A 56,747-nucleotide genomic window follows, 5' to 3' on the forward strand; every position below is an offset into this window, starting at 1 on the left:
GAAAGCCGGAGTCCTTCTCCAGCCCGGAGAAGTTCAGGCTCACCACCGGCACCTGGGGGTAGCCGGCCCTGGCCAGGGCCTTGCGCAGCAGGTGAATGTAGTTGGAGGCCCGGCAGCCGCCCCCGGTCTGGGTGATGATGAGGGCGGTGTGGTCCAGGTCGTATTTCCCGGAGTCCAGGGCGTCCAGGAACTGGCCGATGACCAGCAGGGCGGGGTAGCAGGTGTCGTTGTGCACGTATTTGAGCCCCAGCTCCGCCACCTGGCTGCCGCAGTTTTGCAGCAGCTCGCACCGGTAGCCCGTCTGCTCCATGGCCGCCGCCAGAATGCGGAACTGCACCGGAGCCATGTTGGGAATCAGAATCGTATAGTCTTTTTTCATCTCCGGGGTGAACCGGGGATATTCCAAAGCGGCCTGTTCCATGTCCTCAGACCTCCTTTTTTCGTTTTTCGTCCTGCTCGTCCAGCGCGGCGAACAGGCTGCGCAGGCGGATGCGCACGGCCCCCAGGTTGGTGATCTCGTCGATCTTCAGCTGGGTGTAGAGCTTGCCGCCCGCCTGCAAAATCTCCCGGGTCTCGTCGGAGGTGATGGCGTCCACCCCGCAGCCGAAGCTCACCAGCTGCACCAAATCCATGTCGGGCTGCGTGCAGCAGTACTTAGCCGCCGCGTACAGCCGGGCGTGGTAGGTCCACTGGTTCAGCACCGTGGTGGGGAACCGCTCCACCCGGTTGGAGACGGCATCCTCCGTCACCACCGCCGCGCCGAAGCGGGTGATGAGGGTGTCGATGCCGTGGTTCACCTCCGGGTCCACGTGGTAGGGCCGGCCCGCCAGCACAATGATGCGGCGGCCCTCCCCCCGGGCCTGGTCCATGATCCGCTCCCCCTCCCTGCGGATGAGGGCCATGTGGTTGGCGTACTCGGCGTAGGCCGCGTCAGCGGCCTCCCGGACCTCGCCCCTGGTGATGTCCGGGAAGTACCGGCGGAGCATGGCGTGGCTCTTCTTGGTGAAGTCCTTGGGCCGGTGGAGTCCCACATAGTCGTAGATAAACCGGGTGTCCCTGATCTCCGGGCAGTTGCCCGCCAGCACCTCGGGATAGTAGGCCACCACGGGACAGTTATAGTGGTTGTCCCCCAGTCCCTCGTCCAGGTTGTAGGTCATGCAGGGGTAGAAGATGGCGTCCAACCCCAGCTTGCTGAGGAACTGGATGTGGCCGTGGGCCAGCTTGGCCGGGAAACAGGCGGTGTCGCTGGGGATGGTGCCCTGGCCCTTGAGGTACAGCTCCCGGCTGGAGAGGGGGCTGTGGTACACGGCGAAGCCCAGCTTGGTGAAGAAGGTGTGCCAGAAGGGCAGCAGCTCCCAGAAGTTCAGGCACAGCGGCAACCCGATCTTCCCCCGCCTTCCGGGGACGGGCTTGTAGCCCAGAATCAGCTTGCGCTTGTATTCGTACAGGTTCCGCTCCCCGGTGTCCGCCTTGCCGGTAACGGGCCGGTCGCAGCGGTTGCCGCTGATGAAGGTGCCCCCGTCGGCAAAGGTGTTGATGGTGAGCTGGCAGTTGTTGCCGCACCGGGCGCAGACCTCGCTGCGGGTCTCCTGGCGGAAGTCCGCCAGGGCCCTCCGGTCCAGCAGGGCGCTGGTCTGCCCGGGAAGGGCTCTTCCCCGGCCGTACAGCGCCGCGCCGTAGGCCCCCATCAGCCCGGCGATGTCCGGGCGGATGACCTCCACCCCCATCTCCTTCTCAAAGGCCCGGAGCACCGCCTCATTATAAAAGGTGCCCCCCTGGACCACGATGTTCCGGCCCAGCTCCTCGGGGCTGGCGGCCCGGATGACCTTGTAGATGGCGTTTTTCACCACGGAGATGGAGAGGCCCGCGGAGATGTTCTCGATGGTGGCCCCGTCCTTCTGGGCCTGCTTCACGCTGGAGTTCATGAACACGGTGCACCGGCTCCCCAGATCCACCGGGCGGTCGGCAAACAGCCCCAGCCGGGCGAATTCCCGCACGTCGTAGCCCAGGGCCTGGGCAAAGGTCTGGAGGAAGCTGCCGCAGCCGGAGGAGCAGGCCTCGTTGAGGAAGATGTTGCTGATGGCGCCCTCCTCGATTTTGAAGCACTTCATGTCCTGGCCGCCGATGTCGATGATGAAGTCCACATTGGGCAGGAAGTACCGGGCGGCGGTGAAGTGGGCCACGGTCTCCACCACGCCGTAGTCGGCGTGGAAGGCGTTTTTCGCCAGGTCCTCGCCGTATCCGGTGGTGGTGACGGAGGCCACGTGCAGGGCCGGGTGCTCCGCGTAGAGGGTCTGGAGCACCTCCCGGATCAGCGGCACGGGGTTGCCCAGGTTGGGCCGGTAATCCGTGAAGAGGAGGCGGGCCTCCTGGTCGATGACCACCAGCTTCACCGTGGTGGAGCCGGAGTCGATGCCGATGTGCACCGGGGCGGCGTAGTCCGCCGTAAAGGGCACCCGGGGCACCGCCGCCCTGGCGTGCCGGTCCCGGAAGGCCTCATAGTCCGCCTGGGAGGCGAACAGCGGCGGCTGGCTGCGGTAGGTCTCCGTGACGCCGTGCTGTTGCAGGCGGTCCGCCAGCGCCGCCAGGTCGAAGGTCTGGTCGGCGTAATACGCCGCTCCCAACGCCACAAACAGCAGGCTGTTCTCCGGACAGGTCCCCGTCACCCCCAGGGTGCGGTCGAAGCTCTCCCGCAGGCAGCGGGAGAAGGTCAGCGGCCCGCCCAGGTAGAGAATGCGGCCCTGGATGGGCCGTCCCTGAGCCAGACCCGCAATGGTCTGGTTCACCACCGCCTGATAGATGCTGGCGGCGATGTCCTCCGCCCGTCCCCCCTGGTTGATGAGAGGCTGAATGTCGCTCTTGGCGAACACGCCGCAGCGAGAGGCGATGGTATACGTCTTCTCCGCGGCCTGGGCGGCGGTGTCCATCTCGTCGGCGCTCATCTTCAAAAGGGTGGCCATCTGGTCGATGAAGGCGCCGGTGCCGCCGGCGCAGGAGCCGTTCATCCGCACCTCGGTGCCGCCGGTGAGGAAGAGAATCTTGGCGTCCTCGCCTCCCAGCTCGATCACCACATCGGTGCCCGGCGCCAGGCGGTTCGCCGCCACCCGGGTGGCGAACACCTCCTGCACGAAGGGGATGCCCGCGCTCTCCGCCATGCCCATGCCCGCAGAGCCGGAGATGGCCAACTCCGCCCGCCCGCCGGGGACGTACCGCTCCGCCGCCCGGCGCAGCAGCTCCTCCGACTTCTCCACAATATGGCTGAAATGCCGTTCATATGTACTGTATAAAAGATTGCCCGCGTCGTCCAGCACCACGCATTTGATGGTGGTGGAGCCCACGTCAAGACCCACTTTCAAACCCGATTCCTCCTTCGGAAAAACGGTTGCGCAATCCTAAAAGAGGCGCAAATCCCGCAGAATGCCACATTACTTGGTATCATACTCTCTTTCGACAGGATGTTCAATCGGCAAAATCCTGAAACACTGTAAAGAAAATGTTAAAAAGGTTTTGCGGTTCCGCCATGGACTTTTCAGGATTTTATGCTATACTTGTCCCATTCAGAACGGAAGCGAGGCATCCCATGGACACCGTGTTGCTGCACTGCTGCTGCGCCCCCTGCTCCCTCAGCTGCATCGGCCCCCTCCGGGCGGAGGGCATTGAGCCGGTGGCGTTTTGGTACAACCCCAACATCCACCCCTGGAAGGAATATCAGGCCCGGCGGGACTGCCTGCTCTCCTACGCCCCCATCGTCGGCATGGAGGTCCGCGTCCGGGAGGACTACGGCCTGCGGGCCTTCGTGGAGCACGTGGCGGGGGACATCGGCAACCGCTGCACCTACTGCTACGAGCACCGGCTGGAGGGGGCCGCGCAGTACGCCGCAAGCCACGGCTTCCCCGCCTTCACCACCACGCTGCTGGCCAGCACCTATCAAAACCACGAGCGCATTGCCGCCGCCGGGGCCCGGTACGCCGCCCAGTACGGCGTGGAGTTTCTCTACCGGGACTTCCGCCCGTTCTTCCGGGCGGGGAACCAGCAGGCGCGGGAGCTGGGCTTTTACATGCAGAAATACTGCGGCTGCGTCTTCTCCGAGGAGGACCGCTATGAAAAGCAAATCCGCAGGGACCGGGAGACCTTTGCCGAGTAAGGCCGGCGGGACCGGACACTCATCGGAGTGCCCGGTCCCGTTTTTTGATGGCCTCGCCCCGGAAGGCATGGGGGTGCCCGCCTACCCCCGCTCCGCCAGATGTATCCGGGAGGCAATGTAGTCCAGGTAGACCTGCCGGATTTCCCGCAGTCCCCGCTGCCGGATGGGCACCGCGTCGCCGGAGGTCAGCACAAATTCCCGGTCCGCCTCCTGCACCTCGTTCATATTGACCAGGTAGCTCTGGTGGCAGCGCAGAAACCGGGGGTCCCCCAGCTCCGCCTCCACCTGGTCCAACCGCTTGTAGACGGTGTAAACGGTGCCGTCGGTTCGGTGGAGGAGGCATTTGGTGTTGCTGCTCTCCACATAGAGAATTTCGCTGTGGGGAACCCGGATGACGGCGCTGCGGTTGTGGACGTAGTAGGCCTGCACCGCGGCGTCCTGCAAAACCCGGTCCATGGTGGCGCTGAGCTTGCGGTAGCTGTGGGGTTTGAGGAGATAGCCCGCCGCTCCCACCTCGTAACCGTCCACGGCATAGGCCGAGGAGGTGGTGAGGAAGACGATCTCTCCCCCGTAGCGCAGCTCCCGCAGCCGGCGGGCCACGTCGATGCCCAGCATGTCCTCCATGTAGATGTCCAGAATCACCAGGTCAAAAAATCCGCCGTCCTGCACTTCGTAAATCAGGTTTCTGCCGCCCTCATACTCGGATATCTCGCATGCGATGGACTTCTCCTCCAAATACAGCTGCAGAAGCTCCCGGATGATGTCCCTGTCCAATTTGTCATCGTCACAGATTGCGATCCGCATCCCTTTCGCTCCTCTCCTCGTTCCGGTTCTCCACGATAAAATTCATCAAAAAACGATGCAAAATCAATATTTCCGCCTCCGGCCTCCGTCAATCTGCTATCCTGTCGCCAAAAGGAGGTCTTACACGTGATTGTCTATCAATTCGACGAAGAACGGCTTTGCCGGGAGGAGCTTGGCAGCTACACCGCATTCAGCATCTGCGCCTATGAGGTCAGCGGTGGGACCCGCAGACTTCTGCTCCGCATTCCCGACGTCTTTCGCAGCCGGGAGAAGGCCGCCGCCTTTGCGGCGCGGTGCAACGCCCTGCAATTGTCGTTGATTCATCTTCCGGACGTGATGTACGACGCCCTCGCCGGCTGACCGTCCGCCGCGCCCAGGCGCCGCGGAGGCGGTCCCCAGGCGCCGGTGCGCCGAAGGGAGGCGCGGTTCGCCCGCCCTCCCCCGGCCCGCCGCCCCGGAGACCGCCCGCCGCCGGGCGCACCATACCGTTTTCCGCCTCTTTGACCCAGGCCCGTGCCCTGGGTCTTTTTTTGTCCCCGCCCGGCGCCCTCCCATCCCTTTTACAGGCGCAGACGGCCGCTCCCCGCCCTCTTCGCCAGCCGCCTCCCCGCTGCGCGGGGAACTTCCGCCGGGGCCCTTCTCCCTTTTTCGACATTTTTCGTACATGTTCGACAGGATGCACCTGATATACTCAGGGCGCGCCCAGCGAAACAGCCAAACACAGAGGAGGACCTACCATGACCTTGAAGGAATGCTACACCCTGTTCAGCGGCGACTACGAGGACACCGTGCGGCGCCTTGCCGGCGAGGCGCGGGCAAGGCGGTTTGCGCTGCAATTTCTCGCGGACACCAACTTCTCCAGGCTGAAAACCGCCCTGCGGGCCGGGAACCGGCCGGAGGCGCTGCGGGCGGCCCACTCCTTAAAGGGCCTGAGCCTGAGTCTGGGCTTCACAAATCTGGGCCGCTCCGCCGCGGCCCTGCTGCACCCCCTCCATACCGGTATCCCGGACAATGCGCAGGAACTGCTGGAGCGGGTGGCGGAGGAGCACAGGCGGGTGACGGCGGCCCTTCTGGCCCTGCGGGGCGGCTGCTGACCGCCCCGGCGGCCTCACCCCTCCGCCGTCAGCCGCTCCAAGAGCCCCCGGCACCCCGCCAGCACGTCCCGCCAGGTGGCCTCAAAGTCCCCGGTATACCAGGGGTCGGCCACGTCGCCGGGGCGGTCCGTGTCGTCCAGCAGCAATCGCAGCTTCTCCCCGGCCTCCGGTCCGCAGATGCGCCGCATGTCCCGGAGGTTGGCCCGGTCCATGCCGATCAGCAGGTCGTATCTCCGGCCGTCCTCCTGCACCAGGCGGCGGGCCGTCTTCCCATCGCAGCCGATGCCGTGCTCCGCCAGCTTGCGGCGGGCGGGGGGATAGACCGGATTTCCGATCTCCTCCCCGCTGGTGGCCGCCGAGGAGATCTCAAACCTGTCCCCCAGTCCCGCACGCTCCACCAGGTCCCGCATCACGAACTCCGCCATGGGGCTTCTACAGATGTTGCCGTGGCAGACAAACAGCAGCTTTTTCATCCCATATCCTCCCATCTGTTTTTTTCAGTTTAGCACATCGTTATTTTTTAGGCAAGACGCTTCCCCGGATTGTGACGTTTTCCTGCGCCTATCTCCTAAAAAACGGCGGTTTTCGACAAAATTCACAACATGAAACGAATTTCGTCGCGCAGTATCACGGATTGGGATATTCTCCCTTTTATAAAGGAGGAATTTTCCATGAGCTTTAAGTTTTTACTTTCCGGAGACCTGTTGAACGCCCGGAAGGCCCGGGGCTGGAGCCAGCCCGTCGTGGCGAATGCCGTGTCCATCACCCTGCGGGAGTACCAGAACATCGAGGGCGGGCGGTGCGTGCCCACGGCGGAGACCTTCTTGAAGCTGGTCTATCTGTTTGAGCTGGACATTCAACCCTATCGGGAGGCGTTTGAGATTCATGTACCGGTATCTTCCATTTGAGGGGGAGTGCTTCTCCCCCAGCCTGGGCCGCTACCGCTCCTTTGGCCTGCGGGCCCTGCGGGAGACGCCGGAGCGGGACGAGGAGCTGATGCTCCTGCCGGATATCTCCACGGACTTCGCCTTCGTCCTGCGGCTGGCGCACCTTCTCACCCGGCGGCAGCTGCCCCCCATCCACCTGCTGGCCGCGATGGAGGACCTGCTGTAAACGAAGGACCCCCTGAGGCCGTGCGCCTCAGGGGGTCCTCATCTGTTATTTCTTGTTGACCGATGCCGCCAGGGCGTCCGCCAGGGCGTCCATCTCCGGCAGGTTCTGCTCCTGGAGGGAGGAGGCCAGGGTCAAGCCGTCGTCCAGCAGGTCGATGTGCTTCAGGCTCTCCAGGCAGGTGCGCATCAGGGCGCCGGACCGGGGGGCCCAGGAGCCGTTCTCCACCAGGGCCACCGTCCGGTTCTGGAGATTCAGGGCCTTCATGTCCATCAGGAAGTTGTGCATGGGCGGGAAGATGCCCAGATTGTAGGTGACGGAGGCCAGCACCAGGTGGCTGTACTTGAAGAGGTCGGAGATCAGGTAGCTCACATGGGTGCTGGAGACGTCGTAGAGCCGGGTGTTGGTGACGCCCCGCTCCGCCAGCTTGGCAGCCAGCACCTCCGCCGCGGTCTCAGTGTTGCCGTACATGGAGGCGTAGACGATCATCACGCCCTTCTCCTCCGGCTCGTAGGTGCTCCAGTGGACGTACTTATCCAGGATATAGCCCAGATTCTTCCGCCACACCGGCCCGTGGAGAGGGCAGAGATACCGGATATCCAGGCCGGAGGCCTTTTTCAGCAGAGCCTGCACCTGGGGGCCGTACTTGCCCACGATATTGGTGTAGTAGCGCCGGGCGTCGTCCAGCCACTCGCCGTCAAAGTCGAACTCGTCGGCAAACAGCTTGCCGTCCAGGGCCCGGAAGGAGCCGAAGGCGTCGGCGGAGAAGAGGACGCCGCTGGTGGTGTCGAAGGACACCATGGCCTCCGGCCAATGGACCATGGGGGCGTTGACGAAGGCGACGGTGTGGGCGCCGAAGCACTTGGTGTCCCCTTCAGCCACCTCCTCCACCCGCCCGGCGTCGATGGGGAAGCCGAACTGGTGGAGCAGGATCACCGCCTTGGCGGTGGTGATGATCCGCACCTTGGGCCAGCGGAGGAGGATCTCCTCGATGGAGGCGGCGTGGTCTGGCTCCACGTGGTTGATGACCAGGTAATCCAGGGGGCGGCCGTTCAGCACGGCCTTCACATTGTCGATAAACTGGCGGCCCACGGACCAATCCGCCGTGTCGAAGAGGACGGTCTTCTCGTCCAGCAGGACATAGGCGTTGTAGCTGACGCCGTGGTACAGGGGGTGGATGTTCTCAAACAGGGAGAGGCGATGGTCGTTGGCGCCCACCCAGTAGAGATCGTCGGTGACTTTCCGGTAGTTGTACATGCAAGATACCTCCTTCTATCAGGCAGCGCCTCAAACTTCGATTTCGATGAATTGCTCCGTGCCCTCGCCGCAGTGGGGGCAGACCCAGCCCTCGGGCAGGTCCTTGAACGCGGTGCCGGGGCGGACGTCGCTCTCCTCGTCGCCCTCCAGCAGGTCGTACTCATAGCCGCAGCCGTTGCACAGATAGAGCTTGCGGGGGGGCGCGGTCCGCTTGGGCACGGCCCGCTTCATCTTCTTCATGGGCGGGGCGGGCTGCTTCTCGCCGGTGTCCAGCGCCTGGGTCAGCAGGGGCAGGATCTCCATCACGTCGCCCACGATGCCGTAGTCGCAGTTTTTGAAAATGCGGGCGTTGGGGTCGATGTTGACGGCCACGATGGTGGAGGCCTCCCGGATGCCTTTGAGGTGCTGTCCTGCGCCGGAGATGCCGCAGGCGATGTACAAATTCCCCTTGAACTTCTGGCCACTCATGCCCACGTAGCGGTTCAGCGGCACGTATTGCAGCGTCTCCGCCACCGGGCGGGAGGAGCCCACGGCGGCGCCGGCGGCCCGGGCCAGGTCCTCGATGAGCTTCATGTTCTTCTTCTCGCCGATGCCCTTGCCGGCGCTGACCACCCGCTCCGCCTGGGTGATGGGGGTGTCCATGGGGATGCCCACGGTGAAGTCGTGGCCGTCCTTTTTCAACGCCGCCACCAGGGCCTCCACCCGCTCCTGGGCGGTGCCGTCCTTCCAGATCTGCTTCTTGCGCTCGCCAGTCTCCGGCCCGTGCTTGCGGACGGGCGCGGCGTCGGCCTTCCCCGCCTTGCCCAGGATGTGGGAGGCGATGACCACCCGCTGAATCTCGTTGGTGCCCTCGTAGATGGTGGTGATCTTTGCGTCCCGGTAGAACCGCTCCACCTCCATGCCCTTGAGGTAGCCGTTGCCGCCGAAAATTTGCAGCGCCTCGTTGGTGACCTCCAGGGCGATATCGGAGGCGTACTGCTTGGCCATGGCGGACTCCATGCCATAGGGCGCGTGGTCCTGCTTCAGGTCCGCGGCGCTGTACACCAGCAGCCGGGCGCAGCGGAGCTTGGTGGCCATGTCCGCGATCTTGAAGGCGATGGCCTGCTGCTGGCAGATGGGGCGGCCGAACTGGACCCGCTCCTTGGCGTACTCCACCGCCGCCTCGAAGGCCCCCTGGGCGATGCCCAGGGCCTGGGCCGCAATGCCGATGCGGCCGCCGTCCAGCGTGGCCATGGCAATGCGGAAGCCCTGACCCTCCTTCCCCAGCAGGTTCTCCTTGGGCACCTTCACGTTGTTGAAAACCAGCTCGCAGGTGGCGGAGGAGCGGATGCCCATCTTGTCGTAGTGCTCGCCGAAGGCGAAGCCCTCCCATCCCCGCTCCACGATGAAGGCGGAGATGCCCCGGGTGCCGATGTCCGGCGTGGTGACGGCGAAGACCACGTAGGTGTCCGCCTCCCCGCCGTTGGTGATGAAGATTTTATTGCCGTTGAGGAGCCAGTGGTCCCCCATGTCCTCGGCGGTGGTCTCGGTGCCGCCGGCGTCGGACCCGGCATTGGGCTCCGTCAGGCCGAAGGCGCCCACCTTTCTGCCGCTGCACAGGTCCGGCAGGTACTTTTTCTTCTGCTCCTCCGTGCCGAAGGCATAGATGGGATAGGTACCCAGGGAGGTGTGGGCCGACAGGATGACGCCGGTGCCGCCGTCCACTCGGGCCAGCTCCTCCACGGCGATGGCATAGCTGAGGGCGTCCAGCTCCGCGCCGCCGTACTTCTTCTCGTAGGGGATGCCCATCAGGCCCATCTCCCCCAGCTTTTTCACAGCCTCCGTGGGGAAGCGGTTTTCCTTGTCCAGCATGAACGCAATGGGCTTCACCTCTGTCTCGGCGAACTCCCGGACCCTCTTGCGCAGGGCTTCGTGGGCCTCCGTGGTCTGATAAAGCATATGCGATCCTCCTTTTCCGATTTGTGCAGTCTCCGCAAAGGCCGCGAAAACCGCGCCGTCTGGTTCTGTGATATTATACAATGATCATACAGGAAAACCGCGGGAATGGCGGTTGCATCTGCAACGTTTTTCGGATTTGGCGGTCTCACCAAGAAGTCCCGCTCATTTTTGAGGGTTTTGCCCAAGGCGGGCAACCGGCCCTCCGTCACGCAAAAAAAGCGGGGGCATATCCGAAGATATGCCCCCGCTCCCTCGCGGTTTGCGCTCACTGCTCCCAGGTGACATCCACAATGGTGCCGCCGGAGAACTCGATGTATTCGCTTTTCAGGATATAGTCCGTCTTGCCGATGCGGACCTCCTGCTCCCCCACCTTGGTGGTCATCACCGCGCCGGAGGCGGTCTCCGTGGTGGCGGTGAACAGCAGCGTCGCATGGTTCGGGTCCTCCACCCACTGCCCGTCGGGGCCCAGGACGAAATAGGGCTGCCGCTCCACCGACTCAATCTGGCCCCCCACCAGCTCGCCGGAGGCCATCAGGGGGGAGGGCAGGTGGTCCAGGCAGTGCTCGTACAGCTCCGACGGCACGCCCTCCACCTTCACGGTGTAGGTGACCTTGGTCATGGCCGCCGCCTCTCCGCCGCCGCTGCCCCGGTTCGCCAGCTTCCAGCCCACAAAGGCCACCACCGCCACAATCAGCACCACGGCGATGATGTCGATGATGTTGAACTTTCCAACGCGTTTTGCTCTCTGTTCCATGCTTTCCTCCGCAGCAGGCGCCGGGCGCCCGGTTTTTTCTCCAGTTGTGGACAACGTTCGGGAGATATTGTATAATATTTTCTGAGAATCCACAAGACCCATTTCCAAAAAGAACAGAAGAAAGGCTTTTTATGAAAGTCATCCATCTCATCAGCGGCGGCGACTCCGGCGGCGCCAAGACCCATGTGCTGAGCCTGCTGCAAAACCTGAACCAGACCATCACCGCCCAGCTGGTGTGCTTCCGGGACGGCCCCTTTGCCGAGGAGGCCCGGTCCCTGGGCATTCCCACCATGATCTGCGGGGGCAACAACGTCCTGCGCATCCGGCGCCAGCTGGCGGACTACATCCGCCAGGGCGGGTTCCAGCTCATCCACTGCCACGGCTCCCGGGCCAACATGATCGGCGCCCTGCTGCGCAAGCCCACCGGCGTGCCGGTGGTGACCACCGTCCACAGCGACTACAAGCTGGACTACATGGGCCGCCCCTTCAGCCACCTGACGCTGGGCACCATCAACGCCTGGGCCCTGCGGCGGCTGGACTACCGCATCGGCGTGTCTGACGCCATGGTGCGCCTGCTGATCTCCCGGGGCTTCCCCCCCGACCGGTTTTACACCATCTACAACGGCCTGGACTTCACCCCCGCCCCGCCCCAGGGCCCCCGCCTGGACTATCTCCGCTCCCTGGGGGCGGACGTGGACGAGACGTCGGTGGTGGTGGGCATCGCCGCCCGGCTGAACCCGGTGAAGGACATGTCCACCCTGATCCGGGGCTTTGCCGCGGGCTTTGCCGCCTGCCCCCGGCTGCGGCTGGTCATCGCCGGAGACGGTGAGGAGCGGGAGAAGCTGACGTCCCTGGCCCGGGAGCTGGGCGTGGAGCGGCAGGTGACCTTCGCCGGGTGGATCAGCGGCGGCATGGACCGGTTTTACAGTGCCCTGGACATCAACATCCTCACCTCCCTGTCGGAGACCTTCTCCTACGCCCTGCTGGAGGGCATCCGCTTCCACCTGGCCACCATCTCCACCGCCGTGGGCGGCATCCCCTACCTCATCGACCAGGACGTGAACGGCTACCTCTTCACCCCCGGCGACTGGAACGCCCTGGGCCGGTACTTCGCCGCCCTGGGAAACGACGACAACCTGCGCCGCACCCTGGGCGAAAAGCTCTATGAGAAGGCCTCCGTTCAGTTCTCCATCCAGCGGATGGTGGACACCCAGCTCCACATCTACCGGGAGATCCTCCGCCGCCACAGCCGGCCCGTGAAACAGCGGGACGGGGTGGTGATCTGCGGCGCCTATGGCCGGGGCAACGCCGGGGACGACGCCATTTTGGAGGCCATCTTGCAGGAGATGCGCTCCATCGACCCGGACATGCCCATCACCGTCCTCTCCAAGGACCCCAAGAGCACCCGCCTGACCTACCGGGTCTGCTCCGTCAGCCGCACCGCCTTCCTCTCCTGGCACCGGGCCATGGGCCGCGCCAGGCTCTATATCAACGGCGGCGGCAGTTTGATTCAGGACGTCACCTCCCGCCGCTCCCTGTGGTTCTACCTCATGAACATCCGGGCCGCCAAGCGGGCGGGCTGCCGGGTGCAGATGTACGGCTGCGGCATCGGCCCCGTCACCCGGCAGAGCCACCGGCGCCTGGCCGCCTCCGTGCTGAACCGGAGCGTGGACGTCATCACCCTGCGGGAGCCGGACTCCCTGGAGGAGCTGCGGTCCATGGGGGTAACCCGTCCGGAGATTCTGCTGACGGCGGACCCGGCCCTGACGCTGCGCCAGGCCCCCGACACGGAGACGGACAGCGTCCTCCTCCGGGCGGGCATCCCGCCCCGGGGAAGGTACCTCTGCTTTGCCCTGCGGCGGTGGAAGGGCTTTGAGGAGAAGGCCCCCCTGTTCTGCGCCGCCGCCCGCTACGCCTACGAGCGCCACGGGCTGACGCCGGTGTTTGTGGCGGTGGAGAAGCACCTGGACCCCGGCGCCGGGCAGCTGGCCGCCCGGGGGCTGACGGTACCCCACTACTTCCTCAGCGACGCCGGCGGCGCCGGCACCATCATCGGCGCCCTGAGCCGGATGGAGGCGGTGGTGTCCATGCGGCTCCACGCGCTGATTTTCGCGGCGGGCCAGGGCATCCCCCTGGCGGGCGTGGTGTACGATCCCAAGGTCTCCGCCTTCCTGCGCTATATCGGCCAGGAGTGCTTCACGGACCTGGAGGCCCTGACGGAGGAAAACCTGCGGGAGATGATCGACCGCTGCATTGAGCAGTCCGCCCGGCCCGAGGCCCAGGCCGCGGCGGTGAAGCGGCTGCGGGAGATGGAGCAGAAGAACGTGGACGTGGCCCGGCGGCTGCTGGGCATGGATGCCGTCTGAGGGCGGCGGAGGGGAGACGCAGATGCAGGTCTATTCCTTTCTTTTCAGCCCCACCGGCGGCACGGAAAAGGTGGCCGCCCTGCTGGAGGGGCCCTTCCGGCCCGTGGTCCGAGTGGACCTGTCCCGCCGGGACACGGACCTGGACGCCGTCCGCCCAGAGGCGGGGGACCTCTGCCTGGTCTCCGTGCCCTCCTACGGCGGCAGGGTGCCGCCGGTGGCGGTGGAGCGCATCGGCCGCCTGCACGGCGGCGGCGCCCGGACGCTGATCGCCGTCGTATACGGCAACCGGGCCTACGAGGACACGCTGCTGGAGCTGCGGGACACCCTCTCCCGGCAGGGCTTCGCCGTGGCCGCCGCCGTGGCGGCGGTGGCGGAGCACTCCATTATGCACCAGTTCGGCGCCGGGCGGCCGGACAGCCGGGACGCGGCGGAGCTGGAGCGCTTCGCCCGGCAGGCAAAGGCGGCGCTGCTGGACCCCGGTGCCAAGGAGCCCCCGCTCCCCGGCAGCCGGCCCTACCAGGCCTTCGGCGGCCTGCCCCTGAGGCCCCGGGCAAACCGCCGCTGCACCGGATGCGGCCTGTGCGCCAGGGCCTGCCCCACCGGCGCCATTCCGGCGGAGGCCCCCGCCTCCACCGACGCCGCCAAGTGCATCACCTGCATGCGCTGCGTCCAGCTCTGCCCCAACGGCGCCCGGAGCCTGCCCGGACTCCCGCTGCGCCTGGCGGCCTGGAAGATGAAAAAGGCCTGCGGCGGCAGGAAGGAAAACGAGCTGTTTCTGTAAAGGCGCAGACGCAAACCGACATCGCCCGAACCGGACCGGTTCGGGCGATGCTGTCGTTGAAACCACCCCAGGCGCTTTTGGAGAAGGCCCCGGCACGCAGTACCCCGCCGCTGTCCATCAAAGTCGGACGGTGCCCGCACCTGCGCGGCCGGGAAAGTCATTTCCCAACGAACATGCCGTCGGGGGTAGACGGCGCCTGTGCCTGCGGGCCGGAAAAGCACTTCTCCAGCGCACACACCTCCGGAGGAGAAGATGGGACCTTTTGCCGCTGCGGCGGCGAACTGCTGCAAAGTCTCTCCGCAAACTGCGCGCCCGAACCGGACCGGTTCGGGCGCTCTTCTTTCCGCCATTCGCCGCAGCAGGGGCAAGCCTCTGGCCAGCCCGCTCCCCCGTTTCTCCTCCCGGCCCCGCCCCGGCGGCCTCCGGCATCCGCTACCGCTCCGGCGCGCAGCGCTCCCGCTGAACGGCGATGGTGGCCAGGGTGTCCCCCAACTGGGTCAGCACGGCGGCGGCCAGCGCCAGGTCCTCGTCGTTCAATCGCCCCGCGAGGGACACCGCCAGGGTGTTCACCGCCGTGGTGAGGGCCAGGGGATCACAGCCGCAGTCCCGCACAGCATCACCTCCCCGGCAAAAGCCTATGAGAAAAGGAGGGCGGTTAGCCCTCCTTTCTGGCCCGTTTCGGGTCCATGGGAAACACCGTCAGCTTCTCGCCGCCGTCCCACACCGCCAGCAGCACCTCGCCCTCGTCCCGGTAGCCCTGGCGCAGCAGAGAGCGCTGGACCCAGGACGCCTCCTTCCCCGCCTGGCGGATATTGTCGGAGAGAAGATGGCCGTCCATGACGAAGGGCGTCTGGATCTGGGACTGCTTGGGGCTCAGGTCCAGGTCCGTGGGGGTGGCGGGGCGGTCCGTCTCCTTGGGCAGGAAGCTGACCACGCCGTTGTGCTCCAGCACCGCCGACTGGAGCTGGTTGAGGTCAAACCAGCCGCCGATGCGGCAGTAGGTGAGAAACTCGCTCAAGTCCAGCTTGGCCTTTTGCAGGTTCTCCTTGTAAATGGCCCCGTCCTCCAACAGCACCAGGGGCTTGCCCGTCACCAGCGTCCGCAGCTTCAGGGACTTGCTGGTAAGCAGGGAGATCACCACCGCCGTGACGCCGTAGACCACCAGCGCCGTCAGGGGCTGTGCGGGGGACTCCAGCTCCGTGGCCATCTCCGCCGCCACGGAGCCGATGGTGATGCCCACCACATAGTCGAACATGGTCATCTGGGACACCTGCTTGGTGCCCATCAGCTTGGCCAGCAGGAACAGCACCACGATGGACAGCAGGGATACCAGGGCCGTCAGGCCGATCTCTGTGAGCAGCTGCATGAAAAAACCGCCTCCCGGGTCAATGTCGTTTCCGGCAGTATCCCACGGGAGGCGGTATTTTATTCCCGCACGCTGCCCCGCACCGGCGGTTTTGCGTGGGGCTCCCCGGCGTGGTGGCTGTTGGTGTGGACGTTGATGTACTGGGCCTTCAGCTTGGAGTAGAGGATGGTCTGGCTGGAGTAGAGGCCGTTGTAGCCCGAGAGCATGTAGCTGATGCAGCAGGCCAGGGCGAAGTACAGCAGCCCCCCGTCCCCGAACAGCTCCACGGACAAAAAGATGGAGGCCATGGGGCAGTTGACGGCGCCGCAGAACACGCTGACCAGCCCCAGGGCAGCGGCGAAGCCCGCGGGAATGCCCAAAAGCGGCCCCACCACGCAGCCGAAGGTGGCCCCCACGAAGAAGGAGGGCACCACCTCGCCGCCCTTGAACCCGGCGGAGAGGGTGATGGCGGTGAAGAGCAGCTTCAAGAGGAAGGCGGCAGGGTGGGTGACCCCCTCCTCCACGGCGGCGGTGATGACCTCCATCCCGGCGCCGTTGTAGTCCGTGGTGCCGCACAGGTGGGTCAGAGCCACGATGACCGCGCCCCCCAGCGCCGCCCGAACCCAGGCGTTTGGCAGGCGCTTTTGCATCTGGTGTTCGGCAAAGTGGATGGTGCTGCAAAAGAGGATGGAGACCAGGGCGCACAGCACCGCCAGCGCCGCCACCCGCAGCAGCATCCACGCCTCCAGCGCGGGCATCTCCACGGTGAACCGGGTGGGCTCCACGCCCATGAAGCGGGACACCCCGTAGGCCACCAGCGAGGCGGTCAGACAGGGGATCATGGCCGCGTGGTACATCACCCCCACGCTGATGACCACGATGGCAAAGATCGTGGCGGCCAGGGGCGTGCCGAAGAGGGCGGAGAAGAAGGCGGCCATGCCCGTCATGGTGGCGGTGCGCAGGTCCCGGTCGTCCAGATGGAACAGCCCGCCGGTGTGGTAGCCGATGGTGCCCCCCATCTGAAGGGCGGCGCCCTCCCGCCCGGCGGAGCCGCCGCACAGGTGGGTCAGAATCGTGCCCACAAAGATGGCGGGCAGCAGCAGCAGGGACAGCCCCTTCCCCAGCCGCACCTGGTCAATGATGTCGTTGGTGCCCTGGCCCTCGGTCTTGGTGACCCGGTAAAACGCCACGATGGCAAGACCCGCCAGCGGCAGGCACCACAGCAGCCAGGGGTTGGCCTCCCGCAGGGACGTGGCCTGGTGGACACCGATGTGGAAGGCGGAGCCCACCACGCCGCAGGCGAGGCCCGTCACCACCGCCAGCGCCAGCCATTTCGCCAGCGCCTGGATATACAGTCTGGTGTGCAGCAGCCAGGACCAGACCCGTTTGACAATCACGCTTCCCATGGTCTTCCCTCCTCACACATGGGCCGCCGCGGGCACGGCTCCGCCGCCCAGGCGGCTCTCCAGCAGCTCGGGCCGCTTCAAATAGCGCTCAAAGGCGGCGAAGAAGCGGGAGTACTCGATGCCGGTGGCAATCCGCTCGTCCATCACCACGCCCAGGGGCAGCTGCTTTTTCCGGCTTCCGGCTGGGGCCGCCGGGTCCGGCACCGGCTTGCCCATGCACACGAACACGCTGGTGGTGCCGAACTCATAACAGTGGTGGAAGATGAAGCGGGTGTTGATGGAGGCCAGGTTGGTGATAAACAGGCTGGTGTGGAAGGGGCTCAGCTCAATGACCTTCCGGGGCAGCAGGCCGTGGAGGTCCAGGTGGTAGGCCAGCCAGAACACCAGCCGGGCCAGGCCCGGCACGCCGAAGGCGGCGTTCACAAACTTATCCGCGCCGTTGTTGTGGGCGGCCTCCTGATTCCTCTCCACATGCTCCCGGATCTTGCGGCTGATGGTGAAGATGTCGTCCGCCGGGTCCAGAAACACCTTCAGCGGCGTCTCGTCCGGCGTGCCGTCCGCCCGGGTCTTGAGAATCACAAAGCTGACGCAGAAGTGATTCCGCCGGTAGACCTTCCGGTTCATGACGAAGTAGTTCACCTTGGGGTTTTCCAGGGCCGCCTTGTAGTAGGCGGCCACCAGCACGCTCATGTGGGTCACACTCTGCCCCTGGCGCCGCTTTTCCCGGATGTAGGCCCGGATGGCCTCCTCATCCGCGTAGTCGCTGGCCCAGTTCTGGGCGTCGAAGCGTTTGGGCATGAGATAGGGCAGCGCCTGCACAATGGGCGTCAGCCCCCTCACCCGGGTTCCGTCCGGTCTCATAGTCCTTCTCCTCGTTCCTCTCGGGCTGGGGGCGACGCCCCCGCGTCTTTTCACACACATCTCTATTATAGTTAAGACTTCGTAAAATTTCAACAGATTCCCATCAATCCGTCCCCGGCGGTTTGGATGCAAAAAAACGGTTTTTCGGTTGATTCCGTCCCCGCCCTGGCGTATACTGGGGAAATAACCGGGGCTGCACCCGCAACCCCCAACCACAATGGAGGAGACAGACGATGAAATACGGCCGCACTTATAATTTCTCCGCCGGCCCGGCCATGATGCCGGAGGAGGTGCTGGAGGAGATCGCCGCCGAGATGATGAACTACCGCGGAAGCGGCATGTGCGTCATGGAGATGAGCCACCGCTCCAAGGTGTTCCAGCAGATTCGGGACGAGGCGGAATCCGACCTGCGCAAGCTGATGCACATTCCCGACAACTACAAGGTCCTCTTCATCCAGGGCGGCGGCACGGTGGAATTCGCCATGGTACCCATGAACCTGATGAAAAACGGCCTGGCCTGCTATGTGGAGACCGGCGCCTGGTCCAAAAAGGCCATCGCGGAGGCGAAGAAGTACGGCGAAGTGCAGATCGCGGCCTCCTCCGCCGACAAGAACTTCTCCTACATCCCCGACTGCTCTGCCCTGGACATTCCGGAGCGGGCGGACTACGTGTACATCTGCGAAAACGAGACCATCAACGGCACCACCTTCTTCCACCTGCCCAACACCCAGGGCAAGGTGCTGGTGTCGGACCAGTCCTCCATGTTCCTCTCCCGGCCCTGCGACGTCAGCCGGTACGGCCTCATCTGGGCGGGGGTCCAGAAGAACGTGGGCCCCGCCGGCATGGCGGTGGTCATCATCCGGGAGGACCTGATCCGGGAGGACCTGCCCGCCTTCGTCCCCACCTACCTCCGCTACCAGACCCACGCCGAGAGCGACTCCCTCTACAACACCCCCAACTGCTGGTCCATCTACTGCTGCGGGAAGGTGTTCCGCTACCTGCTGGCAAACGGCGGGCTGGAGGCCATGGCCCGGCGGAACGCGGAGAAGGCCGCCGTCCTCTACGATTTCCTGGACAGCAGCCGCTTTTTCACCGGCGCCGTCCGCAAGGAGGACCGGTCCTTCATGAACGTGCCCTTCGTCACCCCCAGCAAGGAGCAGGACGCCGACGTGGTGGCCGCCACCAAGGCCGCCGGGTTCGACAACCTGAAGGGTCACAAGAGCGTGGGCGGGCTGCGGGCCTCCATCTACAACGCCATGCCCAAAGAGGGCGTGGAGGCCCTGGTGGCCTTTTTGCGGCGGTACGAGGCGGAGCATGCTTGACGCCGCCCCGGGACGACCGGAACAACCTGTATCGCCGAACGAAAAAGCACAACTCGAAAGAGTTGTGCTTTTTCTGTTGCCCCGGCGCGGGCATTCTCTCCGGCGGGGCCGCCAAAGGGCTCACAACACCACCCGCAGCCGGAACCAGCCGTCCGCCGCCCGGCAGGAGCAGACGGCGCCGTGCTTTTCGCAGAAGGCGGCGATGGAGCGGGTGCCCAGCCCGTGGCCCCGGCGCCCGGCCACGGGCAGGCCGTCCGCGCCCAGCGGGACCTCCCCCGCACAGGTGTTGGCCACCTCGAGCATGAGCTGGGGCCGGTGGATGCACTTGCAGACGATCCGCCGCTCCCCCGCCGGAACCGCCGCGCAGGCGTGGATGGCGTTTTCCAGGGCGTTGGCAAACACGGTGGACAGCTCCGCCGGGTCCACCGGCAGCTCGTCCGGAATGGCCAGGCTGGCCTCCACCGCGATCCCCTGCCGCCGGGCTTGCTGGAAGTAGGAGGCCAAAATGGCGTCCAGCACGGGATTCCGGCACCAGCGCTCCGGCCGCAGCTCGTCCAGGCGCGCCTGGGACGCGCCGATATAGGCCAGGGCCTCGGCGCTCTCCCCTTTCTCCACCAGCGCGGCCACCGTCTGGAGCCTGTGGCGCAGGTCGTGCCGCTCGATGCGGATGGCCTCGTCGGCAGCCCGGGCGGTCTCCAGCCGCCCCTCCAGGGCGGACACCTGGGTGGAGAGGATGTCCGCCTGAACCCGGCTCTCCGCCGCACGCCGGATGGCCTCGCCCACGCTCATGGCGGCGCACAGCGGAAACAGCACCGCGCCGCACCAGTAGAGGAGCCGGGCGTAGTCGCCGTGAACCGCCCTGTCCAGCAGGACAGCCACCGCCCCGGCCAGGCGGCGGGAGAGCAGGCAGGCCACGGCCAGCGTCCCCAGCAGCGCCCCCAGCCCGGCCAGGAACTCCTGGAACGCCCGGTTCCCGCTCCGTGCCTCCCGGGCGGCGCACACCAGCACGGCGGCCACGGAGAGGTAGAGCGCCTGGCTGCCCAGCGTATAGAGGGGGCCGGGCATGGACAGCCCCAGCACGTAAAGCAGGGGCGGCAGCAGCGCAGCGGCCACGGGCAGCAGCACCAGCGCCGCCCGGCGCCGCCGGTGGCCGCCCTCCATCCGGTGGAGGAGATACCCCACGGGCAGCGCCACAAAGAGGGGCGGAATCAGCGCCGCCGCGGGGATGTCCAAGGCGGATTGATATGTGAGCCGGATGCCGTATTCCCGGAGCTGGTAGAACGCCTGGAGCGCCGCCGCCAGGGTAAGCAGCAGCATGGGCCAGTCCCACCGGCCCTGTGCCCCGCCGTAGAGCAGCAGTCCCAGCAGCAAAAAGGCGGCGGTCATGTAGGCCGCGGCAGGCATTCCCAGCCAGTTGGCCTGCACGGCGGTGAGGGTGGTCTCCACCGCCCGGCTGGAGAGGATTACCCCTGGCGTCCCGTAGGAGTCGGCCCCCCGCCCAAAGGTCAGTGTCAGCGTCCTGCCGCCGTAGCCGGGGGGCAGGGTGAGCCGGGGAATCTCCCCGGCGGCCGGGACCTCGTAGCGCCCGGGCAGCGCCACCCGCTCCGCCCGGTCCCCGGAGCCGGGGGCGGTGGTGTAGAGCAGTTCTCCGTCCAGAAAGACGCTCACCGGCCCGTCCAGCTCCAGGGTGGTATAGCCCGCCGCCTCATAGGCGGGGTCCAGCACCCGGGAGAGATACACCGTGCCGGCGGTCTCCGCCGCCTCCCTGGGGGTGAGCGGAAGGCGCCCGCCCGCCTCGTCCAGGCGGTAGATGTCCCAGCCCCTGTCGTCGGTGAACATCGGGGTCAGGCACACCTGCTCCGCGTCCGTCACGGTGTAGGTGTGGAACAGCGCCAGCACCGCCGCGGCCAGTACCAGATAGAGGAGCACCGGCGCCCACACCGGCATCCGCCGCCCCCCGCAGGCATGGGGGGTCAGCACGGCCCGTCGCCCCCCCTCAGCCAGTAATCGCCCCAACGCTTTTTCACCTGGGTAGACAGCCTCCGGGACAGCGGCACGCGGCGGCCGCCCCGCAGCGTCAGTTCCCCCCGGTCCACGGCGGTGACATAGTGGAGATTCACCGCAAAGCTGGACCCGCACAGCACAAACCGCGGGTCCGCCAGCAGCGGCTCCACCGCGGAGAGAAACGAACCCTGGAGGGTCACGCTGTCCACCGCCTCCCCGCCGGCGAGATAGTACCGGGCGGCGCGGTTTGCCAGCTCCGTATAGAGGATTTCATCCAATTGCAAAAGCCGCACCCCGCCCCGGGTCCGGACCTGCACGGCGGCGGACCGCCGCTTCTCCAGCAGCGCCGCCGCCTGGTCCAGCACCCCGAACAGCCGCGGCCGGTCCACCGGCTTGAGCAGGTAGTAGAACGCCTGGGCCAGGTAGGAGTCCACCGCGTAGTCCGGCGAGACGGAGAGGTAGACGATGGGCGCGTCCCTGCCCAGCTCCCGCAGCTTCAATCCCAGCTCGATGCCCGACAGCCCGGGCATGAGGATGTCCAGCACGTAGAGGTCGAAGTCCGCCCCCCGCTCCGCCAGATCCAGCAGCTCCGCCCCGGAGGCAGTCACCGTCAGCCGGGACGCCGCCAGGCCGGGCCGGGTTGCGAGGTAGGCCCGCAGCAGGTCCCCGATGCGGGCCCGCTCCTCCGCCTCGTCGTCACAAAGTACAATATGGAACATGGCGCTCTCCCCTGTCCGGCGGCTGTTTTGGGCGCCCGCGCAGATTTTGCGTAAAATGATACAAAATCCGCATTATGACCCACAAGCCCGCCCTGTTTCGTTAAAATAACAGTAGCAAAAGCGCCCGGACCTGTCAAGCGTCCGGTGCAAAGACGTATTGCGCTGGGGGGACTGGGTCCCCCCCAGCGGTTTCCGGGCCCGGAAACCACGTGGAAAGGGGGAAAACGCCGATGCGGCTGCGGACCCGCGGGCGGAGCCCGCATCGCTCCAGGCTCTTGATTCTGCTGCTGACCGCCCTATCGGCGGCGCTTCTTCTGGCGGTGCTGCTGGCCGCCCGGGGCGGCGGCCCGTGCCTGCTGCTGACGCCGGACGCGGCGCTGCTGGACAGCGGCTGGACGGACGACGGCGGCACCCCCGTCACCCTCCCCGTCAAGCAGGCCTACCAGCCGGAGGGCTACGGCCTGGAGACCGTCCTCCCCCCGGGGGACGGCGCCCCCCGGTACCTGCTCTTCTACGCCAAGTACCAGAACATCCGCCTGCTGTGGAACGGCGAGGCCCTGGGGGACTGCCTCTGCCGCCCGGAGGGGAGTGAGAAGACCCTGGGCAAGGTGTTCACCCTGCTGCCCCTGCCCGACGGCGGCGGCACGCTGCGCCTGGAGGCCGCGCCCCTTCTGGGCCAGGGCGTCCCCTACGAGATCTCCGCCCCCCGGGTGGGCTCCCAGGGCGGGCTGGTGTACGGCATGGTTGCAGAGGAACTGCCCATCCTGCTCATCACCGCTGCCATCTTCTGCTTCGGCCTGTTTCTGCTGATCTGCGGGCTGGAGGCGCTGTGCACGGTGGCCGCCCACGGGGAGGACGCCCAGACCTTCCAGGCCAGCTTCCTGCATATCGGCCTGTTCGCCCTGGTGTTCTCCCTGTACTCCCTCATCATCACCGACACCGTCCACCTCTTCGCGCCGGACCCCTATCCCGTCTACCTATTGGAATTTCTGCTGTTCGCGCTGCTGCCCATCCCCCTGCTGGCGGTGGCGGCAGAGGTGTGCACGGCCCGGTTCCGGGTGCTGCTGGCGGCGGACTGCTGCCTCCTCTTCCTCAACTTCGCCGGCCAGGCGCTGGGGCACCTCCTCTGGAACTGGGAGCTGCGCCGGGGCCTGGCCCTCACCCACACCCTGATGGCCGCGTCGGCGCTGCTGCTGCTCTTGGCGCTGGTCTCGGCGGGGCTGGGGAAGGGCGGCCAGTGGTGGCCGCTGCTCTCCTTCTCCCCGGTGGTGGCGGGGGCGTTGGCGGACATCTTCCGCTTCTACCTGCCGGTGTTCTACCAGAAGGCGGCCGTGTTCCAACTCGGCGTGCTGGTGTTTCTGCTGCTCCAGACCGGCTACCTGCTGCGGCAGAACCTGCGCTATTACGAGAGCTATCTCCGCTCCCGCACCTACCAGCACATGGCCTATACCGACGCCCTCACCGGCCTTGCCAACCGCGCGGCGTTTGAGGCCGCCCTCCAGGCGCTCCAGGGGAAGCTGGCGGGCTACTCCTCCATCTGGTGCCTCTCCGCCGACATCAACAACCTGAAGGAGACCAACGACGCCCTGGGCCACGCCGCCGGGGACGCCCTGATTCAGGACGCCGCCCAGCTTCTGGAATCCGCCGCCGGGCGGGAGGCCACCGTCTACCGCGTGGGCGGGGACGAGTTCGCCGTGCTGCTCTTCGACCAGCCGGAGACCGCCCTGCGGGAGGTCCGCACCCGGCTGGAGGAGGGCATGGCCCGCCGCGCCGCCGCCCATCCCCCCGGCCTGCACATCGCCGTAGGGTACGACCGCTTCCAATTCTCGGCGGGGGACACCCTGGCAAAGCTCCTCTCCCGGGCCGACGCCCGGATGTACGAGGACAAGCGCCGGTGGAAGGAGGCCCACAGCGGGGACAGTTCCTGAGTCCCCATCACGCCCGCAAAGGAGGGAGACCGCCATGTGCGCGTTTCCAAACGGCGGCAGGCCCGCCGAGGCCCGCCCGCTGAAAGCGCCCCGGGTGGGGGGCAGCGTCTGGCCGGGGCAGCTCTGCCCGACGTTCACGCCCCGCTCCGCCGCGCTGCCGGAGGACCGGGAGTGCTGGTACTGCATCTACGCGGATTTCCGCTTAAAGGAGGTGGTGCCCCTGGACGTGGGGATCTGCTGCTGGCCAAACAAACAAATTGACTGAATCTCAGGAGGAGTGGAGAAATGCTGAAACAACTGCTACGGCGCAGCCGAGGGCTGCACGCCGCGCGCCGCGTCCTGGCCTCGGCCATGGCCGCCTGTCTTCTGCTGGCCCTGCTGCCCGCCCCGGCGCGGGCGGTGGAGAAGACGCCTTACATCGGGGCGGCACCACGGTCCAGGTGGACTACAACGAGGACCATACCGCTTTGAAGGCCAATATTAAAAAGCTGTTAGAAGCAAAGACCATTGAGCTGCAAGACATCCATGGAGACTACTCCTTCAGCCCTATTTCCGTACGCTCTATCAGCAATACGTATCAATATCCGGTCAGCCTCCCGGCAAACAGTACCGTAACCGTTTCAGTGGAGGTCATGCCCTCTATTTTCATTGAGGGAGCCTTGTACTATCCAAACTGGGTGCGTGCCGACAGTCCCGGAAACTGGGAACGCTCCTTCACCATTGATTTCACCGTCCGCATCGGCGCACCGGCGGGGCCGAGCTGGGACGGTCCCCGGCCCACCGTGGAGGGGACGACCATCTACGCCAACGGCGCGCCGCTGATCATCGACGGCGACAGCAAAACCAGCACCACCATCTACCTGGACGCGGACCGGGACGGCGTGCTGGACCCGGATGTGGACCCGTCCCTCAACGCCCTGGGGATTACCGGCGCCCCGGAGGACGGCGCCAATCTCTCGTCCAGCGCCTGGAGTGTCTACGGCGGCCGCCACAACGACGACCTGGATGGAGACACCCGGATCACCCTGCTGGGCGGCTACGTGGGCAACCTCTACGGCGGCGGACATGCGGACATCTACGGCGCCACCGCCGACGTCACCGGCAGCACGACCATCCAGGCCGCCGGCGGCGAAGTGTGGGGCATCTACGGCGGCGGCGTTGCATCCGCCGAAGCCACCGCCAACATCGGCGGCACCACTTCCATCTCCATCGGCGGCTCCGCCAAGGCCGGAGAGGTTTACGGCGGCGGCAACGCGGCGAGGTCCGGCGGCTCCGCCCATGTGACCGGGACCGCCGCCGTCACCGTGACGGGCGGCCAGGTCACCTCCTTCCTCTACGGCGGCGGGTGGACTTCTCAAGGAACCGCCACCGTGGGCACCACCGACGTGCGCATCTCCGGCGGCACCGTGAAGAACGTCTACGGCGGGGGCCTGGCATCCAACCCCGGAGCCATCAGCACCGTCACCGGCGGGGCCAGCCTGCGCATCTCCGGCAGCGCCACGGTCAGCGGCAACGTCTACGGCGGCGGATATGTGTATGGCGGCACCGCTCCCGCAGGGACGAGCTCCTCCGTCTCCGTGAGCGGCAGCGTCAAGATCGGCGGCGAGGGCAAGGGTATCGTCCTCAACACCAAACCCGACGCCGACACCCCCGTCACCAACGGCGTGGACACCTTTGCGCTGGGTGTCCTGACGACGGGGGCCAGCGTGTTCACGGTGCTGCCCGACGGCGCGGCGGCGGGCGACGTGATCGCCACGAACGCAATCAGCGGCGACGTGCCCCGCCTTCACCTCACCGGCCCCGGCGCGGCGGACAAGATCGCCTATTTTGAGAACGGCGCCATCAAGATGCGGACCAAGGGCGCCGCGCTCCTGTACAGCATCTCCGGCATGGTGAATCATCAAACGACCAACGCCAATATTGCAGGCACCGTCCGCCTGATTCAAAACGGGGCGGTGCTTCAGGAACAACCGTTTTCGCTGTCGGAGGGGTACAGCTTTACCGGCGTGAAGCCGGGGATCTACAACATTGTGGCCGTCATGGCGGGCGGCTCCGGTGAGCCAGCGGAACTGACGAACACGATGCTTGTGACCGTCAAGGACCGCAACCTGACGAACGTGAATCTGCACTGGTGGGACGGCGGCGTGAACAGCGAGGTGCAGATCCAGCCCAACACGCCCCCCGTGGCCGTGGGCGGCCTGGAGGAGATCGCGGCGGGATATGATTATCCTAGCCCAGCAGATTTCGGCGTGGTGCGCCTGACGGTCCAGGCCGTGGACGACCCGGCGGACAAGGGGGACATTGGCAACCTGGCCGGGGGCAGAACGCTGGCCTATTGGGACCTCTCCCTCTCGTTCCTGTACACGGACGGCGTCAAAATTGATTTGGGCGACAGCAACCTCGTGGTTTTGGAGCTGGTGCTGCCCTACGACTTCACGAATAAGCGGGATGTGACGGTCTACCGCAAGCACGGCGCCCAGGCGGCGGCCCTCACCGCCCTGCCCGGCGCGCCGGACACGCCAGAGGACGGCACATTCTGGGCCGACACGGCGGGCGGCTATCTCCACGTCTACGCCAGCAAGTTCTCCACCTACGCCGTGGGCTACACCCCCGTCTCCCCCTCCGGCGGAGGCGGCGGTGGCGGCGGCTCCAATACCGCCACCAGCACCACCACCAACGCGGACGGCTCCACCACGACCACCGTCACCAACCGCGTGACCGGCGCCGTCACCGAGACCACCAAGGCCCCCGGCGGCACGAAAACCGTGGTGGAGACGAAGAAGGACGGCTCCCAGACGGAGACCGTCACCACCCCCGACGGCGGGAAAACCGAGACGGCCACCACCGCCCAGGGGGACAAAACCTACACCGAGCAGCGCCCGGACGGCACCCAGATCCGCGCCGACATCCCCAAGACCGGCGACGCCGCCGCCACGGTGCACCTCCCCGGCAATGCGGCTGCCCCTGTGGCGGTCTCCTTCCCGGTGAACGACGGCACGGTGGTGCTGCGCCTCCTCCCCGACGGCACCGAGGAACCGGTGGCCTACTCCCTGGTGGAGGCCGGCAGGGTGTACGTCCGCCTGGACGGCGACGCCAAGCTGCGGGTGGAGACCCGGGCGGGCCTCTTTACCGATATGGACGGCCACTGGGCGGCGGAGTCCGCCGACTTCACCGGCGCCCGGGAGCTGTTCCAGGGCACCGCGCCCCAGATCTTCACCCCGGAGCGGTCCATGACCCGGGCCATGTTCGCCACCGTGCTCCACCGCCTGGACGGGACGCCCGACGCGGGCGCGGTCCCCTTCACCGACGTGGAGGCCGGAAGCTGGTGCGCCGGCGGCGTGGCCTGGGCCGCTGAAAACGGCATCGCCTCCGGCACCGGCGGCGGGCTGTTCCGCGGGGACCGGGCCATCACCCGCCAGGAGCTGGCGGTCATGCTCTGGAACTACGCCCAATACGACGGGCTCGACGTTGACCCGGGGGAGAACACCAACATGCTCTCCTTCACCGACATCGACAGGGCCGGGGAGTGGGCCATGCCCGCCCTCCAGTGGGCCTGCGGCGCAGGCATCCTCCAGGGCGGCGCCGACGGCACCCTGAACCCCATCGGCACCGCCACCCGGGCACAGGTCGCGGCCATTTTGGAGCGGTTTGTGACCGCGGCGGTGAAATAAGCGATACCCACCATCGGCACCTCTCCGGCGGGACGGCTGTTCGGCCCCTCGCCGGGAGGGGCCGTAGAACGGGTCTGCCCCGCCGGGGACAGCCGGTCCAGCCGATTCCCAGGGCGTCAATGCCTCCTGCCGTGTCCATCAGGCAGCCCGTCCCCGTAGAGGATCGCTCCGGCCGCCGGGGATGCCCCCGGCGCAGCGCACCACGTCCACCGGATAGCCGTCCCCGTGGGGAACCGCTCCGGCCGCCGGGCCAGGGTCTGCCCTGTCTCTTCCAGCCGCCCCGGAACGGCGGGAGACAGCAGCGCCTCCAGCCGGGCCTGACCCGCCGCCGCCAGGTCCGGGAAGAAGCGCGAGCCCTCCGCCAGCGCCACTCCCCGGGCCGCCGCGGCGGGGAATTTCGGCAGTCCCAGGTTCTAAGCAACAAGAAAAAAGAGCGCATATGCGCTCTTTTTTCATCTCCAGGCGAAGGCGGCCCCGCCGGCGCCCAGCTCGAAGTGGTATTTCACGATTCCCAGGTCCACCTTGGAATAGGCGCCGCCGGTGGACACCGCCCGGACGGCGCCGCCCTCCTCCAGGGTCAGGCGGAATTTCTGCTGGTTGAGGGCGGTGGGGGCCAGCAGCGCCGCCTCCCCGCCCCGCCGGAACCACTCCGGCCAGGGCTCCGGCCCGGCGCAGACCGCCGTCAGGGGCTTGCTCTTGTGGGGCTTTCCCCGGACGGCGCCATAGCCCAGCGCCACCACGCAGACCAGCTTCTCCCCCGGCCCCAGCGTGCAGCGGCACTTTCCCTTGCGGTAGGTGGCGCCCACCCAGCAGGTGTTCAGCCCCAGCCGTTCCGCCAGCAGCACCAGCCGCTCTCCGTAATAGCCCGCCCGCTCCTCCAAATCCGGCCCCTTGGGCCCCGCCAGGACCAGGTAGTTCCGCACACCCCGGAAGCTGCCGTACTTTGCCAGCAGGCCGGTGAAGGCCGCCGGCTCCTCCAGCGCCAGCTGGATGGAGAGCCCGCCCTCCCGGTTGCAGGCGGCGATCTCCGCCGCCAGGGCCTCCACCGCCGCCTCCGCCAGCGGGCAGTCCTCGTACTGCCGCACCGAATGGCGCCGCTCCATGATCTCCATTCCATCCATCTCAGAACGCCTCCTCTTCAAAATGGGGATACCCCTCCTCCGCGGCGGAGTCCACCACGTCGCAGATGTGCCCCGCCAGCGTCCGCAACCGCCGCCAGCAGTCCGCCTCGGCGTTGGGATAGTAGTAATTCCGGGTGCCCTGGCGGTACACCGCCACGGCCCCCACCTCCCGCAGAAGCCGCAGGTGCCGGGACACCGCCGGGCGGGAGAGGTGGGTCCGCTCCGCCAGCTCCTCCGTCCGCAGCCCCACCTGACGGCACGTCAGCAGCGCCAGCAGCACCCGCTGGCGGTTGCCCTCCCCCAGGGCCGCGAACAGCGCCCCCAGCGGCTCAAACTCCGCCGCCAGCGCCGACCGCTGCTCCACACACTCCCTGCACACTTCCACCGCTTCGCCTCCCCGCATTTTTCCCTTAGTATACCACACAACCCGGCCGCTGTCCCATTGGGAAAGAAAATGGAGCCGCTTTTCCCTCCGCACAAATTTGTCCTATTCCTCCCGCCTTTTTCCCGTCCTGATGGGTTTTCGCAATTTGTTCACAAAATTTTAACTGCCATCCCTATTTACTTTTATGAGTTGTCAGTGTATAATACCTCTATCAACTGCGAAAGGTGGTGGCCATCCATGCAGCAAACCGTGGTCCCGTCCCAGTACCTCCAGATTGCGCTGGACCTGGCGGGCCGCATCGCACGGGGAGACCTGCCGGAGGGCAGCCGCATCTACGGCCGCTCCGTCATGTCCTCGGAGTACAACGTCTCCCCGGAAACCATCCGCCGGGCCCTGCGGCTGCTGGCGGACATGAAGGTGGTGGAGGTCAAGCCCCAGAGCGGGGCGGTGGTCCTCTCCGCCGACAGCGCCCGGCGCTACATCCAGCTCTTCGAGGAGGGGACCGACGTCCACTACCTGCGCAAACAGCTCAAGGAGCTGCTGGCGGAGTACGGGGATCTGAGCCGCCGCCTGACGGACACCGTCACCGCCCTGGTGAAGAGCCGGGACACCTTCGCCGCCGCCAACGAGCCCTTTCCCAACTACGAGGTCCCCGTCCCCAAGGACTCCCCCCTCATCGGCAAGAGCATTGGGGCCCTGAAATTCTGGCAGTCCACCGGCGGCACCATCGTGGCCATCCGGCGGGGCCAGACCGTGATTCTCTCCCCCGGTCCCTACGCGGAGCTGTTCGCCGGAGATGTGATCGTCCTAGTGGGCACCCCCTCCGCCGCGGAGGCCGCCCACAACCTGATTACTGCAAAGGAGGCCCTATGATTCAGTTTGAACAGGTGTGCAAGAGCTACGGAAAGACACCCATCCTCAAGGACCTGAACTTCACCATCCAAGATGGGCAGTTCGTGGTCCTCATCGGCCCGTCCGGATGCGGCAAGACCACCACCATGAAAATGATCAACCGCCTGCTGGAGCCCGACAGCGGCACGGTGTCCATCGACGGCAAGGACATCCGCACCACCGACCGGGTGGAGCTGCGGCGCCACATCGGCTACGTGATCCAGCAGATCGGCCTGTTCCCCAACATGACTGTAGCCCAGAACATCTGCGTGGTCCCCAAGCTCTTGAAATACGACAAGGCCAAGTGCGATGCCATTGTGCGGGATATGCTGAAAATGGTCCACATGGAGGACTACGCGGACAAGTATCCCTCCGAGCTCTCCGGCGGCCAGCAGCAGCGCATCGGCGTGCTGCGGGCCCTGGCGGCCTCCCCCCCCATCGTGCTGATGGATGAGCCCTTCTCCGCCCTGGACCCCATGACCCGGGAAATCCTCCAGGACGAGGTGAAGAACATCCAGCAGAAGCTGAACAAGACCATCGTCTTCGTCAGCCACGACATGGGCGAGGCGCTGAAGCTGGCGGACGTCATCATCTTCATGGAGAGCGGCGAAATCGTGCAGATGGCCTCCCCCGAGGAGATGCTGGAGCACCCCGCCAACGACCTGGTCCGCAACTTCCTGGGCAAGCACACCCCCGACGCCCCCGCCCCCTCCACCGTGGAGAACTTCATGCGCACCAACGTCCTCAGCGTGAAGAAGAACCGGGGCGTGCTGGAGTGCGCGGAGCGCATGGCCCGCAGCAGCGTGGACACCCTCCTGGTTACCGACGAGGCCGGGCACTATGCCGGCACCGTCTCCATCGGCGACATCCGCCACTGGGGCCAGGGCCTCACCAGCATTGAGCCTCTGATCCGGGAGACCGCCCGGACCGTCCGGGTGGGAGACGAGGCCAAGGAGTCCTTCGACTACTTATTGGAATCCGGCGCTAACTACGTGGTGGTCCTGAACGAGGACGACACCATCGCGGGCATCGTGACCAAGACCAGCGTGGCCCGGTCGGTGGCGGAGAACCTGTGGGGGGACGCAAAATGAGGGCCCTCATCGACATGTACGGCGCCGACCTGCTGGCCCGCATCGGCGAGCACACGGCGTACGTGCTGGTCTCCGTGGCCATCGGCTTCGCGGCGGGACTGCTGGGGGGCGTCCTCCTCTCCCGGGTGCCCAAGTGGTCCGGCGTCGTGCTGCCCATCCTGTCCATCTTCCAGACCATCCCCGGCCTGGTGTTCATCGGCGTGCTCTTCATCTGGTGGGGCGATATCCTGCCCACGGTGATCGTGGCCCTGGCGGCCTACGCCATGTTCCCGGTACTGAAAAACACCTACACCGGCATCCTGGGCGTGGAGGAGCGGTACATCGAGGCCGCCAAGGGCTGCGGCATGTCCCGCTTTCAGACCCTGGTGAAGGTGGAGCTGCCCCTGGCCATGCCCACCATCATCGCCGGGCTGCGGATGGCCGCCATCTACACGGTCTCCTGGGCGGTGCTGGCCGCCATGATCGGCCTGGGCGGCCTGGGGAACTTCGTCTACCAGGGCACCGCCTCCGACAACAACACCCTCATCCTTCTGGGCGCCATCCCGGCGGCCATCCTGGCCATCGCCTTCGGCGCAGTGATTGACCTGATTCAAAAGAAGGTCACGCCCCGGGGCCTGCAGAAGGAGGTGGCCAAATGAGCTGGGACCTGATTTTTCAGCACCTGTTCATCGTGCTGGCCGCCGGCATCCTCTCTATCGCCGTGGGCCTGCCCCTGGGCATCTGGGCCTACGTGTCCCCCCGGGCCCGGGGCGTGATTCTGCGGGTTGTGGACCTGCTGCAGACCATCCCCTCCCTGGCGCTGCTGGGCATCATCATGGTGGTGCTCCACCCCGGGAAGCTGACGGTCATCGTGGGCATCACCCTCTACTCCCTGCTCCCCATCGTGCGCAACACCTGCCTGGGCCTCCAGGAGGTGGACCCCGGCGTGAAGGAGTCCGCCCGGGGCATGGGCATGAGCAAGCCCTACCGGATTTTGATGGTGGAGTTCCCCCTGGCCTTCCCCACCGTGTTCACCGGCATCCGCATCGCCGTGGTGAACGCCATCGGCACCGCCGTGTTCGCGGCCTTCGTGGGCGGCGGCGGCCTGGGCGGCGTCATCACCCAGGCCATCCGGGTGAAGAACATGGGGCTGATTCTGGCGGCCACCGGCGTCCTCATGGTCATCGCGGTGGTACTGGACCTGCTGATGGGCTGGTTTGAAAACCAGATGCGCAAGAGCCGGGGCGGCTCCCGGAAGATGTGGATTCCTGTGGCGGCGCTGCTGGTGGCCTTCTTCCTGCTGCTGCCCTACGGCCGCGGCAGCTCGGGCGATTTGATGCTCTACGACGGGGACTACTCCGAAACCCAGCTCATGCACCACATGATCAAAATGCTGGTGGAGGACCAGACGGATTTGAGCGTGACCATCCAGGACCAGATGTCCCAGGTGAACAACTTCAAATCCATGGAGGGCGCCAGCCCCACCTGCGATCTGATGATCTCCTACGACGGCACGCTGCTGACCACCTTCTTCCACCAGGACACCGTCGACGTCCCGGCGGGCATGAGCATCTACGACTATGTGAACAACCTCGCCCAGGAGGAATACGGCATGCGCCTGCTGGGACAGCTGGGCTTTGACAACACCTACGCCATCGGCGTGCCGGAGGCGCTGGCGGAGCAGTACGGCCTGCGCACCATCAGCGACCTGATTCCCGTTGCGGATCAATTGGTCTTCGGCGCGGAGCAGGAGTTCTTCACCCTGGAGGGCAGCATGAAGTACGGCCCCTTTATCGACTTCTACGGGCTGAAATTCAAGGACTACAAGCCCGTGGACCAGGGGCTGAAATACGCCGCCATTGAAAACGGCAGCTTCGACGTGGCGGTGGTCTACGCCACCGACGGCCTCAACCGCAAGGTGGGACTGAAGGTCCTGGAGGACGACAAGGGCTTCTTCCCGGACTACAACGGCGCCTTCCTGGTGCGGGAGGACGTGCTGGCCAGATACCCGGAGCTGGAGGGCATTCTGGAGCAGCTGACAGGGAAGATCCCCACGGAGCAGATGGCGGAGCTCACCTATCAGGTGGACGTGGTGGGCCGGAGCGTGGACGAGGTGGCCCGGGAGTTCCTGGTGAGCCTGGGACTGCTGAGCGCCTGAGCATCCGAATACAAAATTTTCCGGGGGAGGAATCCCCCGGAAATTTTTTTCGCCAAATGCAACCGCCGGCGGTTTTTTTCGTCTATACTGGTGAGAAAGAGAGAGGAGGCGGCAGCATGGAGGACAGCGACATCATCGACCTGTACTGGCGGCGGGACCAGCAGGCCATTGGAGAGACCGCCGGAAAATACGGCGGCTTCCTGTGGGGCATCGCCTGGAACATTCTCCGCAGCCACGGCGACGCGGAGGAGTGCGTCAACGACACGTACCTGCGGACCTGGAACGCTATCCCGCCCTCCCGGCCCACCGCCTTCCGGGCCTGGCTGGGCCGCATCGCCCGGAACCTGTCCCTGGACCGCTGGAAGCAGGGCCGGGCCCAGTGCCGGGGCGGCGGTGACGCCATGGAGATCCTGCTGGGGGAGCTGGACGGCTGCGTTCCCGCCCCCCACCGGGTGGACACCGCCCTGGAGGACCGGGAGATCGCCGCCCTCATCAGCGCGTTTTTGCGGCGGCTGCCCCAGGAGAGCCGGATCATGTTTTTGCGGCGGTATTGGTACGGCGACACACTGGCGGACATCGCCGGGCATCTGGGCTGCGGAGAGGGCAAGGTGAAGTCCTCCCTCTTCCGCACCCGGAAGGCCCTGCGGGCCTATCTGGAACAGGAGGGGGTTTTCGTATGAGGGGCGAATGGCTGTTTCGCATCCTGGGTCTGGTGGATGCAGACCTGATTGAGGAGGCGGGTACCGCCTCCTCCGCTTTCAAGCGGCGGACGCCCTGGCGCCGGATGCTGGCCGCCGCCGCTTGCCTGACGGTGCTGGCCGCAGGCGCGGGCTGGGCGGCTTTGGGCGGCCTGGACTTTACCGGCGGCGGCAACGCCGGGTCCGCCGCGCCGGGAGAGGCGCCTCCGGCGGACGGCAATGCCGCCTTCCTCTCCTACGCCGGGCCGGTGCTGCCCCTGACCACGGCGGAGCCGGACGCCGCCCTGACGGCGGAGCGGGCCGTCACCTGGGACTTCTCCCCCACCGCCGCCCCCGACGGCACGCTCCGCCAGTGGGGCGCGGCGGTGACGGACCGCTACACCCTGTACAACTCCACGGAATCGGACGTCACCGCGGCGCTGCTGTACCCCTTCACCGGGAGCCTTAGCGAGCTTGCGGCCCTCCGGCCGGACATCACGGCAGACGGCGCGCCTGTGGCCGCGGCGCTGGTGACGGGGGGCTACGCCGGGAGCTTCCGGGACGCGGGGGCGGGAGACGGCTCCACCTGGAACCTCCGCTCCCCCACCGCTTGGACGGACTACCAGGCGCTGCTGGCGGACGGCGGCTATCTCAACCAGGCCCTCTCCCCCGACCCGCTGCCCGACCTGCCGGTGACGGTGTACACCTTCACGGATTCCACCGCGCCGGAGGACTTTGACGCCGCCACCCAGGCCATCGCCCTCTCCATCGACGAGACCCGCACCACCATCCTCACCTACGGCTTCAACGGCATGGAGTGGGAGGGGGGCTTCCGGCGGTACAGCTACTTCGTGCCCGACGGCCGCCGGGCGGAGCCGGACACCAAGATGCTGGTGGTGCTGGGGGACGACATCGGGGACTACGCCCTCCAGGGCTACCAAAACGGCGCCTGCGAGGCGGGCAACGAGCTGGCGGGGGTGACCTGCACCGTCACCCGGCGGACGTCCACCCTCACGGAGGTGCTGGACCAGCTGTGCGGGGACTACCTGGAACAGCGAAGCGCGGCGGACGGGACGTCCATGGACCTCCTCCCCCCGGGCCTGTTCCAGCGGGAGGCGGCGGCGCTGCTGGTCCGGTACGGCCTGCTCTCGGAGGACCCCGTGGACCGTTACGGCGACGGGCGGCTGGACGACCTTCTGGGCGAGGTGCTGACCATGAAGCGGGTGCTGTATCTCTCCTTCTCCGTCACCGTCCCGGCGGGCGGGTCCGCGGCGGTGGAGGCCCGCTGCTGGAAGGAGCCCAGCTACGACTTCGGCGGCTCCGGCACCGGAAGGGAGGGCCTCCAGGGCTACGACCTGGCCCTCTATCTGGGGTCCACCCTCCGCTTCACCGCCCAGACCGCGGCCCTGGCCCACCCGGAGCAGGTCCGCCTGGTGGAGCAGACCCTGGGGCTGGACCCGGAGGGCGGCGTCTGGGAGGCGGTGCTGGACCCGGCGCAGGAACATTGCGGGCTGACGATTCAAACCCCGGAGCCATGAAAAGCGGCCCCCGAAGGCAATGCCTTCGGGGGCCATTTGGTCAGTTGCTGCGGAAGCGGGAGAGGAAGTCCTGGGTCTCCTGGCGCTGAGGATTGCCCAGCACCTCCTCCGGGGAGCCCTCCTCGCAGATGACGCCCTGGTTCATGTACACCACGTGGTTGCTCACGTCCCGGGCAAAGGCCATCTCGTGGGTCACCACCAGCATGGTCATGCCCTCTCGGGCCAGGGCCCGCATGACGCCCAGCACCTCCCCCACCATCTCCGGGTCCAGGGCGGAGGTGGGCTCGTCAAACAGCAGCACCTCCGGGTCCATGGCCAGGGCCCGGGCGATGGCCACCCGCTGCTTCTGGCCGCCGGAGATCTGCCGGGGCTTGGCGTTGATGTAGGGGGCCATGCCCACCTTTTCCAGATACTCCAGGGCGTGGCGGCGGGCCGCCTCCCTGCTCTTTTTCAGCACCTTGATCTGGCCCACCATGCAGTTGTCCAGCACCGTCATGTTGTTGAAGAGGTTGAAGGACTGGAACACCATGCCCACGTGGGAGCGGTAGGCGGCGGCGTTGACGCCCCGGCCCGCCACGTTCTCCCCGTGGTAGAGAATCTCGCCGGAGGTGGGGATCTCCAGCAGGTTGATGCACCGCAGCAGCGTGCTCTTGCCGGAGCCGGAGGCGCCGATGATGGAGGTCACGTCGCCCTTTTCCACGGTGAAGTCGATGTCCCGCAGCACCTGGTTGCTGCCAAAGGACTTGGACAGGTGGTTGACCTGTAAAATCATCTCGCCCATGTCAGCGGTCTCCTCTCGCACTGAAATTCCGGTTTTTCAGGGATGCCTTCGTGTTTTTCCGGTACTCCTTGCTGTGCTCGTCAAAGGGGGTGCCCTTGTCGGGGTGGTTGTAGGTGCCGGCGGTCATGGTCAGCTGGTCGGACTGCACCAGCTCGTAGCTGCTGCTGCCGTCCAGCCGCTTCTCCACCCACCGCAGCAGGAAGGAGGCGATGAGGGTCATGGTGAGGTAGCCCGCCATCTCCACCGTGGCGGAGGGGAAGTAGAGATAGCTGGCCCCCACCGCCGCCCGGTGGGCGGCGAAGAAGTCCGGGAAGCCGATGATGAACATCACGGAGGTGTCCTTCACGTTGATGATGAAGTTGTTGCCGATCTGGGGCATGATGTTCCGCAGGGCCTGGGGCAGGATCACGCTGAGCATGGTCTGGACGTGGGTCATGCCGATGGCCTTGGCCCCCTCCGTCTGGCCGGGGTCGATGGAGATGATGCCGCCCCGGACGGACTCCGCCATGTAGGCGCCGGTGTTCACCGACACCACCACGATGGCCGCCACCCAGATGTTGGTGAACTTCAGGGCGTTGTCCGTGAAGTAGGGCAGGCCGTAGTACAAAAATACCGCCTGAAGCACCATGGGCGTTCCCCGGATGACCTCCACGTAGACGCGGACCACCGCCCGGATCAGCCCCAGGAAGAACCGCTTCACGGGGGGATCGGACTTGGCGCAGGGGATGGTGTTCAGCACGCCGCAGAAAAAGCCGATCACACAGCCGATCACCGTGGCCACCAGGGCCAGAATCAACGTATTGCAGATACCGCTGCGATAGGAGGCGCCGTAATTGCCCCAGAGCTTGCCGATGTCGGCCGCCAGCTGGACGAATTTCTCCATGGGGAAAGCTCCTTTCTGTGGTTGAAAACCAGTGGTTCAGGCACGGGCCAAGGCGAGAGGGCCTGAGAGCCCTCCCGCCTTGGGAAGTTTCGGAAATGGGGGATGTCTTACTCGCTGAGGGGCTGGACGGAGATGGCCTCGGCCATGAGGGCGTTGAAGTCGTCGCCGGTCATGGTGGAGAGGACGCTGTCAATGGCCTCCTTCAGCACGGTGTTGCCCTTCATCAGGCTGACGCCGATGTTGACGTTCTCGGCCCGGACCTCCTCGGAGAACTGGAAGTCGCCGTCGGTGCCGGAGAAGTCCAGGATCTTCATGTCGGGATAGGCGGCCACGGCGCCCTGGGCGGTGGGCATATCGGTGCAGATGAAGTCCACGGTGTCGGTCTCCAGGGCCATCAGCATGGCGGGAGCGGTCTCCGCGGCGGTCTGGATGTTGGCGCCCTCGATCTGAGGCAGGCACTGGTCGTACCAGATGGTGGCGATCTGGGCGGTGCAGGAGCCGCCGGCCAGGTCCGCAATGGAGGCGGCGCCGGCAAATTTGCTGTCCGCCTTGGTGACACAGACGATGGTGGCGTAGAAATAGGGCCCGGCGAAATCCACCTGCTCGCTGCGCTCGGCGGTCATAGACTGGCCGGCGATGACGGCGTCAAAGGTGCCGGTCTGGACGCCGGGAACCAGGGAATCCCAGTCGGACTGGATGACCTCCAGCTCCCAGCCGTTGGCCTCGCAGATCTTCTTGCCGATCATCACGTCGTAGCCGTTGGCATAGGAGCCGGGCACGTTGGAGATGGGCACGGCGCCGTTGGAGTCGTCGCTCTGGGTCCAGTTATACGGGGCGTAGGCGCACTCCATGGCGATGGTCAGCACGCCGTCCTCCACGCCGGAGGCCACGGCGTCTCCCCCCTCCGCGGAGGGGGCGTCCGGCGTCTGGGGGGCCGCGTCGGGCGTCTTGGTGCCGCCGCAGGCGGCCAGGGACAGGCAGATGGCCAGCGCCATCAGCAGGGACAACATCTTCTTCATTGCAATCACCTTTCCAAACATAACGGTTCCCGGCGCGCTCCCGCCGGCGGAATAAAAATTGGACCGCTCTGTTAAGCGGTCCATGGAAATACGGAAAGACGCCGGGCAGGCGATCCGAACGGCCATTGATAGCGCTTCACAAAGTCTTTGTGACAGTCCGGCAGATCTTCTCTCCCGGCCCAGCCGCAGGCGGGCAGGCACCCTTCCGCAGCTTCGGCGGCGTTCCCTTTCCCATCCGGCGGCTGCCTGGCCTTGCCGGAGCGGTACTGATGGACCCCGCGCCTCTATCTCAGCGATTCAATTTTGATCGTATCCTATCACTCCCCGCCGCCGCTGTCAACGCCTTTTCCCGGATTTCTTCCTTTTTTTGTGGAGAACGGCAAAAAGGGTTTCAAATTCCCCCCCAAACTGTGGTATAGTGATGGAATCACCCATTTGACAAGGAGGACCTGCATGGAGACCCTGGAACTTGCCGTTTTGGACTGGATTCAGCTCCACCTGCGCTGCGGCTTTCTGGACGCGGTGATGCCCCTGGTGAGCTGGACCTGCAACCACGGGGAGCTGTGGATTCTGCTGACGCTGGTTTTGCTGGCGCAGAGGCGGCAGCGCCGCCGGGGGCTGGCCGTGGGCTGCGCCCTGGTGCTGGACCTGGCCGCCTGCAATCTGCTGCTCAAGCCCCTGATCGGCCGCCTGCGGCCCTTTGCCGTCGGCCCTGCCGTGGAACTGCTGGTGCCGCCGCCCCTGGACCCCTCCTTCCCCTCCGGCCACACCGCCGCGTCCTTCGCCGCCGCCTTTGCCCTGCGGGCCTCCGGCAGCCCGCTGTGGAAGCCGGCGCTGGCGGTGGCGGTGGTGATGGGCTTTTCCCGGATGTACCTGTACGTTCACTGGCCCAGCGACGTGCTGGGCGGGGCGGTGCTGGGCGCCGTCCTGGGTTGGGCGGGCGCCAAGCTGGCAGACCGCCTGGCGGAACGGCCCTGGAAGCGGTAAAAACGACCCGGAGGCGAAAGCGCCTCCGGGCCGTCTCCTCACTCCGCCGGGCTGGCCACCAGGAACAGCATGTCATTGCCGCCCTCTTCCGCCGGGAAGGTGCCGTACATGGTGAAGTTGTACAGCAGCCGCTCGGCGGGATAGACGCCGTAGCCGTCCTGGTTGTGGTCGGTGGTGTCGTAGGGGTCCGCCACCAGGAACACGTCGTCGTTTTCCGCCTCGGTGCCCATGGTGTCGTAGCCCACAATCACCTGCCAGTGGCCGCCCCAGTCGTTCCAGCAGATCATGACGGGCTTGCCCGCCGCCAGCCAGCCCTGGATGTCGTCCAGCCAGATGCCGTCCGGGTAGTCATGGGTGGTGACCATATCGAAGCCGCCCACGCCGTTGAAGATGTCCATGGCCTGGTTCAGGGTGGTGCCGGGGTAGCCCTCCAGCTCCGTGCCGTCCAGGGAGTGCCGCAGCGCCGCCAGCGTCTCCTCCGTCCAGTCCCCCAGCCGGCCGTACCACTCCAGCACCATCAGCGCGGAGGTGACGCCGCAGGCCCACTCGCTGGTCTGCTGCTGGGTTTTGAAGTTGTGGAGCACCGTCAGGGTGTCCGTGGATTCCAGGCGGTAGACGTCGGGATGGGCGAAGTAGGGGGAGGCCGGATGGTCTCCCGTCCGCTCCACGGCATCCGCGCCGTCCGCCGGGGACAGGTCCATGGCGTAGGGGATTTTCATTTCATCGGTAAAATTTTCCGCCGCAGGCGCGGCGGGCGTGGCGTTCTCGGCGTTTTGAGCCGGTGTGTCATTGGCGCAGCCGGACACAAGTCCGGTGACCAGCAGGGCTGCCAGCGCCAGCGTGACTGTTTTTTTCATTGTCGATCTCCTTTTCGGGGGAATTCCCCGTCCGATTTCACGCGGCTTCCGCGTGTTGAGAGCCATTATACGGGACCTGTCCCCGCCGCACAATACACGATTCCGCAGAAAAAAGCCGGGGGGCTCCCCCGGCTTTTTCCATTTACTACAAGTTTTTTCCTCAGCGGGCCAGATAGGCCGCGATGGCGTCGGCGAAAAACGCCGCCGTGCCGGGGCCGAACCGGTCCAGATTCCTGCGGAAGCGGTCGTCCTCCCGGTACATGGCCCCCAGGCCCGCCAAAATCTCCTCCGTGCAGTCGTAGCAGCGGGCGGTGAGAAACGCCCGCCAGTCCGCCACCGCCTCTTGGGCCGCCGGGGCGGCGGGGTCCCCCGTCCGCAGGGCGGCGATCCGGCGGAAGATGGCATTCATCTCCTCCGCCGGGAAGGCGGGGTCCTCCTCCGCCCGCTCCCGGCTCTGGCGCCAGGCCTCCGTCCCTCCCCAGCGGGTCCGGGCCTCCTCCGCGTAGGCCCGCCGGGCCGCCGCCACGTCCCCGGCGTCAAATCCCTGAAATTCCATGGTCTGCTCTCCTCTCATATTGGCCTCCAGCAGCGCCAGCAGCCGGTCCAGCCGGTCCCGCTTCAAAAGCAGCAGTTGCCGCTGGCGCCGGAGGGCCTCCTGTTTGTCGTATTGAGGGTCGGACAGAATGGCGGCGATGTCCCGCAGGGGGAAGTCCAGCTCCCGAAAGAACAAAATCTGCTGCATCCGCTCCACATCCGCCGCCCCGTACCAGCGGTAGCCGGAGTCTGCCGCCGTCTCCGGACAGAGCAGGCCGATGTGGTCGTAATAGTGGAGGGTCCGGATACTGACCCCGCAGAGCTTCGCCATCTCGCCGACGGACAGCCGCATGTGCCTCACCTCACTTGGGAGTGTATCCCATGACGCAGCGTCAGAGTCAAGAGAAAGTTTCAAAAAAGTTTTTGCCAAAAAAACGGGCCGCCCGGAGTCGGGCGGCCGTCTCCTCATGATATGGTGATCTCCACCGTCAAAAGACAGGGCTCCGTGCCCTTGGTCTCCCTGCTTCTGCCGTCCATGTGGTACACGGCCTTCTCCACCCGGTACTCCCCGGCGGGCAGGGCGGCCAGTTCCCAAGCGCTGCGCTCTCCCGGCCCCAGGCTGTACGCCAGGAGGGTCCAGCCCCAGTGGGCGCTGCGGTGATACCAGCCGCCGTTGATCCGCTGGTACAGGCGGTAGTCCGCACCGTAAAGCAGGTAGTCCGTCCCCTGGTTGTGCAGTGTGACGGTGACGGCGCCCGCGGACGGCTCCGCCGTCAGATCCGCCGTTGCACAGGACTCGGGTTCCGTCCCGTCCGCCAGGGGAATCCCGCCCTGGTACAGGGCCTCCAGCAGAATTTGGCACTCCGCCGCCGTCAGGCCGTCCCCAATGCCCAGGCGGGCGGCGCTGCCGGAAAACCACAGGTCCCCCGCCACGGCCCAGCCCACCTCCCGGCGGCACCAGCCGGGTACCTCCCCGGCGTCCCCGTAGCCCGCCAGAGCGTCCGCCGGCGTCTCCGGCGGGGGCGCCAGCGTCCCGGCGTAGCGGTACAGCATCACCGCTGCCTGGGCCCGGGTGATGGGCGCGTCCAGCGCCAAAATATCGCCGCCATAGCCCTGGAGAACCCCCAGCTCCGCCGCCCAGGCAACCGCCTCGGCAGCCGTCGCGGGTTCGGCGGGTTCCTCCCCTTCCAGCCGCACCTCGTGGGCCGCGTACAGCGATTGGACAAACACCCCCCGGGTGACGGCGGCCTCCTCCGCCCGGACGGGTACCGCCAACACCGCCGCCAGCAGCCCCAGCAGCCAAAACCGCTTTCTCATGGGATCACCAACCTCTCCATTCTGTAGACAACTACCTTATGAGTGCCGTCCCCGGCGGGTTCGTCCCACCCGCCGGGGGCCTCACAGCTCAATGCCCACGGTGCGGAGAATGGTCTCCACCTGGCGGGCGGTGTCGTCCTCCCCCTCCCGGCTGGCCACGATCACGTCGGCGTACCGGGCGTACAGCCCCTCCCGCTGCTCGTAAATCTGCCGGATGGTGGCGCCCTGGGGGGCGGCGATACCCCGGTCCGTCAGGTCCTGGGGCATCCGGCCGCTGATTTGGGAGAGGGGGGTCTCCAGCCACACCGTCACGCTGTTCTCCTGGAGGCGGGCCATGGCCCGCTCCGAAAGCACCATGCTGCCGCCGGTGGCCACCACGGTGTTCTCGCACCGCAGGGCCTCCCCCACCCGGCCCTCCACTGCCAAAAAGGCCTCCAGCCCGTCGGTGCGCAGAATCTCCGGCAGGGATTTGCCGGCGATCTGCTCGATGAGGTCGTCCACGTCCAAAAAGGTATAGTGCAGCCGCTGGGCCAGCGCCCGGCCCACCACGCTCTTGCCGGTGCCGGGCATGCCGATGAGCAGAATATTCTTCATGTTGTCGTTTCCATCTCTTTCCGGAGCGGCTCCGCCGCCAGGGCGGGCCGTCTGTTTCCTTAGATTTATCCTCCATTATACCATTTCGCGGACACTTGTCCACGGTCAAATTACACGAAAAACCCCCGGCCGCGGCCCAGCCTCCGCTCCCCACAAGCCGCAGCAAATTTGCCCGTCGCAAACTGTCAGATTTGCCAATTGCAGGACCGGCCCAAATCCGGTACAATAGGTACGACCTTTCAAGAGGTAGTATCTATCGTGTTCCCCATTTCATCATCTTGAGGTGAACGGAATGAGCAGTCAGCCGACTTCCTCCAAAACCATCCGGGCCCACCTGCTCTCCGCCATGAAAAGCGGGGAGTACGCCGGGTGCGAGCGCCTGCCCCGGGAGAACGTCCTGGCGGAGAAGCTGGGCATCAGCCGCACCCAGCTGCGGGACATCCTGGCCTCCCTGGAGCGGGAGGGCTTCATCACCCGGCGCCACGGCGTGGGCACCATCATCAACCGCCATGTTCTGGGCGTCCAGACCCGCATGGATATCGAGGTGGAATTTCTGGACATGATCCGCCAGAGCGGGTTTGAGCCCGCCGTGGCCTCCGTCCGGGTGTCCGAGGGCACCGCGGATGAAAAAATCGCCGGCCAGCTGCAAATTGAGGAGGGCGCCCCCGTCATCCGGGTGGCCCGGCTCTGCACCGCCGACGGAAAACCCGCCATCTACTGCGAGGACGTGGTGGACAAGGCGCTTGCCAAGGGCAGCTACACCATCAAGGACCTGAAGCTGCCCATTTTTCATTTTCTCCAGCAGTTTTGCGGCGTGTACCCCTACCTGGACCTGACGGACCTGCGGCCCGCCGTGGCGGACGCCGCCCTGGCGGAGATCTTCCAGATTCCCATGGGGTCCCCCCTCCTGAACATGGAGGAGGTGGACTTCGACATTGACGGAAAGCCGGTGTTCTGCTCCACGGAGTATTTCGCCGACGGCATTTTCCGCCACACCGTCATGCGCAAGAAGCTCTGACTTTGGAAACATAAAAAGGAGAATCACCATGAAAAAAGTTGCCGTCATCATGGGCAGCGATTCCGACTGGCCCGTGGTCAAGGGCGCCTGCGCCCAGTTGGACGCCTTCGCCATCCCCTACGAGGCCCACATCCTCAGCGCCCACCGCACCCCCGCCGCCGCCGCCGCGTTTGCCCGGTCCGCCCGGGAAAACGGCTTCGGCGTGCTGATCTGCGCCGCCGGCATGGCGGCCCACCTGGCCGGCGCCTTTGCCGCAGGCTCCACCCTCCCGGTCATCGGCATCCCCATGAAGGGCGGCGCCATGGACGGGCTGGACGCGCTGCTGGCCACCGTCCAGATGCCCAGCGGCATTCCCGTGGCCACAGTGGCCATCAACGGCGCCAAGAACGCCGCCGTGCTGGCCGCCCAGATTCTGGCGGTGAGCGACGACGCCCTGGCCGCCAGGCTGGACGCCGCCCGGGCGGACATGGCCGCCCAGATCGCCGAAAAGGAAGCGAAGCTCCAGGCGGAGCTTGCTCAATAAAGAATCCCATCCACCCACATCTTATATAGGAGGACTATCATCATGCAGGATTTGAAGAAGGTTTACACCGGCAAGACCAAGGATGTTTTCGAGCTGGCAAACGGCAACTATCTGCTCAAATTTAAGGACGACTGCACCGGCAAGGACGGCGTGTTCGATCCCGGCGAGAACGCCGTGGGATTGACCATCGACGGCGTGGGCGACGTGAACCTGCGCATGTCCATCTACTTCTTCGAGAAGATCAACGCCGCCGGCATCAAAACCCACTTTGTCCGCGCCGACCTGAACGACACCACCATGGAGGTTCTGCCCGCCAAGGTGTTCGGCAAGGGCCTGGAGGTCATCTGCCGCCACAAGGCCGTGGGCAGCTTCTTCCGCCGCTACGGCGACTATATCGAGGAGGGCGCGGATCTTCCCGCCTATGTGGAGACCACGCTCAAAAACGACGCGCTGGGCGATCCCCTGGTGACCAAGGACGCCCTGGTGGCCCTGGGTGTGATGACCGAGCAGCAGTACGATGACATCAAGGACATGACCCAGAAGATCACCCAGATCGTGGCCGACGACCTGAAGGAGAAGGGCCTGGTGCTCTACGACATCAAGTTCGAGTTCGGCTATGACGCCGACGGCAATGTCATGCTCATCGACGAGGTGGCGTCCGGCAACATGCGCGTATACAAGGACGGCGCGTATGTGGACCCCATGACGCTGTCTGAGCTGTTCTTCGCATGAGGATGGCGGGCGCCGTTTTAAAAACATCAACTGAGAGGTAAACATGGGCGGTTTTTTTGGCGCGATCTCCAAGCGGGATTGCGTATTGGACATCTTTTTCGGGGTGGACTACCACTCCCATCTGGGCACCCGCCGCGGCGGCATGGCGATCTACGACGCCGAGGACGGCTTTCAGCGCCAGATTCACAACATTGAGAATACGCCGTTCCGCACAAAGTTCGACCAGGACCTGGCGGAGTTCCACGGATGCAGCGGCATCGGCTGCATCTCCGACAACGACCCCCAGCCGCTGCTGGTGCGGTCCCACCTGGGGATGTACGCCATCTCCACCGTGGGCATCATCAACAATGCCGAGGAGCTGGTGGAGACCTATTTCGCAGACCACGGACATCAGTTCATGGCACAGAGCAACGGCAAGGTCAACGCCTCGGAACTGGTGGCCTCCCTCATCAACCAGAAGGACTCCCTGGTGGAGGGCATCCGCCACGCCCAGGATGTGATCAAAGGCTCCGCCACCATTTTGCTGCTGACCCGGGATAGCATCATCGCCGCCCGGGACAAGCTGGGCCGCCTGCCGGTGCTGATCGGCAAGAGCGCGGACGGCCACTGCGTCTCCTTCGAGTCCTTCGCCTACCACAAGCTGGGGTACGAGGACGCCTATGAGCTGGGCCCGCAGGAGATCGTCCGCATCACGGCGGAGGGGTACGAATCCCTCTCCCCCGCCGGAGAGAACATGCGCATCTGCGCCTTCCTCTGGACCTACTACGGCTACCCCAACTCCAACTACGAGGGGGTCAACGTGGAGGTCATGCGCTACCGCAACGGCGAGATCATGGCCCGAAACGAGATCGGCCGTGGCCAGCTGCCCAAGGTGGACTATGTGGCGGGGGTGCCGGACTCCGGCGTGCCCCACGCCATCGGCTTCGCCAACCGCAGCGGCAAGCCCTTCGCCCGCCCCTTCGTGAAATACACCCCCACCTGGCCCCGCTCCTTCACGCCCACCAACCAGGAGGTCCGCAACCAGGTGGCCAAAATGAAGCAGATCCCCGTGCCCGAGCTAATTCAGGGCAAGAAGCTGCTGTTTGTGGACGACTCCATCGTCCGGGGCACCCAGCTGCGGGAGACGGTGGAATTCCTCTATGAGAGCGGCGCGGAGGAGGTGCATATGCGCTCGGCCTGCCCGCCCATCATGTACAACTGCAAATATCTGAACTTCTCCCGCAGCAACAACGACCTGGAGCTGCTGGGCCGCCGCATCATCCAGGAGCTGGAGGGCGACGAGGGGCAGTCCCACGTGGACGAGTACGCGGACGCCTCCACCGAGCGGGGCAAGTGCCTGCTGCACTCCATCTGCGAAAAGCTGGGCTTTGACTCCCTGGGCTATCAGACCCTGGACGGGCTGTTGGAGGCCATCGGCATCGACCGCGGCCAAATCTGCACCTATTGCTGGACCGGAAAGGAATGAACGACATGAACAACTCCCGCTCCGACGCCTACGCCGCGGCCGGCGTGGACATCACGGCCGGATACGAGGGCGTGAAGCTGATGAAGGAGCACGTGGCCCGGACCATGATCCCCGGCGTGGTGTCCGACCTGGGCGGCTTCGGCGGCCTCTTCGCCCCGGACCTGGCCGGAATGACCCAGCCGGTGCTGGTCTCCGGCACCGACGGCGTGGGCACCAAGCAGCGCATCGCCCAGCTCCTGGACAAGCACGACACCGTGGGCATCGACTGCGTGGCCATGTGCGTCAACGACATCGTCTGCTGCGGCGCCAAGCCCCTCTTCTTCCTGGACTATATCGCCATCGGCAAAAACGTGCCGGAAAAGGTGGCCACCCTGGTCTCCGGCGTGGCGGAGGGCTGCGTCCAGGCGGGCTGCGCCCTCATCGGCGGCGAGACCGCCGAGCACCCCGGCACCATGGCTCCCGAGGACTACGACCTGGCGGGCTTCTCCGTGGGCATCGTGGACCGCAGCCGCATCATCGACCACGCGGCCATGCGGGCCGGGGACGTGGTGCTGGCCCTGCCCTCCAGCGGCATCCACTCCAACGGCTACTCCCTGGTGCGGAAGGTCTTCGACGTGGAGCACGCCAACCTCTCCCTCTACTCCCAGGAGCTGGGCGAGACCCTGGGGGAGGCCCTGCTCACCCCCACCCGCATCTATGTCAAGCCCGTCCTGCGCTGCCTGGAGGCCGCCGCCGTCCGCGGCGTCAGCCACATCACCGGCGGCGGCTTCTTTGAGAACATCCCCCGCTGCCTGCCCGAGGGCCTCACCGCCAAAATCGAGAAGGCCGCCATCCAGACGCCCCCCATCTTCCCCCTGCTCCAGCGCATGGGCGGCGTCTCCGAGCACGACATGTTCAACACCTACAACATGGGCGTGGGCATGACCGTGGTCGTGGCCAAGGAGGACGCGGACCGGGCCATCGCCGCCCTGGACTGCGGCGCCTACGCCATCGGCGAGATCGTGGAGGGCGGCGAGCGGGTGGTTCTATGCTGAACAAGGCCCGCATCGCCGTGTTCGTCTCCGGCGGCGGCACCAATCTGGAGGCGCTGCTGAAGGCCCAGGAGGCCGGCGCCATCCCCCACGGGGAGATCGTGCTGGTGTGCGCCAGCAACGAGCAGGCCTACGCCCTGACCCGGGCCGCCAACCACGGCGTGCCCGGCGTCGCCGTCCCCAAAAAACAGATGACCCAGGAGGCCTTTGAGCGGACCCTCTCGCTGAAGCTGGCGGAGTACCGGGTGGACGTGATCGTGCTGGCCGGGTTCCTCTCCATCCTCTCGGAGAGCTTTGTCCGCCAGTGGCCGGACCGCATCGTGAACGTCCACCCCTCCCTGATCCCCGCCTTCTGCGGCAAGGGCTACTACGGCCTGAAAGTCCACGAGGCGGCGCTGCGCCGGGGCGTGAAGATCACCGGCGCCACCGTCCACCTGGTCAACGAAATTCCCGACGGCGGCCGCATTCTGCTGCAAAAAGCGGTGGAGGTCCTGCCGGAGGACACGGCGCAGACCTTGCAGCGCCGGGTGATGGAGCAGGCGGAATGGGTGCTGCTGCCCCAGGCCGCGGAGCTGCTGTGCCAACAAATCACGGAAAGCTGAGGGAACCTGTTATGAACGAACTGGAACTGAAATACGGCTGCAACCCCAACCAAAAGCCCTCCCGCATCTTCATGCGGGAAGGCGGCGAGCTGCCCATCACCGTGCGCAACGGCAAGCCCGGCTACATCAACTTCCTGGACGCCTTCAACTCCTGGCAGCTGGTCAAGGAGCTGAAGGCCGCCACCGGCCTGCCCGCCGCCGCCTCCTTCAAGCACGTCTCCCCCGCCGGCGCCGCCGTGGGCCTGCCCCTGAGCGAGGTGGACCGGCAGATGTACTTTGTGGAGGACGACGCCCCCCTCAGCCCCATCGCCTGCGCCTACATCCGGGCCCGAGGCGCCGACCGGCTGTGCTCCTACGGCGACTGGGCGGCCCTCTCCGAGGTGTGCGACGCCGCCACCGCCCGCTATCTCAAGTATGAGGTGTCCGACGGCGTGATCGCCCCCGGCTACACCGACGAGGCCCTGGAGATTCTGAAGACCAAGAAGAAGGGCGGCTACAACGTGGTCCAAATCGACCCGGACTACGTGCCCGCCCCTCAGGAGTACAAGGACGTCTTCGGCGTCACCTTCCAGCAGGGGCGCAACAACTTCGAGATCAACGAGGCCCTCCTGGGAAACATCGTCACCGCCAACAAGGACCTGCCCGAGGCGGCCAAAATCGACATGATCGTGGCCCTCATCACCCTGAAATACACCCAGTCCAACTCCGTGTGCTACGTGAAGGACGGCCAGGCCATCGGCGTGGGCGCCGGCCAGCAGAGCCGCATCCACTGCACCCGCCTGGCGGGGCAGAAGGCGGACAACTGGTATCTCCGCCAGCATCCCAAGGTCCTGGGCCTCCAGTTTGTGGACGGCATCCGCCGCCCGGACCGGGACAACGCCATCGACATCTACACCTCCGACGAGTATGAGGACATCCTGGCCGACGGCGTGTGGCAAAACACCTTCCGCGTCAAGCCCGAGGTGCTGACGGCGGAGGAGAAAAAGGCCTGGATCGCCACCCAGTCCGGCGTGACCGTGGGCAGCGACGCCTTCTTCCCCTTCGGCGACAATGTGGAGCGGGCCCGGAAGTCCGGCGCCGCCTACATCGCGGAGCCCGGCGGCTCCATCCGGGACGACCACGTGATTGCAACCGCCGACAAGTACGGCATGACCATGTGCTTTACGGGGATGCGGTTGTTCCACCACTGAGCATGGGCGGGGGAGAGCTGTCTCTCCCCCGTCTCTCTCCCCTCCGGCGGCACGGCCCCGGCGCCGCCCCGGGCGGCGGACATCTTTTGAATCTGATTTGCCCCGGCAAATCCCACCTCGGAGGTTAGTATGAATCTTCTGGTAGTCGGCGGCGGCGGCCGCGAACACGCCATCATCAAAAAGCTGAAAGAAAATCCCTCGGTGGAGACCATCTACGCCCTGCCGGGCAACGGCGGCATCGCCGAAGACGCCGTGTGCGTCCCCTCCATCGGCGCCAAGGACCTCCCCGCCATTGTGGACTTCGCCAAGTCCCACGCCGTGGACTTCGCCGTGGTGGCGCCGGACGACCCCCTGGCCCTGGGCTGCGTGGACCGGCTGCACGAGGCGGGCATCCCCTGCTTCGGCCCCGACGCCAAGGCCGCCCGCATCGAGTCCAGCAAGGTCTTCTCCAAAAACCTGATGCGCAAATACGGCATCCCCACGGCCCGCTACGAGGTCTTTGACGATCCCGCCAAAGCCCTGGCCTATTTGCAGACGGCCTCCTTCCCCATCGTGGTCAAGGCCGACGGCCTGGCCCTGGGCAAGGGCGTGCTGATCCCCCAGAGCCTGGAGGAGGCGGAATCCGCCGTCAGGACCATCATGGAGGACAAGGCCTTCGGGGACTCCGGCAACGAGATTGTGGTGGAGGAGTTCCTCACCGGCCCCGAGGTCAGCGTCCTGGCCTTCACCGACGGCACCGCCATCGCCCCCATGGTGTCCTCTATGGACCACAAGCGGGCGGGGGACGGCGACACCGGCCTCAACACCGGCGGCATGGGCACCGTGGCGCCCAACCCCTACTACACCCCGGAGACCGCCCGGCTGTGCATGGACACCATCTTCCTGCCCACCCTGGCCGCCATGCGGGCGGAGGGCTGCCCCTTCAAGGGCTGCCTCTACTTCGGGCTGATGCTCACCCCCGACGGCCCCAAGGTCATCGAGTACAACTGCCGCTTCGGCGACCCGGAGACCCAGGTGGTGCTGCCGCTGCTGAAAACCGATCTGCTGCGCGTCATGCAGGCGGTGGAAAACGAGACCCTGGGCGAGCTGGAGCTGGAGTGGGAGACCGGCGCCGCCGCCTGTGTCATCCTGGCCTCCGGCGGCTATCCCGGCCCCTATGAGAAGGGCCGCCCCATCTCCTTCCCCGCCGAACTGCCCGCCAACGTCACCTGCTACCACGCCGGGGACCGGCTGGAGGACGGCGCGCTGGTCACCAGCGGTGGCCGGGTGCTGGGCGTCACCGCCGCGGCCCCCACGCTGCGCCAGGCCCTGGCGGACGCCTACGCCGCCGCGGACACCGTGGAATTCGAGGGCAAATACATGCGCCGCGACATCGGCCGCCGGGCCCTGCGCGCGATGGAGGAACAGTAAATGGTACGACGCATCTATGTAGAGAAAAAGCCCGCCCTGCGCCAGGAGGCCCGGAGCCTTTGCAGCGAGCTGCAAACCCTCCTCGGCATCTCCGCCCTCACCGACCTGCGGCTCATCAACCGCTACGACGCGGAGGGCCTGGAGGAGGACGTGTTCCGCCGGGCGGTGCACACCGTGTTCTCCGAGCCCCAGGTGGACGACGCCACCGCCGCCCTCCCCGCCGGGGACTACACCGCCTTTGCCGTGGAGTCCCTCCCCGGCCAGTTCGACCAGCGGGCGGACTCCGCCAGCCAGTGCATCCAGCTGATGACCCAGGGGGACCGCCCCGCCGTGCGCACCGCCAAGGTCTACCTCCTCTCCGGCGAGCTGACCCCCGCCGACGTGGAGAAGATCAAGCGCTACGTCATCAACCCCGTGGAGTCCCGGGAGGCGGGGCTGGAGCCGGCGGAGACCTTGCAGATGGAGTACGACGTGCCCACCGCCGTGGACACCATCACCGGCTTCACCGCCCTGGACGAGGCGGGCCTGGCCGCCCTCCTGGACCGCCTGGGCCTGGCCATGGACCTGGACGACCTGAAGTTCCTCCAGGCCCACTTCCGGGACGAGGAGCACCGGGACCCCACCATCACGGAGGTCCGGGTGGTGGACACCTACTGGTCCGACCACTGCCGCCACACCACCTTCTCCACCCACATCGACTCCGTGGAGATCCTGGATGAGGAGACCCGAGCCGCCTACGGGCGGTACCTGGCCGCCCGGGAGGAGGTCTACGGCGCCGAAAAGGCCGCCGTGCGGCCCCAGACTCTCATGGACATGGCCACCATCGGCGCAAAAGTGCTGAAAAAGCGGGGCTTGCTCCAGAATCTGGACCAGAGCGAGGAGATCAACGCCTGCTCCATCCACGTCACCGCCACGGTGGACGGCGAGGCCCAGGACTGGCTGCTGATGTTCAAAAACGAGACCCACAACCACCCCACGGAGATCGAGCCCTTCGGCGGCGCCGCCACCTGCATCGGCGGCTGTATCCGGGACCCCCTCTCCGGCCGGGCCTACGTGTACCAGGCCATGCGCGTCACCGGCTGCGGCGACCCCCGGGCGGCGGTGGCGGACACCCTACCCGGCAAGCTCCCCCAGCGGAAGCTGGCCCAGACCGCCGCGGCGGGCTACTCCTCCTACGGCAACCAGATCGGCCTGGCCACCGGCCAGGTGTCCGAGGTCTACCACCCCGGGTACGTGGCCAAGCACCTGGAGGTGGGCGCCGTGGTGGGCGCCGCCCCGGCGGAGAACGTGGTCCGGGAGCGGCCCCAGAGCGGTGACGTGGTGATCCTCCTGGGCGGCCGCACCGGCCGGGACGGCATCGGCGGCGCCACCGGCTCCTCCAAGAGCCACAACCGCAAGTCCCTGACCACCATGGCCTCCGAGGTCCAAAAGGGCAACGCCCCGGAGGAGCGGAAAATCCAGCGGCTGTTCCGGGACGGGACGGTGACCAAGCGCATCAAGCGCTGCAACGACTTCGGCGCGGGCGGCGTGTCCGTCGCCATCGGCGAGCTGGCGGAGGGCCTCTCCATCGACCTGGACGCCGTGCGGAAAAAATACGAGGGCCTGGACGGCACGGAGCTGGCCATCTCCGAGTCCCAGGAGCGGATGGCCGTGGTGGTGGCCCCGGAGGACGCCGAGGCCTTCATCGCCGCCGCCGAGGCGGAGAACCTGGAGGCCTACCGGGTGGCCGTGGTCACCGAGAGTCCCCGGATGGTGATGACCTGGCAGGGCCGCACCATCGTGGACCTCTCCCGGGCCTTCCTGGACACCAACGGCGCCGTGAAGCACACCGCCATCTCCGTGGCGGCCAAGGACCGCTCCGCGTTCCGGAAGAGCGCCCAGACCTCCCTGCGGGAGCTGGCCGCCGCCCTGCCCTCCGCCTCCCGCCGGGGCCTTGCCGAGCGGTTTGACGCCACCATCGGCGCGGGCAGCGTGCTGATGCCCTTCGGCGGCAAGTACCAGCGGACCCCCACCCAGGTCATGGCGGCGCTGCTGCCGGTGCTGCCGGGCCAGGAGACGGAGGACTGCTCCGTGATGGCCTGGGGCTTCGACCCGGAGGAGCTGTCCGCGGACCCCTACACGGGGGCCTACCGCGCCGTGGTCACCTCGGTGGCCAAGCTGGTGGCCGCCGGCTGCGACTTCCACCAGGCCTATCTCACCTTCCAGGAGTACTTTGAAAAGCTGCGGGAGGACCCCGCCCGCTGGGGCAAGCCCTTCTCCGCCCTTCTGGGGGCGCTGGACGCCCAGCTGGACCTGGGCATCGCCGCCATTGGCGGCAAGGACTCCATGTCCGGCACCTTCCTGGACATGGACGTGCCCCCCACCCTCATCTCCTTCGCCATCGCCCCCGCCAAGGCCGGCCAGGTGCTCTCGCCGGAGTTCAAGGCGGCGGGGCATCCGGTGTACCTGTTTGCGCCGGAGGACGACACCCCGGCGGCCCGGACCGCCCTGTGGGAGCGTTTCGGCGCCGCGTGCGCGGAGGGCGCGGTCCTCTCCGCCTGGGCGGTGGAGCGGGGCGTGGCCGAGGGCGTGATGAAGATGTCCTTCGGCAACCGCATCGGCTTTGCCGGCGGCGCGGCGGTGGACTGGAACCGCGCCATGCCCGGCGCCATTGTGGCGGAGCTGGCTCGGGAGACCGATGATCCCTGCGCCGTCCGCCTGGGCGTCACCACGACGGAGCCCTGCGTGGCCATCGGCGGCAACAGCGCCTCCATCGACGAGCTGCTCTCCCTGAACGAGGGTGTGCTGGAGGACGTGTACCCCAACCGCACCCCCGCCGTGCCCTCCCCCCTTCCGGTGCTGGAATCCCCCGCCGCCGTCCGTCCCGCCCCCCGGGTGGGCGCGGCCAGGCCCCGGGTTTTGATCCCCGTGTTCCCCGGCACCAACTGCGAGTATGACAGCGCCCGGGCCGTGATCCGGGCGGGGCTGGAGCCGGAGATTCTGGTGCTGAACAACCAGACCCCCGCCGGCGTGGCGGACTCCGCCGCCCGCTTTGCCCGGGCGGCTCAGACCAGCCAGATCATCTTCCTTCCCGGCGGCTTCTCCGGCGGCGACGAGCCCGACGGCTCCGGCAAGTTCATCACCGCCTTCTTCCGCAGCCCCGCCGTGGCGGACGCCACCATGGAGCTGCTGAAGGCCCGGGACGGGCTGATGCTGGGCATCTGCAACGGCTTCCAAGCCCTCATCAAGCTGGGCCTGGTGCCCTACGGCGAGATCACGGACCCCGACGCCGGCGCCCCCACCCTCAGCTACAACGTCATCGGCCGCCACCAGTCCAAGATTGTCCGCACCCGCATCGCCTCCAACCGCTCCCCCTGGCTGGCCCGGCGGCAGGTGGGCGACGTGGTGAGCGTGCCCATCTCTCACGGCGAGGGCCGCTTCCTCTGCTCCGACGCGCTGCTCCACGATCTGGCGGAAAACGGCCAGCTGGCCACCCAGTACGTGGATCTCACCGGCGCCCCCTCCATGGATGTGGACTTCAACCCCAACGGCTCCGTCTGGGCCATTGAGGGCATCACCTCCCCCGACGGCCGGGTGCTGGGCAAGATGGGCCACGCGGAGCGCGTGGGTCCCGCCCTGTACCGCAATGTCCCCGGCGACTACGACCTGCACCTGTTTGAGGCCGCCGCCGATTATTTCCGCACGTAAGGGTTCCCTTTTCCCTTTTTTGTGGTAACATATCCCTATCGAATTTTAAGAAACGAGGTGGCCGCATGGCGTACTATTTCAACGAACCCTCTCATACCTTCAGTGAATATCTGCTGGTGCCCGGTTACTCCTCCTCCGCGTGCATCCCCGCCAACGTCTCTCTCAAGACCCCGGTGGTGAAGTTCCGCAGGGGCGAGGAGTGCCCCCTCACCATGAACGTCCCCATGGTCTCCGCCGTGATGCAGTCCGTCTCCGGCGAGCAGATGGGCATCGGCCTTGCCAAGGAGGGCGGCATCGCCTTCGTCTACGTCTCCCAGCCTGTGGAACAGCAGGCGGAGATGGTCCGCAGGGTCAAAAACCACAAGGCGGGCTTCGTCTCCAGCGACTCCAACCTCCGGGTGGGGGACACCCTGGCGGACGTGCTGGCGCTGAAGGAGCGCACCGGCCACTCCACCATGGCCGTCACCGACGACGGCACCGGCACCGGCCGGCTCCTGGGCCTGGTGACCAGCCGGGACTACCGGGTGAGCCGCATGGATCCCGCCACCCCCGTCGCGGCCTTCATGACCCCGGCGGAGAAGGTCATCTCCGCCCCCGAGGGCACCAGCTTAAAGGCGGCCAACGACATCATCTGGGACCACAAGCTCAACGCCCTGCCCATCGTCTCCGCCGACGGGCATCTGGTGAGCTTCGTGTTCCGCAAGGACTACGACTCTCACAAGGGCAACCCCCTGGAGCTGCTGGACTCCCAGAAGCGCTACGTGGTGGGCGCCGGCATCAACACCCGGGACTACGCCCAGCGGGTCCCCGCCCTGGTGGAGGCCGGCGTGGACGTGCTGGTGATCGACTCCTCCGAGGGCTACTCCGAGTGGCAGGCCGTGACCCTGAAGTGGATCCGGGACCACTACGGCGACACCGTGAAGGTGGGCGCCGGCAACGTGGTGGACGGCGAGGGCTTCCGCTTCCTGGCGGACGCCGGGGCCGACTTCGTGAAAATCGGCATCGGCGGCGGCTCCATCTGCATCACCCGGGAGACCAAGGGCATCGGCCGGGGCCAGGCCACGGCGGTCATCGACGTGGCGGCGGAGCGGGACAAGTACTTTGAGGAGACCGGCGTGTACGTGCCCATCTGCGCCGACGGCGGCATCGTCCAGGACTACCACATCACCCTGGCCCTGGCCATGGGCGCGGACTTCTGCATGCTGGGCCGGTACTTCTCCCGGTTCGACGAGTCCCCCACCAGCAAGGTCCTCATCGGCGGCAGCTATATGAAGGAGTACTGGGGTGAGGGCAGCGCCCGGGCCCGGAACTGGCAGCGCTACGACCTGGGCGGCGCGGCGAAGCTCTCCTTCGAGGAGGGCGTGGACTCCTACGTGCCCTACGCCGGCTCCCTGAGCGACGGCATGGCCACCACCCTGGCCAAGGTCCGCTCCACCATGTGCAACTGCGGCGCCCTGACCATCCCCGAGCTGCGGGACAAGGCCAAGCTGACGCTGGTCTCCTCCGTCTCCATTGTGGAGGGCGGCGCCCACGACGTGCTGCTGAAGGACACCACCAACTCCGGAAACCGCAACTGATCTCCCCACGCGCCGCCCGCCGCCGCATGCACCGCGCCGGGCGGCGCGTTTCGCTTCCGCCGGACCGCTTACCCAAGGAGGGAACACCATGGAACGCTTCGACTGGAAACGCGCCCTGCGGGCCGCAGGGCTTTTGCTGGCGCTGGCCTTGTTCGGCGGCGCCGCGCTATTTCTCCTGCTCCTCTTCGGCATGCTGGGGGCCTTCCCCCTGTACGTCACCTACGGCTGCTTCGCCCTGGGCTGCGGCGGCCTGCTGGCGGCCTTTCTGCTGGGCTGCGGGTATCTGCCCCGGCGGGGCCGCCGCTGGGTGGGCCGGGGCCTGGTGTGCCTGCTGGCGGCGGTGGCGGTGTTCATTGGCCGGGGCGTGTACCGGGACCGCCTCCCCACTCTGGACGACCGTCAGCTGCTGCTGTGGCAGTACGAGCCCTTCGCCCAGGACACCAAGGCGGCCTCCCTTACGGAGCCGCCGGACCTGCGGCTGGACGATTTCACTGCCCGGCACCTGCGGCTGGACGGCGCCACGGCCCTGTACCCCGTGTACGCCGGGTTTGTCCAGGCGGTCTATCCGCCGGGCACCTACCCCTTGTATGAGCAGGGCGGCAGCCTGGGCCGGGTAGCCTGCTCCGGCACCACCGAGGCCTACGCCCGACTCATCGCCCGGGAGGCGGACGTCATCTTCGCCGCCGCGCCCTCCCAGGCCCAGCAGGCGGAGGCGGAGGCCGCGGGGCTGACGCTACACCTGACCCCCATCGGCCGGGAGGCCTTCGTCTTCTTCGTCAACAGCAAAAACCCCGTCTCCGGCCTGACGGTGGCGGAGGTCCAGGGCATCTACACCGGCGATATCACCAACTGGCGCCAGGTGGGCGGGGAGAACCGGGCCATCCGGCCCTTCCAGCGGGCGGAGGGCAGCGGCAGCCAGTCCGCCCTCCAGCGCTTGATGGAGGGCCTCCCCCTCCTGGAGCCGGAGGAAGAGGACCGCATCGCCGGGATGGGCGGTATCATCCGGGAGGTGGCCAGCTACCGCAACTACCCCGGCGCCATCGGTTTCTCCTTCCGCTTCTATGCCACCGAGATGGTGGAAAACCGCAACATCCGCCTACTGGCGCTGGACGGCGTGGCCCCGGACAAGGAGCGCATCCGGGATGGCACCTACCCCATCTCCTCTGCGTTCTACGCCGTCACCGCCGCCCCCATCG

At 66.5% G+C, this 56,747-nt stretch carries 50 protein-coding genes, 1 pseudogene and 1 riboswitch (1 of these 52 running past the window's edge); of the genes and pseudogenes, 29 read left to right on the plus strand and 22 right to left on the minus strand.

All coding sequences use genetic code 11. The features are described from left to right. Nucleotides 1–421 (minus strand): annotated as a pseudogene (locus QZS21_RS03555) (2-hydroxyacyl-CoA dehydratase); the annotation flags it as partial. A gap of 4 nt (nt 422–425) precedes the next feature. Next, the gene (locus QZS21_RS03560; RefSeq protein ID WP_295580370.1) at nt 426–3,356 is read right to left on the minus strand and encodes an acyl-CoA dehydratase activase; all 2,931 of its coding nucleotides are present in this window, start codon (nt 3,354–3,356) and stop codon (nt 426–428) included. A gap of 224 nt (nt 3,357–3,580) precedes the next feature. Here QZS21_RS03560 and QZS21_RS03565 point away from each other — a divergent pair, with 224 nt between their 5' ends. Beyond that, on the plus strand, nt 3,581–4,144 hold the full coding sequence (locus QZS21_RS03565; protein WP_295580372.1) for an epoxyqueuosine reductase QueH: 564 nt from the start codon (nt 3,581–3,583) through the stop codon (nt 4,142–4,144). 81 nt (nt 4,145–4,225) lie between these two features. On the opposite strand, the gene QZS21_RS03570 is transcribed toward QZS21_RS03565, so the two are convergent. Beyond that, the gene (locus QZS21_RS03570) at nt 4,226–4,948 is read right to left on the minus strand and encodes a LytTR family DNA-binding domain-containing protein (RefSeq protein WP_295580374.1); all 723 of its coding nucleotides are present in this window, start codon (nt 4,946–4,948) and stop codon (nt 4,226–4,228) included. A 126-nt stretch (nt 4,949–5,074) separates the two neighbouring features. Between QZS21_RS03570 and QZS21_RS03575 the strand changes: the two genes are divergently transcribed. Beyond that, complete coding sequence (locus QZS21_RS03575; RefSeq protein ID WP_295580376.1) at nt 5,075–5,308, plus strand: hypothetical protein; 234 nt, start codon at nt 5,075–5,077, stop codon at nt 5,306–5,308. A 377-nt stretch (nt 5,309–5,685) separates the two neighbouring features. Continuing rightward, complete coding sequence (locus QZS21_RS03580) at nt 5,686–6,042, plus strand: Hpt domain-containing protein (RefSeq protein ID WP_295580378.1); 357 nt, start codon at nt 5,686–5,688, stop codon at nt 6,040–6,042. A 14-nt stretch (nt 6,043–6,056) separates the two neighbouring features. Here the strand turns inward: QZS21_RS03580 and QZS21_RS03585 are convergent, their stop codons facing one another. Continuing rightward, the gene (locus tag QZS21_RS03585; RefSeq protein WP_295580380.1) at nt 6,057–6,515 is read right to left on the minus strand and encodes a low molecular weight protein-tyrosine-phosphatase; all 459 of its coding nucleotides are present in this window, start codon (nt 6,513–6,515) and stop codon (nt 6,057–6,059) included. Between the two features lie 198 nt (nt 6,516–6,713). On the opposite strand from QZS21_RS03585, the gene QZS21_RS03590 reads away from it, so the two are divergent. Both QZS21_RS03590 and QZS21_RS03595 read left to right on the plus strand, forming a co-directional pair. Further along, a complete protein-coding gene (locus QZS21_RS03590) occupies nt 6,714–6,950 on the plus strand; it encodes a helix-turn-helix transcriptional regulator (protein WP_295580382.1) in 237 nt (78 codons plus the stop codon). Further along, nucleotides 6,928–7,155 (plus strand): DUF6514 family protein, encoded by a 228-nt coding sequence (locus QZS21_RS03595; protein WP_295580384.1) that lies wholly within the window; start codon nt 6,928–6,930, stop codon nt 7,153–7,155. The genes QZS21_RS03590 and QZS21_RS03595 overlap by 23 nt, the downstream gene beginning before the upstream one ends. 45 nt (nt 7,156–7,200) lie before the next feature. On the opposite strand, the gene QZS21_RS03600 is transcribed toward QZS21_RS03595, so the two are convergent. From QZS21_RS03600 to QZS21_RS03610, 3 genes are all read right to left on the minus strand, one after another. Beyond that, nucleotides 7,201–8,409: an FprA family A-type flavoprotein gene (locus QZS21_RS03600; RefSeq protein WP_295580386.1), complete on the minus strand. Its 1,209-nt coding sequence runs from the start codon at nt 8,407–8,409 to the stop codon at nt 7,201–7,203. 30 nt (nt 8,410–8,439) lie between these two features. Beyond that, the gene (locus QZS21_RS03605) at nt 8,440–10,347 is read right to left on the minus strand and encodes an acyl-CoA dehydrogenase family protein (RefSeq protein WP_295580388.1); all 1,908 of its coding nucleotides are present in this window, start codon (nt 10,345–10,347) and stop codon (nt 8,440–8,442) included. 265 nt (nt 10,348–10,612) lie between these two features. Next, nucleotides 10,613–11,101 carry a DUF4330 domain-containing protein gene (locus QZS21_RS03610; protein ID WP_295580390.1) on the minus strand — a complete coding sequence of 163 codons (489 nt, stop codon included), beginning with the start codon at nt 11,099–11,101 and terminating at the stop codon, nt 10,613–10,615. Between the two features lie 131 nt (nt 11,102–11,232). Between QZS21_RS03610 and csaB the strand changes: the two genes are divergently transcribed. Together csaB and QZS21_RS03620 are read left to right on the plus strand one after the other, a co-directional pair. Further along, a complete protein-coding gene (csaB, locus tag QZS21_RS03615) occupies nt 11,233–13,467 on the plus strand; it encodes a polysaccharide pyruvyl transferase CsaB (protein ID WP_295580392.1) in 2,235 nt (744 codons plus the stop codon). Between the two features lie 22 nt (nt 13,468–13,489). Further along, nucleotides 13,490–14,248, plus strand: a complete 759-nt coding sequence (locus QZS21_RS03620) for a 4Fe-4S binding protein (RefSeq protein WP_295580394.1) — start codon at nt 13,490–13,492, stop codon at nt 14,246–14,248. A 432-nt stretch (nt 14,249–14,680) separates the two neighbouring features. On the opposite strand, the gene QZS21_RS03625 is transcribed toward QZS21_RS03620, so the two are convergent. Genes QZS21_RS03625 through QZS21_RS03640 form a run of 4 tightly spaced genes read right to left on the minus strand, consistent with a single transcriptional unit; the run spans nt 14,681 to nt 17,860 of the window. Further along, a complete protein-coding gene (locus tag QZS21_RS03625; RefSeq protein ID WP_295580396.1) occupies nt 14,681–14,860 on the minus strand; it encodes a DUF6774 domain-containing protein in 180 nt (59 codons plus the stop codon). 43 nt (nt 14,861–14,903) lie between these two features. After that, a complete protein-coding gene (locus QZS21_RS03630; protein WP_295580398.1) occupies nt 14,904–15,614 on the minus strand; it encodes a DUF421 domain-containing protein in 711 nt (236 codons plus the stop codon). Nucleotides 15,615–15,673: 59 nt separating this feature from the next. Further along, nucleotides 15,674–16,999 carry a chloride channel protein gene (locus tag QZS21_RS03635; protein ID WP_295580400.1) on the minus strand — a complete coding sequence of 442 codons (1,326 nt, stop codon included), beginning with the start codon at nt 16,997–16,999 and terminating at the stop codon, nt 15,674–15,676. 12 nt (nt 17,000–17,011) lie between these two features. After that, nucleotides 17,012–17,860, minus strand: coding sequence for a hypothetical protein (locus tag QZS21_RS03640; RefSeq protein ID WP_295580402.1), 849 nt, complete (start codon nt 17,858–17,860; stop codon nt 17,012–17,014). A gap of 233 nt (nt 17,861–18,093) precedes the next feature. Here QZS21_RS03640 and serC point away from each other — a divergent pair, with 233 nt between their 5' ends. Continuing rightward, nucleotides 18,094–19,182 (plus strand): 3-phosphoserine/phosphohydroxythreonine transaminase, encoded by a 1,089-nt coding sequence (gene serC, locus QZS21_RS03645; protein WP_295580404.1) that lies wholly within the window; start codon nt 18,094–18,096, stop codon nt 19,180–19,182. Between the two features lie 120 nt (nt 19,183–19,302). On the opposite strand, the gene QZS21_RS03650 is transcribed toward serC, so the two are convergent. Continuing rightward, nucleotides 19,303–21,162 carry an ATP-binding protein gene (locus QZS21_RS03650; RefSeq protein WP_295580406.1) on the minus strand — a complete coding sequence of 620 codons (1,860 nt, stop codon included), beginning with the start codon at nt 21,160–21,162 and terminating at the stop codon, nt 19,303–19,305. Continuing rightward, nucleotides 21,156–21,905 (minus strand): LytTR family DNA-binding domain-containing protein, encoded by a 750-nt coding sequence (locus tag QZS21_RS03655; RefSeq protein ID WP_295580408.1) that lies wholly within the window; start codon nt 21,903–21,905, stop codon nt 21,156–21,158. The genes QZS21_RS03650 and QZS21_RS03655 overlap by 7 nt, the downstream gene beginning before the upstream one ends. A gap of 275 nt (nt 21,906–22,180) precedes the next feature. On the opposite strand from QZS21_RS03655, the gene QZS21_RS03660 reads away from it, so the two are divergent. The 3 genes from QZS21_RS03660 to QZS21_RS03670 all read left to right on the plus strand — a co-directional run bounded on the left by QZS21_RS03660 (nt 22,181) and on the right by QZS21_RS03670 (nt 27,504). After that, nucleotides 22,181–23,833, plus strand: coding sequence for a GGDEF domain-containing protein (locus QZS21_RS03660; RefSeq protein WP_295580410.1), 1,653 nt, complete (start codon nt 22,181–22,183; stop codon nt 23,831–23,833). A gap of 34 nt (nt 23,834–23,867) precedes the next feature. Next, on the plus strand, nt 23,868–24,098 hold the full coding sequence (locus QZS21_RS03665) for a hypothetical protein (RefSeq protein WP_295580412.1): 231 nt from the start codon (nt 23,868–23,870) through the stop codon (nt 24,096–24,098). A 394-nt stretch (nt 24,099–24,492) separates the two neighbouring features. Beyond that, nucleotides 24,493–27,504, plus strand: coding sequence for an S-layer homology domain-containing protein (locus QZS21_RS03670; protein ID WP_295580414.1), 3,012 nt, complete (start codon nt 24,493–24,495; stop codon nt 27,502–27,504). A gap of 452 nt (nt 27,505–27,956) precedes the next feature. On the opposite strand, the gene QZS21_RS03675 is transcribed toward QZS21_RS03670, so the two are convergent. Both QZS21_RS03675 and QZS21_RS03680 read right to left on the minus strand, forming a co-directional pair. Further along, nucleotides 27,957–28,625: a nitroreductase family protein gene (locus tag QZS21_RS03675; protein ID WP_295580416.1), complete on the minus strand. Its 669-nt coding sequence runs from the start codon at nt 28,623–28,625 to the stop codon at nt 27,957–27,959. A gap of 1 nt (nt 28,626) precedes the next feature. After that, nucleotides 28,627–29,010 carry a helix-turn-helix transcriptional regulator gene (locus tag QZS21_RS03680; protein ID WP_295580419.1) on the minus strand — a complete coding sequence of 128 codons (384 nt, stop codon included), beginning with the start codon at nt 29,008–29,010 and terminating at the stop codon, nt 28,627–28,629. Between the two features lie 237 nt (nt 29,011–29,247). On the opposite strand from QZS21_RS03680, the gene QZS21_RS03685 reads away from it, so the two are divergent. The 6 genes from QZS21_RS03685 to QZS21_RS03710 all read left to right on the plus strand — a co-directional run bounded on the left by QZS21_RS03685 (nt 29,248) and on the right by QZS21_RS03710 (nt 35,344). Continuing rightward, nucleotides 29,248–29,883 (plus strand): TrkA C-terminal domain-containing protein, encoded by a 636-nt coding sequence (locus QZS21_RS03685; protein WP_295580421.1) that lies wholly within the window; start codon nt 29,248–29,250, stop codon nt 29,881–29,883. Continuing rightward, nucleotides 29,880–30,992: an ABC transporter ATP-binding protein gene (locus tag QZS21_RS03690; protein WP_295580423.1), complete on the plus strand. Its 1,113-nt coding sequence runs from the start codon at nt 29,880–29,882 to the stop codon at nt 30,990–30,992. Before QZS21_RS03685 ends, QZS21_RS03690 begins: the two co-directional genes overlap by 4 nt. Next, nucleotides 30,989–31,630 (plus strand): ABC transporter permease, encoded by a 642-nt coding sequence (locus tag QZS21_RS03695; RefSeq protein ID WP_295580425.1) that lies wholly within the window; start codon nt 30,989–30,991, stop codon nt 31,628–31,630. The genes QZS21_RS03690 and QZS21_RS03695 overlap by 4 nt, the downstream gene beginning before the upstream one ends. Further along, on the plus strand, nt 31,627–33,129 hold the full coding sequence (locus QZS21_RS03700) for a glycine betaine ABC transporter substrate-binding protein (RefSeq protein ID WP_295580428.1): 1,503 nt from the start codon (nt 31,627–31,629) through the stop codon (nt 33,127–33,129). Before QZS21_RS03695 ends, QZS21_RS03700 begins: the two co-directional genes overlap by 4 nt. A 116-nt stretch (nt 33,130–33,245) precedes the next feature. After that, nucleotides 33,246–33,809, plus strand: coding sequence for an RNA polymerase sigma factor (locus QZS21_RS03705; protein WP_295580430.1), 564 nt, complete (start codon nt 33,246–33,248; stop codon nt 33,807–33,809). Next, nucleotides 33,806–35,344: a hypothetical protein gene (locus QZS21_RS03710; protein ID WP_295580432.1), complete on the plus strand. Its 1,539-nt coding sequence runs from the start codon at nt 33,806–33,808 to the stop codon at nt 35,342–35,344. The genes QZS21_RS03705 and QZS21_RS03710 overlap by 4 nt, the downstream gene beginning before the upstream one ends. A gap of 40 nt (nt 35,345–35,384) precedes the next feature. Here the strand turns inward: QZS21_RS03710 and QZS21_RS03715 are convergent, their stop codons facing one another. The 3 genes from QZS21_RS03715 to QZS21_RS03725 form a co-directional block, all read right to left on the minus strand. Next, nucleotides 35,385–36,125, minus strand: a complete 741-nt coding sequence (locus QZS21_RS03715; protein ID WP_295580434.1) for an amino acid ABC transporter ATP-binding protein — start codon at nt 36,123–36,125, stop codon at nt 35,385–35,387. A gap of 1 nt (nt 36,126) precedes the next feature. Next, nucleotides 36,127–37,008, minus strand: coding sequence for an amino acid ABC transporter permease (locus QZS21_RS03720; protein WP_295580437.1), 882 nt, complete (start codon nt 37,006–37,008; stop codon nt 36,127–36,129). A 107-nt stretch (nt 37,009–37,115) separates the two neighbouring features. After that, entirely contained in the window at nt 37,116–38,027 is a 912-nt protein-coding gene (locus QZS21_RS03725) for a transporter substrate-binding domain-containing protein (protein WP_295580438.1), read from the minus strand. 121 nt (nt 38,028–38,148) lie between these two features. After that, nucleotides 38,149–38,322: riboswitch (Lysine riboswitch) on the minus strand. 158 nt (nt 38,323–38,480) lie between these two features. Between QZS21_RS03725 and QZS21_RS03730 the strand changes: the two genes are divergently transcribed. Then, complete coding sequence (locus QZS21_RS03730) at nt 38,481–39,014, plus strand: phosphatase PAP2 family protein (protein ID WP_295580440.1); 534 nt, start codon at nt 38,481–38,483, stop codon at nt 39,012–39,014. Nucleotides 39,015–39,052: 38 nt separating this feature from the next. Here the strand turns inward: QZS21_RS03730 and QZS21_RS03735 are convergent, their stop codons facing one another. The 4 genes from QZS21_RS03735 to QZS21_RS03750 all read right to left on the minus strand — a co-directional run bounded on the left by QZS21_RS03735 (nt 39,053) and on the right by QZS21_RS03750 (nt 42,316). Next, entirely contained in the window at nt 39,053–39,871 is an 819-nt protein-coding gene (locus QZS21_RS03735; protein WP_295580442.1) for a C39 family peptidase, read from the minus strand. A 160-nt stretch (nt 39,872–40,031) separates the two neighbouring features. Then, a complete protein-coding gene (locus tag QZS21_RS03740) occupies nt 40,032–40,736 on the minus strand; it encodes a MerR family transcriptional regulator (protein ID WP_295580444.1) in 705 nt (234 codons plus the stop codon). Nucleotides 40,737–40,870: 134 nt separating this feature from the next. Then, nucleotides 40,871–41,722, minus strand: a complete 852-nt coding sequence (locus QZS21_RS03745; RefSeq protein ID WP_295580446.1) for an immunoglobulin-like domain-containing protein — start codon at nt 41,720–41,722, stop codon at nt 40,871–40,873. Between the two features lie 81 nt (nt 41,723–41,803). Beyond that, entirely contained in the window at nt 41,804–42,316 is a 513-nt protein-coding gene (locus tag QZS21_RS03750) for a shikimate kinase (protein WP_295580448.1), read from the minus strand. Nucleotides 42,317–42,608: 292 nt separating this feature from the next. On the opposite strand from QZS21_RS03750, the gene QZS21_RS03755 reads away from it, so the two are divergent. The 11 genes from QZS21_RS03755 to QZS21_RS03805 form a co-directional block, all read left to right on the plus strand. After that, on the plus strand, nt 42,609–43,334 hold the full coding sequence (locus tag QZS21_RS03755; protein ID WP_295580450.1) for a GntR family transcriptional regulator: 726 nt from the start codon (nt 42,609–42,611) through the stop codon (nt 43,332–43,334). A gap of 28 nt (nt 43,335–43,362) precedes the next feature. After that, nucleotides 43,363–43,857: a 5-(carboxyamino)imidazole ribonucleotide mutase gene (purE, locus tag QZS21_RS03760; protein ID WP_295580452.1), complete on the plus strand. Its 495-nt coding sequence runs from the start codon at nt 43,363–43,365 to the stop codon at nt 43,855–43,857. 51 nt (nt 43,858–43,908) lie between these two features. Beyond that, entirely contained in the window at nt 43,909–44,589 is a 681-nt protein-coding gene (locus QZS21_RS03765) for a phosphoribosylaminoimidazolesuccinocarboxamide synthase (RefSeq protein WP_295580480.1), read from the plus strand. 43 nt (nt 44,590–44,632) lie between these two features. Next, nucleotides 44,633–46,054 (plus strand): amidophosphoribosyltransferase, encoded by a 1,422-nt coding sequence (locus QZS21_RS03770; protein ID WP_295580454.1) that lies wholly within the window; start codon nt 44,633–44,635, stop codon nt 46,052–46,054. A gap of 5 nt (nt 46,055–46,059) precedes the next feature. After that, nucleotides 46,060–47,088, plus strand: coding sequence for a phosphoribosylformylglycinamidine cyclo-ligase (purM, locus tag QZS21_RS03775; RefSeq protein ID WP_295580483.1), 1,029 nt, complete (start codon nt 46,060–46,062; stop codon nt 47,086–47,088). Continuing rightward, on the plus strand, nt 47,082–47,687 hold the full coding sequence (gene purN / locus QZS21_RS03780; protein ID WP_295580456.1) for a phosphoribosylglycinamide formyltransferase: 606 nt from the start codon (nt 47,082–47,084) through the stop codon (nt 47,685–47,687). Before purM ends, purN begins: the two co-directional genes overlap by 7 nt. A gap of 11 nt (nt 47,688–47,698) precedes the next feature. Further along, on the plus strand, nt 47,699–48,877 hold the full coding sequence (locus QZS21_RS03785; RefSeq protein ID WP_295580458.1) for a phosphoribosylaminoimidazolecarboxamide formyltransferase: 1,179 nt from the start codon (nt 47,699–47,701) through the stop codon (nt 48,875–48,877). Nucleotides 48,878–49,006: 129 nt separating this feature from the next. Then, nucleotides 49,007–50,287 carry a phosphoribosylamine--glycine ligase gene (purD, locus tag QZS21_RS03790; RefSeq protein WP_295580460.1) on the plus strand — a complete coding sequence of 427 codons (1,281 nt, stop codon included), beginning with the start codon at nt 49,007–49,009 and terminating at the stop codon, nt 50,285–50,287. Next, on the plus strand, nt 50,288–53,974 hold the full coding sequence (locus QZS21_RS03795) for a phosphoribosylformylglycinamidine synthase (RefSeq protein ID WP_295580462.1): 3,687 nt from the start codon (nt 50,288–50,290) through the stop codon (nt 53,972–53,974). 65 nt (nt 53,975–54,039) lie between these two features. Further along, on the plus strand, nt 54,040–55,551 hold the full coding sequence (locus QZS21_RS03800; RefSeq protein ID WP_295580464.1) for an IMP dehydrogenase: 1,512 nt from the start codon (nt 54,040–54,042) through the stop codon (nt 55,549–55,551). A gap of 88 nt (nt 55,552–55,639) precedes the next feature. After that, nucleotides 55,640–56,747 carry the 5' portion of a PstS family phosphate ABC transporter substrate-binding protein gene (locus QZS21_RS03805; RefSeq protein WP_295580466.1) on the plus strand. Its footprint extends 113 nt past the window's final position, so the window shows 1,108 of its 1,221 coding nt (coding positions 1–1,108); the start codon lies at nt 55,640–55,642; the stop codon falls past the right edge of the window.

Origin of the sequence: uncultured Oscillibacter sp., assembly GCF_900544955.1 — a bacterium.
GTDB lineage: Bacteria > Bacillota > Clostridia > Oscillospirales > Oscillospiraceae > Oscillibacter.

Excerpts from the sequence above, each read along its gene's own strand:
- QZS21_RS03565 (WP_295580372.1), top strand. The coding sequence starts at position 3,581 with ATGGACACCGTGTTGCTGCACTGCTGCTGCGCCCCCTGCTCCCTCAGC.
- QZS21_RS03570 (WP_295580374.1), bottom strand. The coding sequence starts at position 4,948 with ATGCGGATCGCAATCTGTGACGATGACAAATTGGACAGGGACATCATC.
- QZS21_RS03580 (WP_295580378.1), top strand. The coding sequence starts at position 5,686 with ATGACCTTGAAGGAATGCTACACCCTGTTCAGCGGCGACTACGAGGAC.
- QZS21_RS03585 (WP_295580380.1), bottom strand. The coding sequence starts at position 6,515 with ATGAAAAAGCTGCTGTTTGTCTGCCACGGCAACATCTGTAGAAGCCCC.
- QZS21_RS03590 (WP_295580382.1), top strand. The coding sequence starts at position 6,714 with ATGAGCTTTAAGTTTTTACTTTCCGGAGACCTGTTGAACGCCCGGAAG.
- QZS21_RS03595 (WP_295580384.1), top strand. The coding sequence starts at position 6,928 with ATGTACCGGTATCTTCCATTTGAGGGGGAGTGCTTCTCCCCCAGCCTG.
- QZS21_RS03600 (WP_295580386.1), bottom strand. The coding sequence starts at position 8,409 with ATGTACAACTACCGGAAAGTCACCGACGATCTCTACTGGGTGGGCGCC.
- QZS21_RS03605 (WP_295580388.1), bottom strand. The coding sequence starts at position 10,347 with ATGCTTTATCAGACCACGGAGGCCCACGAAGCCCTGCGCAAGAGGGTC.
- QZS21_RS03610 (WP_295580390.1), bottom strand. The coding sequence starts at position 11,101 with ATGGAACAGAGAGCAAAACGCGTTGGAAAGTTCAACATCATCGACATC.
- csaB (WP_295580392.1), top strand. The coding sequence starts at position 11,233 with ATGAAAGTCATCCATCTCATCAGCGGCGGCGACTCCGGCGGCGCCAAG.
- QZS21_RS03620 (WP_295580394.1), top strand. The coding sequence starts at position 13,490 with ATGCAGGTCTATTCCTTTCTTTTCAGCCCCACCGGCGGCACGGAAAAG.
- QZS21_RS03630 (WP_295580398.1), bottom strand. The coding sequence starts at position 15,614 with ATGCAGCTGCTCACAGAGATCGGCCTGACGGCCCTGGTATCCCTGCTG.
- QZS21_RS03635 (WP_295580400.1), bottom strand. The coding sequence starts at position 16,999 with ATGGGAAGCGTGATTGTCAAACGGGTCTGGTCCTGGCTGCTGCACACC.
- QZS21_RS03640 (WP_295580402.1), bottom strand. The coding sequence starts at position 17,860 with ATGAGACCGGACGGAACCCGGGTGAGGGGGCTGACGCCCATTGTGCAG.
- serC (WP_295580404.1), top strand. The coding sequence starts at position 18,094 with ATGAAATACGGCCGCACTTATAATTTCTCCGCCGGCCCGGCCATGATG.
- QZS21_RS03655 (WP_295580408.1), bottom strand. The coding sequence starts at position 21,905 with ATGTTCCATATTGTACTTTGTGACGACGAGGCGGAGGAGCGGGCCCGC.
- QZS21_RS03665 (WP_295580412.1), top strand. The coding sequence starts at position 23,868 with ATGTGCGCGTTTCCAAACGGCGGCAGGCCCGCCGAGGCCCGCCCGCTG.
- QZS21_RS03675 (WP_295580416.1), bottom strand. The coding sequence starts at position 28,625 with ATGGATGGAATGGAGATCATGGAGCGGCGCCATTCGGTGCGGCAGTAC.
- QZS21_RS03685 (WP_295580421.1), top strand. The coding sequence starts at position 29,248 with ATGCAGCAAACCGTGGTCCCGTCCCAGTACCTCCAGATTGCGCTGGAC.
- QZS21_RS03690 (WP_295580423.1), top strand. The coding sequence starts at position 29,880 with ATGATTCAGTTTGAACAGGTGTGCAAGAGCTACGGAAAGACACCCATC.
- QZS21_RS03695 (WP_295580425.1), top strand. The coding sequence starts at position 30,989 with ATGAGGGCCCTCATCGACATGTACGGCGCCGACCTGCTGGCCCGCATC.
- QZS21_RS03700 (WP_295580428.1), top strand. The coding sequence starts at position 31,627 with ATGAGCTGGGACCTGATTTTTCAGCACCTGTTCATCGTGCTGGCCGCC.
- QZS21_RS03705 (WP_295580430.1), top strand. The coding sequence starts at position 33,246 with ATGGAGGACAGCGACATCATCGACCTGTACTGGCGGCGGGACCAGCAG.
- QZS21_RS03710 (WP_295580432.1), top strand. The coding sequence starts at position 33,806 with ATGAGGGGCGAATGGCTGTTTCGCATCCTGGGTCTGGTGGATGCAGAC.
- QZS21_RS03715 (WP_295580434.1), bottom strand. The coding sequence starts at position 36,125 with ATGGGCGAGATGATTTTACAGGTCAACCACCTGTCCAAGTCCTTTGGC.
- QZS21_RS03720 (WP_295580437.1), bottom strand. The coding sequence starts at position 37,008 with ATGGAGAAATTCGTCCAGCTGGCGGCCGACATCGGCAAGCTCTGGGGC.
- QZS21_RS03725 (WP_295580438.1), bottom strand. The coding sequence starts at position 38,027 with ATGAAGAAGATGTTGTCCCTGCTGATGGCGCTGGCCATCTGCCTGTCC.
- QZS21_RS03730 (WP_295580440.1), top strand. The coding sequence starts at position 38,481 with ATGGAGACCCTGGAACTTGCCGTTTTGGACTGGATTCAGCTCCACCTG.
- QZS21_RS03735 (WP_295580442.1), bottom strand. The coding sequence starts at position 39,871 with ATGAAAAAAACAGTCACGCTGGCGCTGGCAGCCCTGCTGGTCACCGGA.
- QZS21_RS03740 (WP_295580444.1), bottom strand. The coding sequence starts at position 40,736 with ATGGCGAAGCTCTGCGGGGTCAGTATCCGGACCCTCCACTATTACGAC.
- QZS21_RS03745 (WP_295580446.1), bottom strand. The coding sequence starts at position 41,722 with ATGAGAAAGCGGTTTTGGCTGCTGGGGCTGCTGGCGGCGGTGTTGGCG.
- QZS21_RS03750 (WP_295580448.1), bottom strand. The coding sequence starts at position 42,316 with ATGAAGAATATTCTGCTCATCGGCATGCCCGGCACCGGCAAGAGCGTG.
- QZS21_RS03755 (WP_295580450.1), top strand. The coding sequence starts at position 42,609 with ATGAGCAGTCAGCCGACTTCCTCCAAAACCATCCGGGCCCACCTGCTC.
- purE (WP_295580452.1), top strand. The coding sequence starts at position 43,363 with ATGAAAAAAGTTGCCGTCATCATGGGCAGCGATTCCGACTGGCCCGTG.
- QZS21_RS03770 (WP_295580454.1), top strand. The coding sequence starts at position 44,633 with ATGGGCGGTTTTTTTGGCGCGATCTCCAAGCGGGATTGCGTATTGGAC.
- purM (WP_295580483.1), top strand. The coding sequence starts at position 46,060 with ATGAACAACTCCCGCTCCGACGCCTACGCCGCGGCCGGCGTGGACATC.
- purN (WP_295580456.1), top strand. The coding sequence starts at position 47,082 with ATGCTGAACAAGGCCCGCATCGCCGTGTTCGTCTCCGGCGGCGGCACC.
- QZS21_RS03785 (WP_295580458.1), top strand. The coding sequence starts at position 47,699 with ATGAACGAACTGGAACTGAAATACGGCTGCAACCCCAACCAAAAGCCC.
- purD (WP_295580460.1), top strand. The coding sequence starts at position 49,007 with ATGAATCTTCTGGTAGTCGGCGGCGGCGGCCGCGAACACGCCATCATC.
- QZS21_RS03795 (WP_295580462.1), top strand. The coding sequence starts at position 50,288 with ATGGTACGACGCATCTATGTAGAGAAAAAGCCCGCCCTGCGCCAGGAG.
- QZS21_RS03800 (WP_295580464.1), top strand. The coding sequence starts at position 54,040 with ATGGCGTACTATTTCAACGAACCCTCTCATACCTTCAGTGAATATCTG.